Annotated in this window: 49 protein-coding genes and 1 tRNA gene (1 of these 50 running past the window's edge); 24 read left to right on the plus strand and 26 right to left on the minus strand. The window is 67.4% G+C overall.

Translation table 11 applies throughout. From position 1 onward, the window contains the following. Positions 1-90, plus strand: the 3' end of a protein-coding gene (locus J1C47_RS14015) for an OmpA family protein (protein ID WP_207351395.1). It extends 2220 nt beyond the left edge of the window; 90 of the gene's 2310 nt are visible here — the last part of the coding sequence; its start codon lies off the left edge, out of view; its stop codon occupies positions 88-90. A gap of 251 nt (positions 91-341) precedes the next feature. Beyond that, the gene (locus tag J1C47_RS14020) at positions 342-1079 is read left to right on the plus strand and encodes an SDR family oxidoreductase (protein WP_207351396.1); all 738 of its coding nucleotides are present in this window, start codon (positions 342-344) and stop codon (positions 1077-1079) included. 59 nt (positions 1080-1138) lie between these two features. Here the strand turns inward: J1C47_RS14020 and J1C47_RS14025 are convergent, their stop codons facing one another. The 6 genes from J1C47_RS14025 to J1C47_RS14050 form a co-directional block, all read right to left on the minus strand. After that, positions 1139-2251, minus strand: coding sequence for an AI-2E family transporter (locus J1C47_RS14025; RefSeq protein ID WP_342591987.1), 1113 nt, complete (start codon positions 2249-2251; stop codon positions 1139-1141). Positions 2252-2471: 220 nt separating this feature from the next. After that, on the minus strand, positions 2472-5459 hold the full coding sequence (locus J1C47_RS14030) for a hypothetical protein (protein ID WP_207351397.1): 2988 nt from the start codon (positions 5457-5459) through the stop codon (positions 2472-2474). Between the two features lie 308 nt (positions 5460-5767). Further along, positions 5768-6562, minus strand: coding sequence for an amino acid ABC transporter ATP-binding protein (locus J1C47_RS14035; RefSeq protein WP_281065522.1), 795 nt, complete (start codon positions 6560-6562; stop codon positions 5768-5770). A 23-nt stretch (positions 6563-6585) separates the two neighbouring features. Beyond that, complete coding sequence (locus J1C47_RS14040; protein ID WP_207351398.1) at positions 6586-8085, minus strand: amino acid ABC transporter permease; 1500 nt, start codon at positions 8083-8085, stop codon at positions 6586-6588. Positions 8086-8098: 13 nt separating this feature from the next. Next, the gene (locus J1C47_RS14045; RefSeq protein WP_207351399.1) at positions 8099-9289 is read right to left on the minus strand and encodes an amino acid ABC transporter permease; all 1191 of its coding nucleotides are present in this window, start codon (positions 9287-9289) and stop codon (positions 8099-8101) included. 185 nt (positions 9290-9474) lie between these two features. Then, on the minus strand, positions 9475-10494 hold the full coding sequence (locus tag J1C47_RS14050; RefSeq protein ID WP_207351400.1) for an amino acid ABC transporter substrate-binding protein: 1020 nt from the start codon (positions 10492-10494) through the stop codon (positions 9475-9477). A gap of 163 nt (positions 10495-10657) precedes the next feature. Between J1C47_RS14050 and metC the strand changes: the two genes are divergently transcribed. Both metC and J1C47_RS14060 read left to right on the plus strand, forming a co-directional pair. Next, positions 10658-11896 carry a cystathionine beta-lyase gene (gene metC / locus J1C47_RS14055; RefSeq protein ID WP_207351401.1) on the plus strand — a complete coding sequence of 413 codons (1239 nt, stop codon included), beginning with the start codon at positions 10658-10660 and terminating at the stop codon, positions 11894-11896. A gap of 289 nt (positions 11897-12185) precedes the next feature. Next, positions 12186-12836: an outer-membrane lipoprotein carrier protein LolA gene (locus J1C47_RS14060; RefSeq protein WP_207351402.1), complete on the plus strand. Its 651-nt coding sequence runs from the start codon at positions 12186-12188 to the stop codon at positions 12834-12836. A gap of 174 nt (positions 12837-13010) precedes the next feature. Here the strand turns inward: J1C47_RS14060 and J1C47_RS14065 are convergent, their stop codons facing one another. Genes J1C47_RS14065 through J1C47_RS14075 form a run of 3 tightly spaced genes read right to left on the minus strand, consistent with a single transcriptional unit; the run spans position 13011 to position 14511 of the window. After that, complete coding sequence (locus J1C47_RS14065; RefSeq protein WP_207351403.1) at positions 13011-13898, minus strand: alpha/beta fold hydrolase; 888 nt, start codon at positions 13896-13898, stop codon at positions 13011-13013. Positions 13899-13954: 56 nt separating this feature from the next. Continuing rightward, a complete protein-coding gene (locus tag J1C47_RS14070) occupies positions 13955-14239 on the minus strand; it encodes a CopG family antitoxin (RefSeq protein WP_342591988.1) in 285 nt (94 codons plus the stop codon). Next, positions 14236-14511, minus strand: a complete 276-nt coding sequence (locus tag J1C47_RS14075) for a DUF4258 domain-containing protein (protein ID WP_207351405.1) — start codon at positions 14509-14511, stop codon at positions 14236-14238. Before J1C47_RS14075 ends, J1C47_RS14070 begins: the two co-directional genes overlap by 4 nt. 222 nt (positions 14512-14733) lie before the next feature. Here J1C47_RS14075 and J1C47_RS14080 point away from each other — a divergent pair, with 222 nt between their 5' ends. Beyond that, positions 14734-15537 (plus strand): exodeoxyribonuclease III, encoded by an 804-nt coding sequence (locus J1C47_RS14080; protein WP_207351406.1) that lies wholly within the window; start codon positions 14734-14736, stop codon positions 15535-15537. A gap of 36 nt (positions 15538-15573) precedes the next feature. Here the strand turns inward: J1C47_RS14080 and J1C47_RS14085 are convergent, their stop codons facing one another. Together J1C47_RS14085 and J1C47_RS14090 are read right to left on the minus strand one after the other, a co-directional pair. Beyond that, on the minus strand, positions 15574-16026 hold the full coding sequence (locus tag J1C47_RS14085) for a cyclic nucleotide-binding domain-containing protein (RefSeq protein WP_207351407.1): 453 nt from the start codon (positions 16024-16026) through the stop codon (positions 15574-15576). Between the two features lie 345 nt (positions 16027-16371). After that, the gene (locus tag J1C47_RS14090) at positions 16372-17055 is read right to left on the minus strand and encodes a response regulator transcription factor (RefSeq protein ID WP_207351408.1); all 684 of its coding nucleotides are present in this window, start codon (positions 17053-17055) and stop codon (positions 16372-16374) included. A gap of 163 nt (positions 17056-17218) precedes the next feature. On the opposite strand from J1C47_RS14090, the gene J1C47_RS14095 reads away from it, so the two are divergent. After that, positions 17219-17704, plus strand: a complete 486-nt coding sequence (locus J1C47_RS14095) for a L,D-transpeptidase family protein (RefSeq protein WP_207351490.1) — start codon at positions 17219-17221, stop codon at positions 17702-17704. A 156-nt stretch (positions 17705-17860) separates the two neighbouring features. Next, entirely contained in the window at positions 17861-20176 is a 2316-nt protein-coding gene (locus J1C47_RS14100; RefSeq protein WP_207351409.1) for an FdhF/YdeP family oxidoreductase, read from the plus strand. A 60-nt stretch (positions 20177-20236) separates the two neighbouring features. On the opposite strand, the gene J1C47_RS14105 is transcribed toward J1C47_RS14100, so the two are convergent. The 3 genes from J1C47_RS14105 to J1C47_RS14115 form a co-directional block, all read right to left on the minus strand. Further along, positions 20237-20506, minus strand: coding sequence for a DUF6460 domain-containing protein (locus J1C47_RS14105; RefSeq protein WP_207351410.1), 270 nt, complete (start codon positions 20504-20506; stop codon positions 20237-20239). 243 nt (positions 20507-20749) lie between these two features. Beyond that, complete coding sequence (locus tag J1C47_RS14110; protein WP_207351411.1) at positions 20750-22645, minus strand: cisplatin damage response ATP-dependent DNA ligase; 1896 nt, start codon at positions 22643-22645, stop codon at positions 20750-20752. 85 nt (positions 22646-22730) lie between these two features. Further along, on the minus strand, positions 22731-23549 hold the full coding sequence (locus J1C47_RS14115; RefSeq protein WP_207351412.1) for an exonuclease domain-containing protein: 819 nt from the start codon (positions 23547-23549) through the stop codon (positions 22731-22733). 484 nt (positions 23550-24033) lie between these two features. On the opposite strand from J1C47_RS14115, the gene J1C47_RS14120 reads away from it, so the two are divergent. Beyond that, positions 24034-24109: transfer RNA gene (locus tag J1C47_RS14120), tRNA-Thr, on the plus strand. A 47-nt stretch (positions 24110-24156) separates the two neighbouring features. Here the strand turns inward: J1C47_RS14120 and J1C47_RS14125 are convergent. Further along, a complete protein-coding gene (locus J1C47_RS14125) occupies positions 24157-25134 on the minus strand; it encodes a sugar-binding domain-containing protein (RefSeq protein ID WP_207351413.1) in 978 nt (325 codons plus the stop codon). A 151-nt stretch (positions 25135-25285) separates the two neighbouring features. Between J1C47_RS14125 and J1C47_RS14130 the strand changes: the two genes are divergently transcribed. From J1C47_RS14130 to J1C47_RS14150, 5 genes are all read left to right on the plus strand, one after another. Continuing rightward, positions 25286-26797: a sulfatase-like hydrolase/transferase gene (locus J1C47_RS14130; RefSeq protein ID WP_207351414.1), complete on the plus strand. Its 1512-nt coding sequence runs from the start codon at positions 25286-25288 to the stop codon at positions 26795-26797. 45 nt (positions 26798-26842) lie between these two features. Further along, entirely contained in the window at positions 26843-27961 is a 1119-nt protein-coding gene (locus J1C47_RS14135) for an extracellular solute-binding protein (protein ID WP_207351415.1), read from the plus strand. A 12-nt stretch (positions 27962-27973) separates the two neighbouring features. After that, a complete protein-coding gene (locus J1C47_RS14140; protein WP_207351416.1) occupies positions 27974-29734 on the plus strand; it encodes an ABC transporter permease subunit in 1761 nt (586 codons plus the stop codon). Between the two features lie 2 nt (positions 29735-29736). After that, on the plus strand, positions 29737-30840 hold the full coding sequence (locus tag J1C47_RS14145; protein ID WP_207351417.1) for an ABC transporter ATP-binding protein: 1104 nt from the start codon (positions 29737-29739) through the stop codon (positions 30838-30840). 99 nt (positions 30841-30939) lie between these two features. Further along, positions 30940-31851 (plus strand): formylglycine-generating enzyme family protein, encoded by a 912-nt coding sequence (locus J1C47_RS14150; RefSeq protein WP_207351418.1) that lies wholly within the window; start codon positions 30940-30942, stop codon positions 31849-31851. 66 nt (positions 31852-31917) lie between these two features. Here the strand turns inward: J1C47_RS14150 and J1C47_RS14155 are convergent, their stop codons facing one another. The 7 genes from J1C47_RS14155 to urtA all read right to left on the minus strand — a co-directional run bounded on the left by J1C47_RS14155 (position 31918) and on the right by urtA (position 38616). Next, positions 31918-32256 (minus strand): zinc ribbon domain-containing protein, encoded by a 339-nt coding sequence (locus J1C47_RS14155; RefSeq protein WP_207351419.1) that lies wholly within the window; start codon positions 32254-32256, stop codon positions 31918-31920. A gap of 6 nt (positions 32257-32262) precedes the next feature. Then, positions 32263-33492, minus strand: a complete 1230-nt coding sequence (fmdA, locus tag J1C47_RS14160) for a formamidase (protein ID WP_207351420.1) — start codon at positions 33490-33492, stop codon at positions 32263-32265. A 64-nt stretch (positions 33493-33556) separates the two neighbouring features. Next, on the minus strand, positions 33557-34246 hold the full coding sequence (gene urtE / locus J1C47_RS14165) for an urea ABC transporter ATP-binding subunit UrtE (RefSeq protein WP_207351421.1): 690 nt from the start codon (positions 34244-34246) through the stop codon (positions 33557-33559). Positions 34247-34256: 10 nt separating this feature from the next. Continuing rightward, the gene (urtD, locus tag J1C47_RS14170; RefSeq protein WP_207351422.1) at positions 34257-35000 is read right to left on the minus strand and encodes an urea ABC transporter ATP-binding protein UrtD; all 744 of its coding nucleotides are present in this window, start codon (positions 34998-35000) and stop codon (positions 34257-34259) included. Between the two features lie 11 nt (positions 35001-35011). Further along, positions 35012-36154, minus strand: coding sequence for an urea ABC transporter permease subunit UrtC (urtC, locus tag J1C47_RS14175; RefSeq protein ID WP_207351423.1), 1143 nt, complete (start codon positions 36152-36154; stop codon positions 35012-35014). 10 nt (positions 36155-36164) lie between these two features. Continuing rightward, complete coding sequence (urtB, locus tag J1C47_RS14180) at positions 36165-37091, minus strand: urea ABC transporter permease subunit UrtB (RefSeq protein ID WP_207351424.1); 927 nt, start codon at positions 37089-37091, stop codon at positions 36165-36167. A 256-nt stretch (positions 37092-37347) separates the two neighbouring features. Then, positions 37348-38616, minus strand: coding sequence for an urea ABC transporter substrate-binding protein (gene urtA / locus J1C47_RS14185; protein WP_207351425.1), 1269 nt, complete (start codon positions 38614-38616; stop codon positions 37348-37350). Positions 38617-38958: 342 nt separating this feature from the next. Here urtA and J1C47_RS14190 point away from each other — a divergent pair, with 342 nt between their 5' ends. After that, on the plus strand, positions 38959-42321 hold the full coding sequence (locus J1C47_RS14190; RefSeq protein WP_207351426.1) for a hybrid sensor histidine kinase/response regulator: 3363 nt from the start codon (positions 38959-38961) through the stop codon (positions 42319-42321). Then, a complete protein-coding gene (locus J1C47_RS14195) occupies positions 42311-43189 on the plus strand; it encodes a response regulator transcription factor (protein ID WP_207351427.1) in 879 nt (292 codons plus the stop codon). Before J1C47_RS14190 ends, J1C47_RS14195 begins: the two co-directional genes overlap by 11 nt. 159 nt (positions 43190-43348) lie before the next feature. Here J1C47_RS14195 and J1C47_RS14200 read toward each other — a convergent pair whose 3' ends face one another. Further along, positions 43349-44110 carry an SDR family NAD(P)-dependent oxidoreductase gene (locus J1C47_RS14200; protein ID WP_207351428.1) on the minus strand — a complete coding sequence of 254 codons (762 nt, stop codon included), beginning with the start codon at positions 44108-44110 and terminating at the stop codon, positions 43349-43351. A gap of 286 nt (positions 44111-44396) precedes the next feature. Between J1C47_RS14200 and J1C47_RS14205 the strand changes: the two genes are divergently transcribed. The 9 genes from J1C47_RS14205 (at position 44397) to J1C47_RS14245 (ending at position 53850) form a co-directional block, all read left to right on the plus strand. Then, positions 44397-45554, plus strand: coding sequence for a transporter substrate-binding domain-containing protein (locus tag J1C47_RS14205; RefSeq protein ID WP_207351429.1), 1158 nt, complete (start codon positions 44397-44399; stop codon positions 45552-45554). Then, complete coding sequence (locus J1C47_RS14210) at positions 45554-46213, plus strand: ANTAR domain-containing response regulator (RefSeq protein ID WP_207351430.1); 660 nt, start codon at positions 45554-45556, stop codon at positions 46211-46213. Before J1C47_RS14205 ends, J1C47_RS14210 begins: the two co-directional genes overlap by 1 nt. A gap of 18 nt (positions 46214-46231) precedes the next feature. Beyond that, entirely contained in the window at positions 46232-47473 is a 1242-nt protein-coding gene (locus J1C47_RS14215) for an urea ABC transporter substrate-binding protein (protein ID WP_207351431.1), read from the plus strand. A gap of 66 nt (positions 47474-47539) precedes the next feature. After that, entirely contained in the window at positions 47540-48412 is an 873-nt protein-coding gene (locus J1C47_RS14220) for an ABC transporter permease subunit (protein WP_207351432.1), read from the plus strand. A 1-nt stretch (position 48413) separates the two neighbouring features. Continuing rightward, on the plus strand, positions 48414-49490 hold the full coding sequence (locus J1C47_RS14225) for an ABC transporter permease subunit (protein WP_207351433.1): 1077 nt from the start codon (positions 48414-48416) through the stop codon (positions 49488-49490). Then, positions 49490-50209 (plus strand): ABC transporter ATP-binding protein, encoded by a 720-nt coding sequence (locus J1C47_RS14230; protein ID WP_207351434.1) that lies wholly within the window; start codon positions 49490-49492, stop codon positions 50207-50209. The genes J1C47_RS14225 and J1C47_RS14230 overlap by 1 nt, the downstream gene beginning before the upstream one ends. Continuing rightward, a complete protein-coding gene (locus J1C47_RS14235) occupies positions 50202-50930 on the plus strand; it encodes an ABC transporter ATP-binding protein (RefSeq protein ID WP_207351435.1) in 729 nt (242 codons plus the stop codon). The genes J1C47_RS14230 and J1C47_RS14235 overlap by 8 nt, the downstream gene beginning before the upstream one ends. Positions 50931-51038: 108 nt before the next feature. Continuing rightward, positions 51039-52013, plus strand: a complete 975-nt coding sequence (locus tag J1C47_RS14240; protein WP_210382331.1) for an acetamidase/formamidase family protein — start codon at positions 51039-51041, stop codon at positions 52011-52013. A 100-nt stretch (positions 52014-52113) separates the two neighbouring features. Beyond that, on the plus strand, positions 52114-53850 hold the full coding sequence (locus J1C47_RS14245; protein WP_207351437.1) for a nitrilase-related carbon-nitrogen hydrolase: 1737 nt from the start codon (positions 52114-52116) through the stop codon (positions 53848-53850). 89 nt (positions 53851-53939) lie between these two features. Here J1C47_RS14245 and J1C47_RS14250 read toward each other — a convergent pair whose 3' ends face one another. From J1C47_RS14250 to J1C47_RS14260, 3 genes are read right to left on the minus strand one after another with little or no spacing between them, the layout of a single operon-like run. Then, complete coding sequence (locus J1C47_RS14250; RefSeq protein WP_207351438.1) at positions 53940-54791, minus strand: XdhC family protein; 852 nt, start codon at positions 54789-54791, stop codon at positions 53940-53942. Positions 54792-54801: 10 nt separating this feature from the next. Further along, entirely contained in the window at positions 54802-55989 is a 1188-nt protein-coding gene (locus J1C47_RS14255; protein ID WP_207351439.1) for a vWA domain-containing protein, read from the minus strand. Beyond that, positions 55986-56864, minus strand: coding sequence for an AAA family ATPase (locus J1C47_RS14260; RefSeq protein ID WP_207351440.1), 879 nt, complete (start codon positions 56862-56864; stop codon positions 55986-55988). The genes J1C47_RS14255 and J1C47_RS14260 overlap by 4 nt, the downstream gene beginning before the upstream one ends. Between the last annotated feature and the right edge of the window lie 108 nt (positions 56865-56972).

The raw sequence follows: 56972 nt of genomic DNA on the forward strand, positions 1-56972 counted from the left end.
AATACCGAGGAGGCCAACCGGGAGAACCGCAGGGTGACGGTCCGCCGCATCACACCGCTGGTCAAGCCGGTGCAGACGTCGGGGAACTGACGCGCCCGTAATACGGTTTCCGGCAGATCACTTCGTGATGCCGGAAACAGCGACGCTCATTCGCCGCGCGGGCTTGATACGCGCCCGCTGTGATCAAGCGGATCTCGCACAAAAGGCGCGGCCGGCTGCCGTAACGTCCCGTTCCGGCAGTCGTTCGACAGGGCAGAGAAAGGCCGCTCGGGCCGACGCCGTTACCGCGGCGCCGGCCCGACGCATTTTCAGCCGTCACATGCGAGAAGGGACCTGCGCCCATGAACCATCCGGACAAGCACTTCATCGTCACCGGCGCGGCATCGGGGATCGGCCGCGCCGTGGCGCTCCGCCTCGTCGCCGAGGGCGGCACGGTGACGGCGATGGACACGGACGGCGCCGGGCTCGGCGACCTTTGTCGCGAGGCCGGCGGCGCGGCCGCGGTCGAGCCGGTGGTCGGCGACGTCGCCGAAGAGGGCGACGTCTTCGGCTGCGTCGAACGGGCGGAGCAGCGCTTCGGCCGGCTCGACGGCATCGTCTGCAACGCCGGAATCATGAAGCGCATGGCCGTCGAAGATCTCTCCTACGAGGACTGGCACCGGGTGCTCGACGTCAATCTCTCGCAGAGCTTCCTCTTTGCGAGGCACGGCGCCGCCGGCCTGCGGAAGTCCGGCGGTGCGATGGTCCTGGTTGCCTCGACGAGGGCCTTCATGTCGGAGGCCGACACGGAATCCTATTCGGCGACCAAGGGGGGCCTCGTCGCGCTCGCCCATTCGCTCGCCGTCAGCCTGTCGCCCAAGGTGCGCGTCAACGCCGTGGCGCCGGGATGGATCGACGTCTCCGGCGAGACGCTGCGGCCGGTCGATCACGAACAGCATCTCGTCGGCCGTGTCGGCGTGCCGGAGGACGTCGCGCATGCGGCGAGCTTCCTGCTCGACGGCGAGAAGGCCGGCTTCATCACCGGCCAGACGCTCGTCGTCGACGGCGGCATGACGCGCAAGATGATCTACGCCCACTGACCGGGCAGCGGGCCGCCGCCCGGCCCGGTGCCGGGGACGGCGCGGTCGGCGCGGTCAGCTCAATCGTCGTCCTCGTCGGCGTGTCGCGGCTGCTCGACGGAGAGGAAGTCCCCAAGCGCGGTCAGCGGCTCGACATAGGTCGCGAAGACCTTGATGCAGACCATCAGCGGGACGGCGAGGAACATGCCGACGACGCCCCAGATCCAGCCCCAGAAGGCGACGGCGAGAAACACGGCTGCGGCATTCATCTCCAACCGCCGCCCGACGATCATCGGCGTCAGGAACTGCCCCTCGACGGTCGTGCAGGCGAGATAGAGGAGTACGGGCACCGCGGCGCCGGTCAGATTGCCGAATTCGGTGAGGGCGATGAGCCCGACGAGCCCCATTCCCATCAGCGAGCCGAGATAGGGAATGTAGTTGAGCAGCGTCGCGAGCGCGCCGAAGACCATCGGCGTCGGCATGCCGACCCACCACAGGCACAGGCCGACGGCGATGCCGAGGCAGATGTTGATCAGCGTGATGGTGAACAGGTAGCGCGACAGTTCGCGCTCGATGTCGTGGGCGATGTGCAGCGCGCGCTTCTTGTCCGACAGCGTCGGCATGGTGCGCACCAGCTTCTGGTAGAACAGGTCTCCCGACGATAAAAGGAAGAAGAGGAAGATCAGCGTGAAGCCGATCGATGCGAGGATCTGCGGCACGAACTGGGTGGCGTTGTCGAGGAGGCTCGGATTCTTGACCACCACCTCCTGGGGCTTGCCGTCATTGCCCTTCGACCCGTCGGCGCTCCCGTCCGCCGCAACGTCCTGGGCCTGCTGCTGGGCGCTCTGGAAGCGGTCGAGCCGGTCGCGGACCTCCTTCATCTGGGTGTCGACGGCGCGGATGTAGCGCGGCGCGTCGTTGACGAGATTGGTGATCGGGTCGCTCAGCATGTAGAAGCCGAGGATCAGGGTCGCCAGCGAGCCGATGACGAGGACGAGGGCCGACACCGATTCCCAGATGCCGAGCCTGCGCCGCAGGAAGCGCACGATCGGGCTCATCACCAGGGCGAAGATCACGGCGAGGATGACCGGGAGCAGGAAGCTCGCCGTCAGATACAACGCCCCGAAGAACAGGATGAAGAAGGTCCCGATGACGGCCCAGCGCGGACCGCTTTCGAAGTTCTGCGTGTTCACGAGGCCGATCGTGGGGGAGATGGTCGTGGAGCGCTGTTCGCCCCGCCGGCTAGACTCGCGATCCGACGACAATGCCACCCCCGACGACCATTCGGCCGATAACGGCCGAGCGGCCCGCTGGTTCCGCGCGGCAGGTCGCCGCCCGGGAGGCGCGATGCGCCGGCGGCCGGGCGCCGACGCGCCGTCGACAGGGCGGCTCCCGCAGGGCGCGCGCCACGTCTCATGGGGCGACCGGCACCGCGCCGGACGTCACCATCTCGAGCTTCCAGTCCGCCGCCGCCGTGCCCGCGAGATCGAGCTTGCTCGTCAGATAGGCGAGCCGGTCCCGGTCGGTGCCTTTCGCCGTGCAGAAGCGATCCTGCAGGTAGAAGGGCGGGATCGCCTGATAGAAGAGCCGCGCCTCGACGCTCGCGACCGGACGCTCGAGGGCCTGAAGGTCGATCTCGTAGCGGATCGTGTCGCCGCCGCCGCTCGCATAGTCGGGGTCGTCCCCGACCGCGAAGGCCCCGGTGTCGGCCGCCAGCGCGTCGCCCTTCGAGCCGAGCGCGTTGGCGATCTTCACCCGTTCGTCGAACGGCAGATATCCTGAGGGAAGGATGCGGTTGTCCTTCACCGGGCTGCAGATCGACAGGAAGCTGGTGGTGAGTTCGCCCTTCGCCTCGCTGGCATGGCCGCAGCGCGGCGCGCCGGAGGGCGCCGGCGTCGACACGAGCTCCTGGTAGATCTGCGCCTCGTCCTCGGCGGTGATCGTCTGGTAGTGCGGCTGGTGAAGCCGCGAGAGCGGCGCGATGGGGGCCGAGCAGTCGGGCTCCCACCACAATTCTCCCTCGATCGGCTGGCCGTCTCCGTCGACGATGACGCCGGCGGCATTGGTGCCGCCGGAGGTCCACAGCGCCCTGCCCTCGGCGTCGAGCGCGCGGAACTCGACGAAGGCCCGGCGGAAGCCCACCCCCGAGGGGAACTTGTGGCCGACGTGGGAATCCACCCGCACCGTCGCGGCGAGCCGGCCGGCCGTCTGGGAAACCTGCGTGACGGCGATCGACGCGGAGAGCTTTGAGGCGTTCTCCAGCATCTTCGCCCGGGTGGTGACGATGTTGTCGATCCCCTTCGCGACCAGCATCGGGTCCTGGACGGCGATGCCGAGGAAGTCGGGGAACTGGTCGGCCATCTCGATCAGGAAGACGTTGAGCCCGACCAGGGTGTGGAGGGCGAATTCCACCCGGCGATCGAGGTCGATGGCGTCGGGCCCGAGGCCGTTCTCCACCTCGGGGAAGTTGCTGTGCTCCTGGATGCCGGCGATCTTCGAGACGATCGGCGCGCCGGCCTCGTCATGGGTCTTCATGTGGCAGCCCTGGCAGCTCGCGGCCTTCGGCCCGGCGCCGCCCGGAAGCGTGCCATTCGCCGTCACGCCGGTGCGATAGTCGCTGAAGGCCCATTCCGGATAGGTCGTCTGCTCGAAGGTGAAGCCGAGCAACCGGCCGTCGTCGAGGATCGGCAGATGCACCGTGTGGCAGCTGCCGCACAGGTCCGACTTCAGGAAGGTCTCGTCGTGGAGCGGCGTGATGCCGAGGGCGTTCTTCATCGGCGTCTGCCGGGGATTCTCGAACGGTCCCTTCAGTTCGTCGGCCGCGCCGACGAAGTAGCTGCCGGTGAAGGTGCGGGCGAAGCCCTCGGCGAGGCTCTGCGGGTTGAGCTGGTCCTGGCGGGCGACGATGCAGCGGTTGGCCGGATCCGACCTCGCCTTCGCGACGTCGGCGTCCTTGAAGATCGCGTGGTGGCAGGCCGTGCAGGAGATGCCGTCGCGGGCGAGAGCCCCGAAGGAGGCGTGCTTCGCCGTCGGGTTGCCCGGCGGATAGGGCACGGCGTCGAGCATCGAACGCTCGAACTGCGGGCAGGCCTCCTGCGTCGTCGCGCCGTCGAGCTGGAACTGCCGCTGGCCCTGGATGCCGTGGCAGCCGAGGCAGATCGTCTGCACCTCGCGCGAGACGTCCGGATGGAAGGTCTGGGTTTCGCTGGCAAGCTGCGAGAAGAAGATCGGGTCGCGACCGGCAAGACCCATCGGCGAGGTCCGCCAGGTGCCGTAGGGCGACATGTTGATCAGCTTGCTGCCGTCCGGATTGTGCACCGGATCGAGCGGCGCCGGCTTCGTCATGTCGAACTGAAGCCCGGTGCCGCCCGCGTCGTGGCAGCCGACGCACTGGTCGGAGGTGAGGTACTGGCTCTTTTCCGTGGTCTTGCGATGCTCCTCGACCCAGACGTTGTCGTAGCTCGCCGAGGGCATCTGCAGCGCCGCGACGTCTTCCGGCAGCGCCGCGAAGACGTAGTCGTAGAGCGCCGCGACGTCGGGATTGAGCGCCTTGGCGGAAGGCTTCGGCGCGTCGACGGCGGCCGGAAGTTCGGTGACCGCCTCGTGATGCGAGCGGGGCGCGAGGTCGAGGGCGAAATCCTGCGACAGGAAGGTGATCGGCCGGCCGGCCTCGCCCGCGATGTTCGACAGGCTGGAAAAGGTCGAGTTGCCCGCGGCCGAGGCGTGGCAGTTCAGGCAATACTGGCCGAAGCCCTGATAGGGCAGCCCGTTGGAGGGGCGCGGCGGCCAGTCGATATTGGCCTTCGGATCGTCGCTCCAGCCGTACCAGCCCCAGTACCAGCCGTCGTGGGAGGCCGCCGTCGCCCGCACCATGAAGGCCGCGCCGCTGGTCGGCTTCAGCATCAGCGGATCCTCCCCGGCGCAGAGCGCCGCGGGGGCCGGATACATCTCCTTGACGATCATCGCGCCGTCCGGCACCGGCGGCTCCTCGGCCGGGCGCTGCGCCGCGTCGGCGGGCCGGGCCTTCTTCAGCCATTCGAAGAACTTCGGCGAATACCATATGACGACGGGGGCGTGGGTGCCGCGGTCGGCGCCGATCCAGGCGCCGTTGACGAGGCTCGCGACATAGGGGCCGGTGTCGCGCACGAATTTGTCGCGCTTCCAGCCGGCCGCCGTGTCGCGGTGGCAGAAGTTCGAGAAATAGTCGTTCAGCGCCGCTTCGTAGTCGTTCAGCGGCAGGGCGGCGGGATTCTCGACCACGGGCTCGAGCTTGTGGCAGAGGGAGAGATCCTTCGGCAGCTGCGGCGCATCCTGCAGCGCGTCGCAGGTCGCAGAAGCCGATGTCGCGAGGCCGAGGACGGCCGCCGCCGCGACCAGCACGCGCAGAAGATTGCCGCCCACGACCCAACTCCTCCCGTGCGAATCGTCCGGGGGCCAAGGCTACAGTAATTTTGAATTATTAGAAGTTGAAACTCTGCCGGCCTTCCGGCGTGATGACCGGAAGGTTACGGCGGCGGCGCGGATTGCCGCGAACCCGACGCTCCGCCGCGGCGACACGCCCTGTCGGTCGCCGGTGCCGCCGCGCCTTTCTTGCAAGCTTGGCCAGCAGGCCGCCCCGCCGGCGGGCGGAGCGGGCCGCCGGGACCGCGAATGCCGCGGGGGCGCACGCCGCGACGGCGCGTGCCTCAGCCCGGCCGCGGCGCGTCGTCTCAGTGCAGGATCTGCGACAGGAACAGCTTGGTGCGTTCGTGCTGCGGGTTGGTGAAGAAGGCGTGCGGCTCGTTCTGCTCGACGATCTGCCCGGCATCCATGAAGATCACGCGGTTCGCCACCTGCCGGGCAAAACCCATCTCGTGGGTGACGCAGAGCATCGTCATGCCCTCCTCGGCGAGGCCGACCATGACGTCGAGCACCTCCTTGATCATTTCCGGATCGAGCGCCGAGGTCGGCTCGTCGAACAGCATGACCTTGGGATTCATGCAGAGCGAGCGGGCGATCGCCACGCGCTGCTGCTGGCCGCCGGAGAGCTGGCCGGGATATTTGTTGGCCTGTTCGGGGATCTTGACGCGCGACAGATAGTGCATCGCGATCTCCTCGGCCTTCTTCTTCGGCATCTTGCGCACCCAGATCGGCGCCAGCGTGCAGTTCTCGAGGATGGTCAGATGCGGGAAGAGGTTGAAGTGCTGGAACACCATGCCGACCTCGCGGCGCACCTCATCGATCTTCTTCAGATCGTCGGTGAGCTCGATCCCGTCGACGAGGATCTTGCCCTTCTGGTGGCTCTCCAGACGGTTGATGCAGCGAATCGTCGTCGACTTGCCGGAACCGGAAGGTCCGCAGATGACGATGCGTTCGCCGCGCCGGACGGTGAGGTTGATGTCGCGAAGGACGTGGAACTCACCGTACCACTTGTTGACGCCGATCATCTCGACGGCGATCTCGTCGGAGATGGTCATCTTCTTCGGCGCGGCGGGCCGGGCGGCGGCTTCGGTCTGAAGGCTCATGTCAGGAATCCTCGAAAACCATCTTATCGTTTGTGTCCCGTGTCGAGCCGCCGTTCGGTGTAGATCGAGTAGCGCGACATGGAGAAGCAGAACAGCCAGTAGACGAAGGCCGCGAAGACGAGCCCGGTCGCCGGCGTCGAGGGGGTGATCCAGGACGGATCGTTGAAGCCGCGCCGGACGGTGCCGAGAAGATCGGCGAGACCGATGATGTAGACGAGGCTCGTATCCTTGAAGAGGCCGATGAAGGTGTTGACGATGCCGGGGATCACCAGCTTCAGCGCCTGCGGCAGGATGATCATCCGCATCTTCTGCCAGTAGGTGAGCGCCATCGCGTCGGCACCCTCGTACTGCCCCTTGGGGATCGCCTGCAGGCCGCCGCGGATCACCTCCGCCATGTAGGCGGCCGAGAACAGCGCGACGCCGACACAGGCCCTGAGCAGCTGGTTGAAGTTCACGCCCTCCGGCATGAACAGCGGCAGCATGAAGTTTGCCATGAACAGGACGGTGATCAGCGGCACGCCGCGCCAGAACTCGATGAAGATCACCGAGAGCAGCTTGACCGCCGGCATGTCAGAGCGCCGGCCGAGGGCGAGCAGGATGCCGAGCGGCAGCGACGCGGCGATGCCCGACAGCGCGACCACGAGGGTCAGCATCAGCCCGCCCCACAGATTGGTCGGCACGTGGGTGAGGCCGAAATCCGTGGTCATCAGCACGATGAACAGGATCACCGCGATCGTCGGGTAGAACATCCGCAGGACGCCGTCGCCGCCGCGGCGCGCGGCAAAGCCCGCGAACAGCACCGCCCCCAGCGCGACGAGCGCCGCGAGGAAGGAGACGAGGGTGAGCGGCGAGAAGCGGAAGTCGAGGAACTCCACCGAGCGGGCCGTGACGACCGTCGAGACGAGGATCGCCAGCAGCGACACGCCCGCCGCGGCGATGCCGATCTTCACCGGCAGGCTGTGGGTGCCGACCTGCGGCTCCGACGAGACGTCGGAGATCGTCACCCCCGCGGCGATCAGGAAGAGCAGCGCCATCAGCCCGCCGGAGAAGGAGAAGTCGCCGCCGGTCAGCATCACCAGCGTGACCACCGGGAAGAGGCCGAACAGAAGCACGGCATTGGCCGTCTTGTAGGGCACCTTCGGGATGGCGAGCCCGAGAATCAGGATCGCCAGGGTAACGAAGAGGATGTCGACCCGCCAGCGCTGGTCGAGGGGGTAGATGCCGTAGACGAACTGGCCGAACTTCGCCTGGATGAAGGCCCAGCAGGCCCCCACCTCGACGCCGTCCTTGGGAAGGCACGCCTCGCGGTCCGCGCCGGTGAAGACCGCGTTGACCACCGCCCACTGCAGAATGTTCCACACCGCCCAGACGACGAAGATGCCCGCCGCGATCGACAGGACGCTGTCGAGCGGCGTCGCGAAGAGGTTGCGGCGGACCGTGCCGAACGCCCCGACCTCGCTCTCGGGCGGCGGCAGCGCCGCCTTCTGCTCCTTGGAGACGTATTGGAAAACCTGTTCTTCCATCGTTTCGTCCCCCTCAGCGCTCGACGAGCGCCATCTTGGCGTTGAACCAGTTCATGAAGAACGACACCGACAGGCTGATCGTCAGGTAGACCAGCATCCAGATGCACACGACCTCGATCGACTGGCCGGACTGGTTGAGCACCGTCGAGCCGACCGCGACGAGCTCGGGATAGCCGACCGCAAGGCCGAGGGACGAGTTCTTGGTGAGGTTCAGATACTGGCTGGTCAAGGGCGGGATGATCACCCGAAAGGCCTGCGGCACGACGACGAGGCGCAGCGCCTGGCCGCGGGTAAGACCAAGGGCCGAGGCCGCCTCGTTCTGGCCCTTCGACACCGACATGATGCCGGCGCGCACGATCTCGGCGATGAAGGCGCCGGTGTAGATCGACAGCGCCAGCCAGAGCGAGATGAACTCGGGGCGGATCTGGATGCCGCCCGCCAGGTTGAAGCGGTTGGCGGTCGGAAACTCCAGGGTCGCCGGCAGGCCGGTGACGAGGAAGGCGAGGATCGGCAGGCCGACGATCAGCGCCACGGCGGTCCACAGGAGCGGCTTGCGCTCGCCGGTGGCCAGCTGTCGCGCGCGGTTGCGCCGCGCGATGACGATCGTCGCGACGATGCCGACGACGAAAGCGGCGAGCGAGGCCCAGGCGAGGAAGCTGAAGATCACCGCCGGCACCTGCAGGCCGCGATTGGTCAGATAGACGCCGAAGACGTTCTCCGCGAGGCCGCGCGGGGCGCCGAGCACCGACAGGACGCCGAAATACCAGAACAGGATGACGAGCAGCGGCGGAATGTTGCGGAAGATCTCGACATAGACCGTCGAGAGCATCCGGATCAGGAAGTTGCCCGAGAGGCGGCCGATGCCGACGACGAAGCCGAGCATCGTCGCGAAGGCGATGCCCGCGGCCGAGATGATCAGCGTGTTGACGATGCCGACGACGAGGGCGTGGCCGTAGGTGTCGTTGGACGTGTAGGCGATCGGCGTGATCGCGATGTCGAAGCCGGCGCGCGACCAGAGAAAGCCGAAGCCCGACGCGATGTTCGCCTCGGCGAGGTTGCGGGCGGTGTTGGTGACGATCCACCAGGTGAACGCCACCAGGGAGAGGATCAGCCCGACCTGGATGACGATGCCTCTGATCGTCGGGTTGGTGAGGATCGACGAGCCGCCGAGGCGTCGGGGTATCGTCTCAGTCTCGACGCTCATGGCGGCGAACTCCTACAGTCGGGCGAAACAGGCAGTCGGGCGAAACGGGCGGACATGGCGCGAGCGGCATCGCGGAGCACCGGCCGGGCCGGGCACCTTGCACGGGAGAGGTGGCGGGTCTCCCGTCACGTCGGTCGCGATCGAAGAACGGGCGCCCCTGAAGGGACGCCCGCAGCATGATCGGCTCAGCGGATCGGCATGCCGTATTGCAGGCCGCCCTTGGTCCACAGGGCGTTCTGGCCGCGCTGGATCTTCAGCGGCGTGTTGACGCCGATGTTGCGCTCGAAGATCTCGCCGTAATTGCCGACGGCCTTGATGACGTTGACGGCCCAGTCCTTGGGCAGGCCGATGGCCGAACCGAAGTCCTTGTCCTGACCGAGCAGGCGGCGGATTTCCGGATTTTCGGAGCTCTTCATCTCGTCGACATTCGCCTGGGTCACGCCGAGTTCCTCGGCGTCGAGCAGGGCGTAGTGGGTCCACTTGACGATGTTGAACCACTGGTCGTCGCCCTGGCGCACGGCCGGGCCGAGCGGCTCCTTGGAGATGATCTCCGGCAGGATGACGTTGTCGTCCGGATTGGAGAGCTCGAGACGCGAGGCGGCGAGGCCCGAGGCGTCGGTGGTCAGAACGTCGCAGCGGCCGCTGTCATAGGCCGAGTTGACGTCCGACTGCGCCTCGATGACCACCGGATTGTAGTCCATCTTGTTGGTGCGGAAGTAGTCGGCGAGGTTCAGCTCGGTGGTGGTGCCGGACTGGACGCACACCGTCGCGCCGGAGAGCTCGAGCGCCGAATTGACGTTCAGCTCCTTCTTCACCATGAAGCCCTGGCCGTCGTAGTAGTTCACGCCAGCGAACTTCAGGCCGAGCGTGGTGTCGCGGTCCATCGTCCAGGTGGTGTTGCGGGCGAGCATGTCGATCTCGTTGTTCTGCAGCGCCGGGAAGCGCTGGACCGCCGAGAGCGGGGAATACTGCACCTTGGAGGGATCGCCGAAGATCGCGGCGGCGACGGCCTTGCAGTAGTCGACGTCGAGACCCTGCCACTGGCCCTGGTCGTTCTGGGACGCAAAGCCCGGCAGGCCGGTGTTGACGCCGCAACGCAGCATGCCGCGCTCCTTGACGGTCTGCAGCGTCTGGGCGGACGCCGCCCCGCCGGCGAGCGCCGCAACCGCCAGGCCGAGCAATGCGGTCATGAGCTTGGATTTCATCAGGAAGCCTTCCCCATCTGGGTTTATCGTTTTAAATCCGGTCGCGCCGCCAGGGCGGCGTGGCGGCGCGGCGCGGCGGCACGATCCTCCGGCACCCTCACCAACCAAGGCAATTCCATGACAAATTTTTAATCAGGTCAAGCTGCAGCGCATTTTTTGGCAAATGCGCACAGACGACGTTCCGCAATCCCGCAGTCATTTTCAGCAGAAGGCCGAAGCATTGACCAACGACAGCTCAAAAAGCCGGCAGCGCGGGCCGAATACCGTGCTGGCGCACGGACCTTACGATCCCCGCTCGCTCCACGGTTTCGTCAATCCGCCGGTGGTCCACGCCTCGACCGTGCTGTTCGAATCGACCGCGGCGATGAAGAAGCGGCAGTCGCTGCCTTATACTTATGGACTACGCGGGACGCCGACGACGAAGGCGCTCGAAGATGCGCTCAGCGAGCTGGAGGGTGCCGCCGGCACGATCCTCGTGCCCTCGGGCCTCGCGGCGATCTCGATACCGATGCTCGCCTTCCTCGGCGCCGGCGACCACTGCCTGATCGTCGATTCGGTCTATTCGCCGACCCGCAGTTTCGCCAACGGCACGCTGCGGCGGATGGGCGTCGAGGTCGAGTATTTCGACCCGCATGTCGGGGCGGACATCGCGGCGCTGATGCGGCCGAACACCAGGGTCGTGTTCCTCGAGGCGCCCGGCTCGAACACCTTCGAGATGATGGACGTGGGGGCGGTCTGCGACGCCGCCCATGCCGGCGGCGCCGTCACCATGCTCGACAACACCTGGGCGACGCCGCTGTTCTTCCGCCCGCTCGAGCACGGCGTCGACCTGTCGATCCACGCCCTCACCAAGTATCCGGGCGGCCATTCCGACGTCATGCTCGGATCGGTCTCGGCCAACGAGGCGAGCTACCGGCGGCTGCGCGAGACGCAGCTGCAGATCGGCGTCAACGCCGCCCCGGACGACACCTACCTGGTCATTCGCGGCCTCAAGACGATGGGCGTGCGGCTGCAGCGCCACCAGGCTTCGGCGCTGGAGCTCGCGACCTGGCTGAGCGGGCGCGACGACGTCGCCGAGGTGCGCCATCCGGCCCTGCCCTCCTTCTTCGACCACGATCTCTACGCCCGCCAGTTCGGCGGTTCCTCGGGGCTGTTCTCGTTCCTCCTGCCGGGCGGTTTCGACCGCGCCGCCGCCTTCCTCGACGCGCTCGAGATCTTCGGGCTCGGCTATTCCTGGGGCGGCCACGAGAGCCTCGCCGTCGCCGTCGACCTCTCCGACCGCACCGTCTGCAAGGGGCCGGCGGACGGCACCTTCATCCGCCTGCAGGTGGGGCTCGAGGACGTCGCCGACCTCGTCGCCGACCTCGAACGCGGCTTTGCGGCAGCCGGCGCCGTCGGCTGAGACGAGATCGGCTCGATCAGAGCGGGGCTCGTATCAAGCCCGCGCGGCGAATGAGTGTCTTTGTTTCCGGCATCACGACGTGATCTGCCGGAAACCGTATGAGACGGGAATGGGGCGCGCGGCCGCGGGCCGCCGCCCGGCGCGCCCGCAGCGGCTTCACGTCACGGTTAAGCCCCATTGCAGCCTCACGAAGCCCACCCAAGATAGGCTGTGGACGCATCCCCGCGCCGCACGAGACGGCGCCGAAACGCAAAGGGACGACCAGTCCAAGAGAGGAAGCCGCACGAAGATGGCCAAGTTCAGTGAGATCATCCGCAAGACCGGCCGGCGCGCCGGCATGGCAGGCGCCGCCGCCGCCATGCTCGTGGCCGCCGCCGTTCCGACGGCCCATGCCCAGGCGACCGCCGCCGCCCAGAAGATCGCCGACCATTTCGCCGCCATCGCCTCGATGCACGGCGACTTCGTGCAGTTCGATCCCGGCGGGCGCCAGTCCGAGGGCAAGTTCTACATCGAGCGCCCGGGCAAGGTGCGCTTCGACTATGCCAACGCCCCGCTGCGGGTGATCTCCGACGGCTCGAACGTCGCGATCAACAACCGCAAGCTCAACACCTGGGAGACCTACCCGCTGTCGCAGACGCCGATGAAGCTCCTGCTCGACCGGCGGATCAACCTGTCGGCCGCCAACATCCAGAGCGTCAAGGAAGAGCCGGACCTGACGACCATCGTCATGGGCGACCGCTCGGTCTTCGGCAATTCCCGCATCACCATGATGTTCGACCCGAAGAACTACGATCTCAAGCAGTGGACCATCCGCGACAAGCAGGGCAAGGAGACCACGGTGATGATCTACAACGTCCAGGAAGGCGGCAACATCCAGGATTCCGCCTTCAAGATCCCCTATACGGCGATCGAACAGGGCCAGACCGGCAACCGGCGCTGACGACGGCAAGAGCGAGCCTGGACACCGGCCGCTGCCGCTTCCGCCGGCGGCCGGTCCACCAGCAGAGACAGTTCGGGGGCCGGCGCCGCGCCCCGGTCGGGGCGACCGGGCTTGCCCTCGGAGGCCATCTCGACGCTGCCGCCGTACCGACGGCCTTGCAGGCCGGTTCCTCGCTCAGGCGGCGTCGAAGAACGCGGCGAGCGCCGCGAGGGTCTCGTCCGGTGCTTCCTCGACGATGAAGTGCCCGGCGTCGATCGCCCGTCCCTCCACGGTCTCGGCCCAGCGCGACCAGACGTCCAGCGGGTTCTCCCCCTCGCCCGGGATCCCGGCGGCGCCCCAGAGAGCGAGAAGCGGCGCGGCGATCCTGCGGCCCGCCTCCCGGTCCTCGCGGTCGAGCCGCCAGTCGATGGTGGCGCCGGCGCGGTAGTCGTTGCAGGCGCCGTGGACGTTTTCGGGCTTCGCGAAGGCCGCGGCATATTCGGCGATCGCCTCGGGGGAAAAGCCGTCGAGCGAGCCCGCCTTGGTCCAGCTCGCCATGGTGTGCTTGAGGTAGTAGACCGGATCCGCCGCAATCAGCGTCTCGGGCATCGGATGCGGCTGGGCGAGGAACGGCCAGTGATAGGTCTTCATCGCCTCCCGCGCGCCCATCCCTTCCCAGACCTCGGCGACCGGCACGATGTCGAGCACCGCGAGCTTCGTCACGCGCTCCGGCATGTCGAAGCCCATGCGATAGGCGACCCTCCCGCCGCGGTCGTGGCCGGCGACGGCGAAGCGCTCGTGGCCGAGCGCCGTCATCACCGCCGCCATGTCGCGGCCCATCTGGCGCTTGGAAAAGGCGCGGTTTTCGGCGTCGTTTGCGGGAACCGAGGAGCGGCCGTAGCCGCGAAGATCCGGCACGACGAGGCTGAACCGCGCGGCGAGGCGACCGGCGATCCCCGCCCACATCGCCCCGGTCTCGGGATAGCCGTGCAGCAAGAGCAGCGGCGGGCCGTCGCCGCCGATGCGGCAGAAGATCTCGGCGCCCTCGCCGGGGATGATGCGTTCGGAAAAGCCGTTGAACATCCTACCGTCCGTCGAAGCAGGGGTCTCTGCTTTGAGATGTCGTCCGCTGCAGTCGACTATCCTTCGACATAGTCGTGCAGGATCGAGTTGATGAGCGTTTGATAAGGCATGCCCTTCTCGGCAGCCTTGATTTTCAGACGTGCGAGGTCGCGCTCCGAGATTGAGATGGAAATGCGCCTGGGCCGTTTGCCTGCGAGAATCTGCTGCGCCGAAGCCCTCAGCGCCGCATGTTCCGCTGCGACATTGTCGACCGATACCCATTCATCCGAGTCATGGAACTCGAAATCGGCTCGCTCCTCTTCGCTATCGAAGATCGGGCGTGGGGGCTTTGCGTTCGTCACGTTTTTTCCTTCAGGAAGTGCTTCGTCGCCTTCCGGCTCGGATACATCGTTTTCAGAAAAACGCCGCTGGTCTGACGTACGAACGGCACCAACCATATGTAACCATCGATCGACACGACGTACTGTCTCTGATGAGGGTAGCGGTCGACATTGGGATGGCGCCGTTCCTCGATGAGATCGCCATTCGCCAATGCCATGACAACGCGCTCGAAGCCGAAGCCGTAGCGGCCTTTCAGAACAATGTCCTTCTCGTCGCTCCAATCAATTTCCATGGCATATCATGGATGGAATGCATGTCGGTCTCAAGCGCCGCGGCGAGGATCTCGGCGATCGGTGAGCCGTTTTAGGCGCTGCGCTATGGACAGCGCATTTCCTGACGTCGCGTGTGCCCGATATCCCATGTGCATGAAGCTCCGACGGCCCTTGCCCGCCATGATCATTGCGCCGTAAGCCCGACCGACGATCTCCTTCGCATTCCCCGGATCCCGACCCTCATGCCCTTTTCCCTCGCCACCTGGAACATCAACTCCGTGCGCCTCAGGATCGGCCTCGTCGAGCGTTTGCTCGCCGACCACCGGCCGGACGTTCTGTGCCTGCAGGAGACCAAGTGCCCGAACGACCAGTTTCCCGAAAAGGCGTTCCGGGCGCTCGGCTACGAGCACGTCGCGATCCACGGGCAGAAGGGCTATCACGGCGTCGCGACGATCTCGAAGCTGCCCTTCGAGGACATCGTGCGGCAGGATTTCTGCGCCGTCGGCGACGCCCGGCACCTGTCGACCCGGATCGACGTGGCGGGCCGGAAGATCCGCATCCACAATCTCTACGTCCCCGCCGGCGGCGACGAGCCGGACCCCGAGATCAATCCGAAGTTCCGCCACAAGCTCGACTTCGTCGAAGAGCTGCGCCGGACCAATGCCGATGGCGAACCCGGCGTCTCGGCGCTCTTGTGCGGCGATCTCAACATCGCGCCGCTCGAGACCGACGTCTGGTCGCACAAGCAGCTCCTGAAGATCGTCTCGCACACCCCCGTCGAGACCGAAGGCCTCGTGACGGCGCAGAAGGACGGCAACTGGACCGACCTGATGCGGGTGCATTTCCCGCCGGAGGAGGTGCTGTTCACCTGGTGGAGCTACCGCGCCAAGGACTGGGCGGCCTCCAACCGCGGCCGCCGGCTCGACCACGTCTGGGGCTCGGCCGACATGGCGCCGCTGCTGGGCGGGGTCGAGATCCTCAGCGAGGCCCGCGGCTGGGACAAGCCCTCCGACCACGTGCCGGTGATCGCGCGTTTTTCGCTGTAGTTTTTCGCCGGCCCGGAGCGCGGGACCAGCCGCGCCTCAGCGGAACCGGTCTTCCAGCCGCTCGATGTCGTCGAGCATCGTCTCCAGCTCGTCGCGGATGCGCTGGTGCAGCGTGACGGCGAATTCCGGATATTCCTCCAGCATGCGGCGGAACAGCGCCCGCGACACGCGGATGAGGTCGCAGGCGGTCTCGGTCCTGGCGCTGGCCGGCCGGCTCGTCTCGGTGATCAGGCAGAGCTCGCCGAGCAGCGCCCCCGGGCCGTGCCGCGCGAGCACCTTGGCGTCGTCGCCGCGGCCGTGGATCAGGACGACCTCGCCGGTGACGACGACGAAGCCGGCATCGGCCCGGGCATTCTCCCGGAACACGAATTCACCGGCCCGCAGCCGCCGGTGCTCGGCGCCGAATGCCAGGAGACGGAGCTGGTCGGTCTCGAGCCCTTCGAAGAGCCGGACCTTCCTGAGGATCGCGATGTCGCTCTCGAGGCTCATGGTTTCGGCGTACCGACCTTCTCCCGCACCAGGGCGCAGCGTCGTGTTGCAAGGACCGCCGGCATCGCTGCGTTAACCATCGACGGGACGGCACGGCAGCGTCGCGGGGCCTTCGCCGCGGATGAACGGCGAGGTTATCGTGAACGGGATTGGTAGAGGAATGGTGAACGCGCGGGCAAGAGCTGTCGCAATGCCGGAGGCCCGACACGGGGCCGGATGCACCGAAAATGTCCGGCTGGACCAGCGCGCCGCCCTGCCCCGGCGCGCTCCGCGACGATGGGCCGGCGCCTGGTCCAGGTCCCCGTCCTGGTGCCGCGCTGCCTGGGGGCGCGACGGCGCTGCCGCCTAAGGCATCAGCTTGTAGCCGCCCGCCTCGGTGACCAGCAGCCGGGCATTGGACGGGTCCGGCTCGATCTTCTGGCGCAGGCGATAGACATGGGTCTCGAGCGTGTGGGTGGTGACGCCGGAATTGTAGCCCCAGACCTCTTCGAGCAGCACGTCGCGGGTGATCACCTTCCGGTCGGCGCGATAGAGGTAGCGGATGATCGCGGTCTCCTTCTCGGTCAGCCGGATCTTGCCGCCCTTCTCGTCGATCAGAACCTTCTGGCTCGGCCTGAAGACGTAGGGGCCGACCTGAAAGGTCGCGTCCTCGCTCTGGTCGTGCTGGCGAAGCTGCGCACGGATGCGGGCGAGCAGCACGGCGAAGCGGAATGGCTTGGTGACGTAGTCGTTGGCACCCGCCTCGAGGCCGAGGATGGTGTCGGAATCGGCGTCCTGGGCGGTGAGGATGATGATCGGGGCCTTGAAGCCGCCCTTGCGCAGCACCTTGACGGCCTCGCGGCCATCCATGTCCGGCAGGCCGACATCCATCACCACGAGGTCGATCAGGCCGCCCCGCGCCGCCGCGATCCCCTTGGCGGCCGTGTTCTCCTGCAGAACGTTGAATTCCTCATGCAGGGAAAGCTGCTCGGCCAGCGTCTCTCTCAGGTCGTCGTCGTCGTCGACGATCAATATGCTTCTCGCGCTCATCCCTAACCGTTCGCGTGCCACCAGCCCTGGGACGCAAGCTCGCCCCGATCGATTGTAACATAGGGATCGCGAGAGTAGGACAACACTGTTGCAGAAAGACAGGGAACGATTTGTCTTGGCGGGCACGATCAGCCGCCTCACCGTGCGTCGCGCCCCCGGCGACATGCGCCGCGGCATTCTCGCGGCCGGCCCGTGGCGCATCCCCTGCGCGCTCGGCCGCGCGGGAACGACGGTCCTGAAGCGCGAAGGCGACGGCGCGACGCCCGTCGCCACCATGCGGCTCGTCGCCCTGTGGCATCGTGGCGGCAGGATGCCGCGGCCGCAGACGACGCTGCCGACGCGACGCGTGCGGCCCGGCATCGACGGCTGGTGCGACGAACCGACCCATGCCGCCTACAACCGTCCCGTCCGGCTGCCCTTTGCGGCGAGCCACGAAAGCCTTGCGCGCGACGACCGCCTCTACGACGTCGTCGCGGTGCTCGACTGGAACCTTGCCCGCCGCGCCCGCGGCAGGGGCAGCGCGATCTTCCTGCATGTCGCAAAGCCGGGCTATCCGCCGACGGCGGGATGCGTCGCGATCGCCCCGGCCGACATGCGGCGGCTCGCCCCCCGCCTGTCGCCCGCAACGCGGCTCGCCGTGCATCGCTGACCGTTTCAGAAAGGTCGGGCCCCTTCTGAAAGGTCGGGCCCCGGCTCGCGAGTTTTCGGCGGATCGCTTGCAACCCACGCCCGCCGCACGAGTTGCCGTTTCTGGAGCCGTTCGAAAAACTCCCGGGCGGCCATCCGATGTGCAGAGGACGGCGCCATGGATCGCTCGGAAAACACCGACAAGCCGCGGATCGAACCCTATGACGAGCCGACGGGCGGCTGGGGTTCCGTCAAGTCGCTGGTGAGTAAGGCTTCCGAAGAGGGACTCCTCGCCTCGACGGTCTGGGCGACGATGCAGCACCAGAACAAGCCGGACGGCTATCAGTGCGTCTCCTGCTCCTGGGCCAAGCCCGCCGATCCCAAGCCCTTCGAATATTGCGAGAACGGCGCCAAGGCGACGATGTGGGAGATCACCCCGAAGCGCTGCGACCGGGAATTCTTCGCCAGGCACCGCGTGTCGGAACTGCTCGAATGGACCGACCACGACCTCGAGAAGCAGGGGCGGCTGACCACCCCGATGAAATACGACCGGAGCCTCGACCAGTACGTTCCGGTGAAGTGGGAAGACGCCTTCCGCGACATCGCCGCCGAGCTCAACGGCCTCGACCCGAATTCGGTGGTCTTCTACGTCTCCGGCCGGGCCTCGCTGGAGGCCTCGCACATGTGGCAGCTCTTCGCGCGGATCTACGGCTCGAACAACCTGCCTGATTCATCCAACATGTGCCACGAGTCGACCTCGGTCGGCCTGCCGGAGTCGATCGGCTCGCCGGTCGGCACCGTGACGCTCGAAGACTTCGACGCCTGCGACATGATGTTCTTCTTCGGGCACAACACCGGCACCAATGCCCCCCGGCTGCTCCACTGGGTGCAGAAGGCGAGGAAGCGCGGCGCCCCGGTGATTACCTTCAACCCGCTGCAGGAGCGCGGGCTGATGCGCTTCAAGAGCCCGCAGAATCCGCTCGAAATGCTTTCGCCCGACGACGGGACGAAGATGTCGAGCGACTACTACCAGGTGCGCGTCGGCGGCGACGTCGCGGCGATGACCGGCATTGCCAAGGCGGTCTTCGCCCTCGACGACGCGGCGAAGGCGACGGGTGGCAGCCGCGTTCTCGACACCGCCTTCATCGAAGAGCACTGCCACGGCTTCGCGGAATTCGAGACTTTCGTCCGCGCCGCCGAGTGGGATCAGATCGCCCGCTGCTCCGGCATCCCGCGCGACGAGCTCGAACATGTCGCCCGCACCTATGCCAGGGCCGACAAGGTCATCGCCAATTACGGCATGGGGCTCACCCAGCACCGGCACGGCATCGAGAACGTCCAGATGCTGGTCAATCTTCTCCTGATGCGCGGCATGATGGGGAGAGAGGGCGCCGGCATCTCGCCCATTCGCGGGCACTCCAACGTGCAGGGCCAGCGCACCGTCGGCATCACCGAGAAGCTGAAGCTGATCCCGGTCGAGAAGTTCGAGGCGTTCTACGACTTCACCGTCCCGAAGGAGGACGGCCTCGACACCGTGAAGGCCTGCGAAGGCCTGATCGACGGCTCGGTCAAGGGCTTCGTCTGCCTCGGCGGCAATCTCGCGCGGGCCGTGCCCGAGACCGGCAAGGTCGAGGCGGCCTGGAAAAACATGCGGCTCAACGTCCAGATCTCGACGAAACTCAACCGCACGCATCTCCTCGCCAGCGAGAAGAGCTACATCCTGCCCTGCCTCGGCCGGCTGGAGCGCGACAGCCAGCACGGCGTCGAGCAGATCGTCTCGGTGGAGGATTCGACCGCCTGCATCCATGCCTCCTTCGGCAAGACCGAGCCGGCCTCGCGCGAGCTGCTCTCCGAGCCGAAGATCGTCGCGGAACTCGCTAAGGCCACCGTGCCGGGCCGCTCCAGCGTGCCCTGGGACGCCTGGGCCGCCGATTACGGCCGGGTGCGCGATGCGATCGAGCGGGCCTATCCCGACGATTTCCGCGACTTCAACCGCCGCATGGCGACGCCCGGCGGCTTCCACCGCGACATCGGCGCCTCGAAGCGCGAATGGCGGACAGAGACCGGCAAGGCGAACTTCCTCACCCCGGAAAGCTTCGACGTCGACCCGGACATCGATACGACCGCGCAGGATGTCCTGAAGCTGATCACCGTGCGGTCCAACGACCAGTTCAACACGACGGTCTACGGCTATGACGACCGTCTGCGCGGCGTCAAAGGCACGCGAATGGTGATCCTGATGAATGCCGAGGACATGCGGCGCCTCGGCCTGACAGATCGCGACCGCGTCGACCTCGAGACCCATGCCGAGGACGGCGTGACGCGGCGGGTCGAGAACTACCTCGTGCACGAATGGCAGCTGCCGAAAGGCAACTGCGCCGGCTACTATCCCGAGCTGAACGCCCTCATCCCGCTCTGGCACCATTCGCGCCGGGCGCATGTGCCGGCGGCGAAATCGGTGCCGGTGAGGATTTTGAGGCGCAGCGCCGCCTGAACGCCGAAAGGTCGGAGCGCCGGCCCGGGCGATTCTGCCGGGCCGGAGCGTGCGGAGCGCCTATCGCCGGCCGACCTTCACCAGCCGCGAGATCAGGAAGACCGGAACGACGATCGCCGCGCCGAGGAGGAAATAGTAGAAGGCGCGCTCGAACGAGCCGAACAGCGAGCGCCACGCCCATTCGACGCTGCGCACCACCCAGTCGATCACGTCGTGGGGGCTCCAGTTCAGCCAGGACAGGATGAAGCCGACGAGGATCGAGATCAGGATCAGCCGGAAGGCGACGCCGATCGGCGATCCTCCCAGAAATCGGTGAATGGTCTCTGACATTGCGGCGGCGTTCCTTCGGCGTCGTCCCTCAGTTCCCGCAGGTAGGCGGCGGGCCGGGGCGATGCAAGCGCCGGGAGGCGTCGGAGGATGCGTTCGCTTGCAGCGCCGGGCGCGACGTCATGGCAACGGGCGAAGACGCTGATGCGTTCGCCCGTTGAACACATCCGGATTTTCACACCGAAGCCAGACGTTTGATGAAAATCCGGATTTGGAACCAAGGGTCATTTTCAATGCCTCTTGGTGTCAATCCCGCAGCATCGCCGTCAGCGTCTCGATCCGGTCGGCCTCGAAGGCCGGCTTGTCCCATCTGAGGCGCGAGACGCGGGGAAAGCGCATGGCGACGCCGGACTTGTGACGGTTGGAGCGGGCGAGGCCCTCGAAGGCGACCTCGATGACGAGGCCGTGCTCCGGCTCCGCCCGCACCGACCGGACCGGGCCGAAGCGCTCGATCGTGTTGTCGCGGATGTATCTGTCGAGCTGCTTCAGTTCCGCGTCGGTGAAGCCGAAATAGGCCTTGCCGACGGGCACCAGCTCCGGCTCTTCCCGCGGCCCCGACCAGACCCCGAACGTATAGTCGGAATAGTAGCTCGAGCGCTTGCCGTGGCCGCGCTGGGCGTACATCAGCACGGCGTCGATCAGATGCGGGTCCTTCTTCCACTTGAACCAGGGCCCCTTCGGCCGGCCGGGCACATAGGCGGAGTCGAGGCGCTTCAGCATCAGCCCCTCGATCACCGGATGCGGCGGCGCCGCGCGCAGCGCCGCGAGCCTTTCGAAATCGGCGAAAGGCACCAGCGGCGACAGGTCGAACCGCGTCGGCTCCAGCCTCTCGACGAACGCGGCGAGCCGCTCCCGGCGCTCGGCGAGGGTGAACGGCCGGATGTCCTCCTCCCCGTCCACCAGGAGGTCGTAGCATCTGAGGAAGACCGGATACCGCTTCAGGACGGCGGCCGAGACGGTCTTGCGGTTCAGCCGCTGCTGGAGATCGGAGAATGTGGCGGCGACGATGTCGTCCGCGCGCGCCTCTCCGCCCGAAATCTTCGGCGCCCCGCTTTTCGGCGCGGTCTCGGCGACGAGAAGCTCGCCGTCGAGCGTCCCCTCGAAGGTCATGAAGTCGACAAGGTCCGGAAAGGCGCCGGAAATGTCGTCGCCGCTGCGCGAATAGAGCCGCCGGACGCCGCCTGCGGCGCTCGCCTGGACGCGGATGCCGTCCCATTTCCACTCGGCGGCGTAGACGGCCGGGTCGATCAGCCCGTGGTCCGGTTCCTCCAGCGGCTGCGACAGCATCACCGGGCGGAACGGCGCAAGTGCGGCGGAGACGGGCTTTTCGCCGCGCCCCTCCAGCCAGGCGAACAGCGCCTCGTAGGGCGGCTCCAGACCGTGCCAGAGCTCCTCGATCTCGGCGACCTCCCTGCCGCCGAAATCCGCCAGGGCCTGCTTGGCGAGCCGCGCCGAAACCCCGATCCGCAGCGCACCCGTCACGAGCTTCAACAGCGCATAGCGGCCCGAGGCGTCGAGCCGGTCGAGCCAGGCCTCGACGAGCTTCGGGCCCTCCTGCCGCGTCGCGGCATCGAGCCGGGCGACGATCTCGGCGAGTGATGGGGCATCCATGCCGGCCTGCGCCGCGCCGTCGTACCCCCCTCTGCCCTGCCGGGCATCTCCCCCACAAGGGGGGAGATCGGCAGCGGCTTGGCCCCGCGCCTCCGACCTATCGGCGGGAGTTTCGGGCGCAGATGCTCCGGAGGCCTCAGGCAGCCGCGACCGCTGATCGACCGGAGCAGCGTCGGTGGCTCCTCCGATCTCCCCCCTTGTGGGGGAGATGCCGGCAGGCAGAGGGGGGTGCGGCGCTGCCGTTGCCTGATACCCGTCCCCCTCCGGCCAGACCAGCGCGATCGTCTCGGCGAGATCGCCGACATAGTCGTAGGAATAGCGGAACAGCACCTCGTCCATGCGGGCGGTGACGAGATCGCGCAGCATCGCCGGCTTGACGCTCTTGACGTCGAGGTCGCCGGTGATGGCGGCGAGCGCATAGCCCCGCTCGGGATCCGCGACGGCGCGGAAATGCTCGACGATGAGCCGCAGCTTGCCGTTTCGCGAAGGCTGCAGGACGAGGGCGTCGAGGAGATCGGCGAAGGCTTTCATCGCACCTCAAGATGCGCCGCGCCGGCCGCGGTTCAAGCAGCGCCCCGGCCGGCGCCGGCCCGCGCCGACCGTTCGGCCCGGACGTCTACCCCAAGGCCGCGGCGGGGCCCTGGGGCGGCAGGGCGCGGGCGCCCCTGATGCCGCGCAGCTTCAGGTGATGCCGCGCGGTGAACACCGCGTCGGCACTCATGCCGGGTTCGCGGGTCAGCCAGTCGAGATAGTCGTCCGGCACCTCGGCGATCGGCACGCCCTTGTGCCGGCCGAAGCGGAGCCTGGCGAGCAGCGCCGGCTCGGCCGAGGCTTTCTCCGCGCGGTCGAGGAAGTCGGCGAGGTCGTGACAGCGCGGCATCAGCGTCTCGGCGATCTTCCGCAGGAGCACCGCCGTGCAGACCGCGTCGTAGAGCGCCCGGTGCGGATTGAGGCCGGAAAGCAGGTGTTCGACCGGCGAGAGATCGAGGGGCACGTATTTGACGAGGCTCTGCAGCCCATGCGCCCGGAGTGTCGGGAAGGCTCTGAGCGCCAGCTTGTGGGTGCAGAGCCAGCGACCGGAGAATCGGAGGCGCGGGCGGTCGAACTCGGCCCGCTGGGCGGCGAAGACCTCTGCCGTGCGGAACGGCGCGGCGGCGTCGTGGAAAGGCGGCGCGCCGGCCAGCATCTCGTCGGTGATCCGGTGCACCTTTCTGGCATGCGGGTCGATCGCGACGCCGGCGGGATCGCAGAAGCTCTGCATCGGGCTGCAGATTTCACCCGTGAGGAGATCGAGGTCGACCGAGCCGATCTCGATCACCGCGTCCTCCTCGAGCCGCCGGCCGGCGGTCTCGGTGTCGATGACCCGCACCCGGCGCGGCGGCGGGTCGGCAAAGAGCGAGGGGGTGACGGGGATAGGCGGGAAGAGATCGGTCATCGGAGCCTCAAGATCGCCCTTGCCGGCGAAGGGCGCAAGGAGCGAGGCCCGTGATCGGCAGTCACTGGCAGCAACTGGCAGTCATCGGCAGGGCGATCGTCTCCGACGTCCGAACGGTGATCGCCGGTCTTTCCCGCACGCGGATTCGCGCGACCGCGCTGTTGTTCCCGGTCTCTTTTTTTAAGATGCGGGCCTTTCCGGCCGAGGCGGCCCCGGACGGTCGGTCCGGCGCAAAGCCGGGCCGCACGCGCGCAGTTCGGGACCTGCGGGCCTTGCCGCGGGGTCGACGTCCGCCTCGGCAATGCAGCGACCGGCCAAGCCGGTTCATGACCGAGGCGACTTTTGCCCGGCCCCTATCTCACCGGCGACGCCCGGATCAAAGCTTGCCGGAGCGTTGCGGCGCGCCGGATTTACGCTTGAACCGGCCGGCTTTTGCCGGTATCAGGGCGGCGGCATCGGGCGCTGCCCGCGGCAGTTTCGGCATGCCCCAATAGCTCAGTTGGTAGAGCAACGCATTCGTAATGCGTAGGTCGCTGGTTCGAGTCCGGCTTGGGGCACCATTTCCCGCTTCGCATCGAAATTCGACAAATCGGCCGGGACGCCGGCGTCACGCCGCGGCCGGACCGTCGAGCAGGGCCCGCGCGACGGCGGCGTGGGTGATCAGCGACTTGACGACGCCGCCCCTGATGGCGGCGAGGATCGCCGCGGTCTTCTCGGTGCCGAAGGCGAGCGCCAGGACGTCCGGGCAGGCCGACAGCTCCTCGGCGCTGATGCCGATCGACATCTCCGACAGGTCCGTTGCGACCGGACGGCCGTCGCCGTCGAGCGTCATGCCGCAGATCTCGGCGACGGCGCCGCGGGCTGTGACCCGCGCGCGCGCCTCGGGCGACAGCGCCGGCCAGAGCGACGAGGCGCCCTCGCGCCAGGCGCCGAGGCCGACGATGGCGAGCGTCACGGCCGAAAACATCGCCTTTGCCGCCAGGACGTCCGGCTGGCGGCGGATCGCCTCGGCGGCATGGGCGTCGCTCGCCACCAGCGGCGCGTAGAAGGTGTAGGCCCTGCCCCGCGTCAACACCGCGAGGTCGCGCACGAGGTCAACCGAGGTGCGGCTGGTGCCCGCCCCCGGCCAGGCGCCGCCGAGCTGGACGATCGCCTTCGCCTGCAGCGGTTTCAGATGCCGGCTCATCGCCTCGAGCACCCGCGTCCAGGCGAAGCCGAGCACCTCCTGCGGCCCCGAGATCTCCCGCAACAGCGCCGCGGCGACCTCGCCCATGCTGTCGAGGATCAGCTCGACGTCGCCGCCATGGTCGTCGACGACGATCGCGTTCTTCAGGCCGAAGCGCGTCTTCAGGGCGCTCGACAGGTCGTACTGGACATGGCCCGCCGGATGCGAGAACTCGATCCGCACGATGCCGTCCCGCAGCGCCTTTTCGAGGATGCGCGCCACCCGGAAGCGGCTCATCGCCAGTTCCCCGGCGATCTCCGACTTGGTCTTGCCGTCGCAGTAGTACCGCCGGGCGACGGTGGTGGCGAGGATGTGCTCGGCAAAGCGGTCCTGGTCGTCCGATGTCGCTGGCCGGTTCACGCACCCATCCCCCGTTCGCGCTCATATGAGCGCATACTCCCGCAGCCCGCCGACTGCAATCGCCGGCAATCCGGCCGTCGCGACGGATTCATAGCCGGGCGGCGTTGACTTGTCGCGCAAATGCCGCTCATATGATCAGAAAAAAGCTCATATGAGCAAGGTGAGGACCATGGCAGCTTCGGCTCTCGCGCCGCGACCGAACATCCTTCTTCTGATGACCGACCAGCAGCGCTTCGACGCGCTCGGCTGTGCCGGCAATCCCGACATCCTGACGCCGAACCTCGACCGGCTGGCCGCCGCCGGCGCGATGTTCGAGACCTGCTACGTCCAGAATCCGATCTGCAGCCCGTCGCGGGCGAGCTTCGCGACCGGGCTTTATCCGCACAATCACGGCCTGTGGGCGAACGGCGTGGCGCTGCCCGAGGCGCTGCCGCTGATTTCCAAGGTGCTCGCCGACGGCGGCTACGACTGCGGCATGGCCGGCAAGCAGCATCTGGCGCCCTGCGCCAACGGCGACGAGCCGCGCCTCGACGACGGCTACCGGGTCTATCGCTGGTCGCACGATCCGATCCACCGCTCGCCGCAGAACAGCTACCATCTCTGGCTGAAGGCCAATCACCCGGAGATCTACGCCGAACTCGTCACCGCGCGGGCGGACGCCCCGGCCGAGGCCGGCAACGTCGCCAAGGGTGCGACACTCGCCGACACGCTGCCGGTCGAGGCCCATTACAGCCACTGGATCGCCGAGGAGGCGATCGCCTTCATCGGCGAGGCGCGCGACCGGCCCTTCTACTTCATGGCCAACTTCTTCGACCCGCACCATCCCTTCGGCGCACCCGAGCCGTTCCGGGCGCTCTACGACGCCGCCGCCCTGCCGCTGCCGGTGGGCAGCGCCGGGGAACTCGCGGCAAAGCCCGCGGTCCAGCGCGAATATCACGCCAAATCCTATGGCGGCCATGCTCCGGGCTTTGCCGAATACAGCGAGGCGGAGCTGCGCGAGGCGCGGGCCGGCTACTACGCCATGGTCTCGATGATCGACGCCGAGGTCGGGCGGATCCTCGACGTCCTTCAAGCCACCGGCCAGCTCGACAACACGCTGGTCGTCTTCACCAGCGACCACGGCGAGATGCTCGGCGACCACGCCATCATGCTGAAGGGCCCGATGCTCTACGAGCCGGTGGTCCGGGTGCCGCTGATCCTGCACTGGCCGCCCGCGATCGGCGCCGGCCAGAGGATCGGCCGGATCGTCCAGAACATCGACCTGACGGCGACGCTGCTCGACGTCAGCGGGATGCGGGACGCCCTTTCGGTGCAGGGCGAGAGCCTGATGCCGCTCGTCGCCGAGCCGGCCGCGGGCGCGGCGGCCGGCCACCGCGACTGGGCCCTTTGCGAATATCGCGACAGCGGCCACGGCGCGACGCCGGCGGTCCACACCACCATGCTGCGCCACGGCTCGATGAAGCTGGTGATCTGGCACGGCAGCCCGGCGACCGACCGGACGCGCGACGGCGAACTCTACGACCTCGCGGCCGATCCGGACGAAACCGTCAACCTCTTTCACGATCCCGCCCGGCGCGACGACCGGGAGCGGATGAAGGATCTCCTGATCGACGTCCTCGAGGCGACGGAATGGCCCCGGCCGATCAGGACCGCGGAGTGGTAGCCCGCCGCTGAAGGCTGCCCGAGTTCAACGATGGGAGGAGAAACCATGAAGACGCATGACGCAAAGGCCGGCTGGCACCGGCGCACCCTCATCCGGCTGGCCGGAACGCTCGGCCTCGCGGCCCTGGTCGCGCCGGGCGTCGCCGCCGCCCAGAACGCCGTGGTGGTGGCCCATGCCGCCGGCATCAACGGCCAGGCCGTCGAGGCGATCCTCAAGGACTACACCGCCGAGACCGGCGTGAAGGCCACCGGCATCACCATGTCGGACACCGATTACGGCGCCAAGATGCAGCTCGCCGCGCGCACCGGCAACGTCGATTTCGACGTCGCGCTCGGCGTCGGCAGCGACGTCTTCGCCCTGACCAAGGGCGACGGCATCTATGCCGGCATCGACACGTCGGGCTGGAAGAAGGAAACGCTGGCCGGCATGCAGGAGGCCAAGCTGATCGGCGACGACTACGCCGTCTCCCAGGACACCGCCGCGCTGATGGTCTACGGCAAGGCGCTCGCCGACAACCCGCCGAAGACCTGGGGCGACTTCTTCGACACGAAGAAATATCCCGGCAACCGCGGCATGGCATCGGGCGGCCTCGGCGTGCCGATCGACATCGAATACGCGCTGATCGCCAGCGGCAAGGACCCGGCGAAGCTCTACCCGCTCGACTACGACGCCGCCTTCGCCGTCCTCGACAAGGTCGCCAAGGACATCGTCCTGTGGGACAATGCGCCGAAGGGCATCCAGGACCTCGTCAACGGCGACACGGTGATGACCTGGTCCTACGCCCCGGCCGCGCTCAGCGCCATCGCCGCCGGCCAGGACATCAAGCTCGCGGCCCCTCCGGGAACCGCCGTCACCCGCCAGCTCGGCGTCGTCATGGCCAAGGGCCCGAACGGCGAGGATGCCGGCCAGGCCTTCTTCGCATGGTGGTTCCGGCCGGAAAACCAGAAGAAATACACCGAGCTCACCAATTACGGCATCGTCGTGCCGTCCCAGGAGGTGCTGAAGCAGTTCTCGCCCGAGCAGTCGGCCTACATGCCGTTTTCCGGCGCCCATCCCGAGAACTACCGCACGCTCGGCTACGACTACTACAGCGCCGAAGGCGACCTCGGGCAGAGCAATCTCGCCTTGACGCTCGACCGCTGGAACCAGTTCCGCGCCCGCTGACGGCCCGACGCCATGGCTGCGACCCGACGACACGAACGGCAGGCGCGCGCCCCGCGCCTGCCCCGCCTCAGACTGGCGCTCGCCAGTCCGATCCTGCTCGGGCTGCCGGCGCTGATCTTCGTCGGCGTCTTCGCGATCTGGCCGCTGGCGGACTTTCTCTTCCAGGGCGTGATCGCCAAGGGCGAATTCTCGTTCATCCAGTTCCAGCGGCTGCTGGCCAGCACGACCTTCTTCATCGTGCTCGGCCGCACGCTGCTCGCCGCCGTCACCGTGACGGCGATCTGCCTCGTCCTCGCCTATCCGATGGCCTTCGCGCTGACCAAGGCGCGCGGCGGGCTGAAGACCGTGCTCATCGGCCTCGTCGTCCTTCCCTATCTCACCTCGGTGATCGTGCGCACCTATGCCTGGGCGGCGCTGCTCGCCATCGAAGGGCCGGTCAACGACGCACTGACCGGGCTCGGCCTCGTCTCCGAGCCCATGCTGCTCGGCCACAGCGACTTCGGCACCTATGTCGGCATGACCCACATCCTCCTGCCGATCGCCGTTCTGACGCTCTGGTCGGGGCTCGAGAAGATCGACCCGCTACAGCGCACCGTCGCGGCCAGCCTCGGCGCCTCGCGGGTCGAGGCCTTCCTGACGGTGTTCCTGCCGCAGTCGGCGGCGGCGATGGCCTCGGCCGCCTCGCTCGTCTACATCCTGGCGCTCGGCGCCTACGTCATTCCCGCGACCCTCGGGGGAACCCGCGGCCTGCTCTTCGCCCAGCTCGTCGTCGAACAGGCGACCTCGCTCCTCAACTGGAACCTGTCGGGCGCCATGGCGGTGGTCATGCTGGTCGCAGCCGCCCTTCCCGCCCTCGTCTTCGCGGCCTTGCGCAAAGTCGGCGCGCGCGCCGGCAGGGGCCGCGCCGTCGGCCGCGGCCAGGCGCTCTTCGCCCGCACGGTCCAGCCGGCGCTCGACCGCCTGCCCGACGCCCTGTGGACCTGGGGCTGGCGGATCGCGGCGGCCCTGGTGCTCGCCTTCCTTCTCGCCCCCGAGCTCGTCGTCTTCGCCTTTTCCTTCGGCCCCGAGCGGCAGATCACCTTCCCGCCCGCCTTTTTCACCCTCGACGGCTACGCTTCCACGCTGAGCGATCCCTCCTGGATGCAGCCGTTGAAGCGAAGCGTCGTCTATGCCCTGCTCGACGCCCTGATCGCGACGGCGCTCGGCGCGCTCGCCGCCTACGGCTTCGCGCGCGGCAAGGCCGCCTTCGCCGCGGCCGCGACGGCGCTCCTCGTGGTACCCGTGGTGCTGCCGGAGATCGTCATCGCGATCAGCTACTTCATCTTCGCCAACCGGATCGGCATCGCCGGCACGGCGGAAGCGATCGTGCTCGGCCAGGCGGCCTCCTGCGTCGGCCTCGTGGTCGTCATCCTCTCGACCATCGTGCGCCAGGTCGACGTCAACATCGAGCACGCCGCCACCATGTGCGGGGCCTCGCGCGCCCGGCTCCTGAAGGAGATCGTGCTGCCGCTGATCGCGCCGGGCCTCGTCGTCGCCTTCGTCTACGGCTTCCTGCACGCCTTCGACAATCTGGTGCTGCCGCTGTTCATCGCGGGCACCAACGTCACCGTCCCGGTGCGCATGTTCCTGGCGCTCCAGGAAGAGCTGACCTCGGCGCCGGCGGTGATCGCCTCGCTGCTCATCGCCGTCCTCGTCCTCGGACTGACGGCGGCGCTCACCCTGTCGCGGACCACCTCCCTCAAGATACCGCTTCTCGGCGGGAAAGACGCCTGACCATGGCAGCGAATAGGGCAGCGAAGTCGGCCGGAGACTTAAGCTTCGTTCGGCTGGAATCGATCTCCAAGACCTATGGCGACGTGGTCGCCCTCGACGATGTCAGCCTCGACATCGCCGAAGGCGAGTTCCTGACCCTGCTCGGCCCGAGCGGCAGCGGCAAGACCACCTGCCTGCGCGCCATCGCCGGCATGTCGCGGCCCGACGCCGGGCGGCTCTCGATCGCCGGCCGCGACGTCTCCGCCGTCCCGATGAACCGCCGCAACATCGGCATGGTGTTCCAGAACTACTCGCTGTTTCCGCATCTCTCGGTGGCCCAGAACGTCGGCTATCCGCTGCGCGTGCGCCGGATCCCGGCCGCCGAGGCGGAGCGGCGGGTGGGCGAGGCGCTGGAGCTGGTGCGGCTTTCCGGATACGGGGCGCGGCGGCCGAGCGAACTGTCCGGCGGCCAGCAGCAGCGCGTGGCGCTCGCCCGCGCCCTCGTCTTCGAGCCGGACGTCCTCCTCCTCGACGAGCCGCTGTCGGCGCTCGACCGGGTGCTGCGCGAGGAGATGCAGCTCGAACTCAGGCGCATCCACCGCGAGATCGGCACGACGATGATCTGCGTGACCCACGACCGCTCCGAGGCGCTGACGATGTCCGACCGCATCGTCGTCATGCGGGCGGGGCGGATCGTCCAGGACGCGCCGCCGGAAAGCATCTATCTGAAGTCCGGCTCGCGCTTCGTCGCGGAATTCCTCGGCGAGGTGAACGTCCTGCCGATGACGCTGGGTGACGGCGCGCTCCTGCGCGACGCCGCCGGGCGGCCGCTCGCGGTCGAGACGGGCGAGCTTCCGGCCGGGCCGGTCGACGTGGTGGCGCGGGTCGAGCACGTGCGCCTGACCGCCGCCGGCAATGGCCGGTCTGGGGAAGGAGAATGGCGCGGCATCGTCACGGAAGCGCTGTTCCTCGGCGATGCCGTGCGTTTCGTCGTCGACTGCGCGCCCCACACGATCACCGCGCGGCTGACGCTGGAACAGGCCCGGGGAATCCGCCCCGGCGATGCGGTGACCGTCGACTTTTCCGGCGAGCCGCCCATGGTGTTCGAGGGGACGGGCGAGCGCTGACCGCGCCGTCGCGGATGGGAGTATCACCGGACCATGCCGACATCCGCCGACGCCGTGACCCCCGCTTGCCCCGCCCCCTCCGCGTCCGGCGCAAACGCCATGGTCCGCCTCGAGGGCGGCCGCTTCGTCATGGGATCGGACCGGTTCTATCCGGAGGAGCGCCCGGCGCATCCGGTGGAGGTGGGTCCGTTCCGGATCGATCGCCACGCCGTGAGCAACGACGATTTCGACCGCTTCGTGAAGGCGACCGGCTACGTCACCACCGCCGAGATTCCGCTGTCGCGGGAAGAGATGCCCGGCGCGCCGGCCGAGCTGCTCGCCGCCGGTTCGCTGGTGTTCCGCAAGACCGACGGCCCGGTTCCGCTCCGCGACTTCCGCGCCTGGTGGCGCTTCGTGCCCGGCGCCTCGTGGCGCGCGCCGGAAGGCCCGGGCAGTTCCATCGACGGGCGCCGGGACCATCCGGTGGTCCACGTCTCCTTGCATGACGCCGCAGCCTATGCCGCCTGGGCGGGCAAGACGTTGCCGAGCGAGGCGCAGTGGGAATTCGCCGCCCGGGCTGGATCGGACACGACCTATCCCTGGGGCGACGACTTCACGCCGGACGGCCGGGTGATGGCCAACACCTGGCATGGCGCCTTTCCCTTTCGCAACGACCGGGTCTGCGGCCCCGTCCTCACCTGCCCGGTCGATGCCTTCGAGCCCTCGGCCTTCGGCCTCTTCAACATGATCGGCAACGTCTGGGAGTGGACGGCGACGAAGTTCACCGCCTCCCATAAAAGCCCTTCCCCCTGCTGCGCGCCCGGCGCGGGCGACGGGCCGGTCAGCCACGTCCTGAAGGGCGGCTCGTTCCTCTGCGCCCCGAGCTACTGCCGGCGCTACCGCGCCTCGGCCCGCAGTCCCCAGGAGGCCCGATCGTCCACGAACCACATCGGCTTTCGCTGCGCCGCCCCGGCCGACGGCGATCCGGGCGGCCTTGCCGCTCGTCCGGCCCGGTCCGGCAGCGCCGGATAGGTCCCCTCGGCAAGGGCGAGCGCGATCAGGGCCCGGCCGTCGAATGAAAGACGTCGATCGAAAGGATCAGTGGCTGATCATCCAGGGGCGCTTGCCGACGAAGGACTTGGCCGCCGCCGCCGGCGCCGCCCCGGCCTGCGACGGCTTCCGCCTCGCCGGGCCGCAGCAGCCGCAGCCGGCGCCGTGGCCCTTCGACGCGAGCGTCGGGGCGTTGGCGCTCCGCTCGTTGGTGGCGAAGGCCGAGCGCCTCGCGCCGTCCATGATCGACAGGCGCGGCGCCTGAAGGATCACTCGCCTGGCGCTCTCGCCGCATTGCGGACAATCGCAGGGCTCGGACGCCTGCGCCATGGGGCGCAGGCTGGTGAAGGACCCGCAGTCGTCGCAGGCATAGTCGTAGAACGGCATGTCGCCTCACAGATCCTTGGCGAGCGGCACGTCGATCGAGCCGTCGAGGAACTTCGTCGGACCGTCGGCGCCGGGCATCACGTCGAATTCGAAGATGTCGGTCGGCAGCCACAGCGTCGCGCAGGCATTGGGAATGTCGACCACGCCGGAGATGTGGCCCTGGCAGGGCGCGGTGCCGAGGATGGCGTAGGCCTGGGCGCCGGAGAAACCGAATTTTTTCAGATATTCGATCGCGTTGAGACATGCCTGGCGATAGGCGATGTGGACGTCGAGATAATGCTGCTTGCCGGCCTCATCGACGGAAATGCCCTCGAAGATCAGGTAGTCGTCGTATTTGGGGGTGATCGGCGACGGCTTAAAGATGGGGTTCTTGATCCCGTATTTCGCCATGCCGCCCTTGATGAGGCTGACCTTCAGATGCAGCCAGCCGGCCATTTCGATGGCGCCGCAGAAGGTGATCTCGCCGTCGCCCTGGCTGAAGTGGAGGTCTCCCATCGAGAGGCCGGCGCCGTCGACATAGACCGGGAAATAGATCTTCGAGCCTCGCGAAAGATCCTTGATATCGCAATTGCCGCCATGTTCGCGCGGCGGCACGGTGCGGGCGCCCTCGGCCGCCGCCTTGTCGCGCGCTTCGCCCGTCATCTTGCCCATATGCGCCGACTGAGTGGTGGGCAGCGCGGCAAGCTGGGGCACCCGCTCGGGCTCGGTGTCGAACAGCGCCTTCTCGCGGGTGTTCCACATGTCGAGCATCGCCCGATCCGGCAGGCATCCGATGAGGCCCGGATGGATGAGGCCGGCATAGCGCACGCCCGGCACGTGGCGTGATCTCGTGAACATGCCCTCGATGTCCCAGATCGACTTCTGGGCCTCGGGGAAATGCTCGGTCAGGAAGCCGCCGCCATTCTGCTTGGAGAAGAAGCCGTTGAACCCCCAGAGGCTGTCTTCCTTGGCGCCGATGTCGAGGATGTCGACCACGAGGAGGTCGCCGGGCTCGGCCCCCTTCACGCCGATCGGGCCGGAGAGATAGTGGACCTGCTCGAGCTCGACGTCGCGCACGTCTTCGGCGGAATCGTCGTTCTTGATCTGGCCGCCGGTCCAGTCGTAGGTCTCGATCTTGAAGTCGTCGCCCGGCGCCACCCAGCAGGCCATCGGAATGTCGGGGTGCCAGCGATTGTGGATCATCTCGTTGTCGTGCGGCGAGGTGGTCAGGTCGACCTTGATCAAGGTGTCGGGCATGCCGTTTCACTCCTTCGTGGGTGGTTTCGGAGGCTTTGCGTCGGTCGAGCGGCGCGAATGTCCGTCATACCGACAGGTATTTCGCGACCTTCGACTCATCGACCTCGGCAATCGGCTCGTCATGGACGAGCTCGCCGTTTTCGAGCACGAGCACCCGGTCGGCGATGTCGAGGGCGAAGGACAGGACCTGTTCGGAAACGACGATGGAGAGGCCCTTCTCGTCGCGGATTTTCTTGAGGGTGCGCCCCATGTCGCGGATGATCGACGGCTGGATGCCCTCGGTCGGCTCGTCGAGGAGCAGCACCTTGGGCCGCGAGGCGAGAGCGCGGGCGACGGCGAGCTGCTGCTGCTGGCCGCCCGAAAGGTTGCCGCCCCGGCGCTTGCGCATTTCCAGAAGCACCGGAAACAGCTCGTAGATGTCGCCCGGGACGGCGGTCTCGCCGGTGACGGTCAGGCCGGTCTCGATGTTCTCGCGCACCGTCATGGTCGAGAAGATCATGCGGCCCTGCGGAACGTAGCCGACGCCGCCTTTGACGCGCTCGTGGCTCTTGGCGTTGGTGATGTCGGCGCCGTCGACATTGACCCTGCCGGATTTCGTCGGCACCAGCCCCATCAGCGACTTCATCAGCGTCGTCTTGCCCATGCCGTTGCGGCCCATGATCGCGACGATCTCGCCGGGGGCGACGGTGAAGTTGAGCCCGTGCAGCACCTCGCTGGAGCCATAGGCGACATGCAGGCCGGAAACGTTCAGCATGGCTTCGTCCTCAATGACCGAGATAGACTTCGACCACTCTCGGGTCGGACTTGACGTGCGCCATCGTACCTTCGGAAAGCACCCGCCCCTGGTGGAGCACCGTGACCTTGTGGGCGATGTCCTCGACGAACTTCATGTCGTGCTCGATGACGATCACCGAGCGACCCTGGATGATGCGATGGAGAAGCTCGGCAGTCTTGACGCGCTCCGACACGCTCATGCCGGCGACCGGCTCGTCGAGCATCAGAAGTTCCGGGTCCTGGATGAGCAGCATGCCGATTTCGAGCCACTGCTTCTGGCCGTGGCTGAGATATTCGGCACGCTCGCTCAGATGGTCGGCGAGGAAGATCATTTCGGCGATCTCGGCGACGCGCTCGCGAACCTTTGCGTCGCGCTTGAAGGCGAGCGCGCCGAAGACGCTGCGACCTTTCGGATAGGAGATCTCGAGATTCTCGAAAACCGTCAGGTCCTCGTAGATCGAGGGGTTCTGAAACTTCCGGCCGACACCGGCATGGACGATCTGGTGTTCCTTCATCTCGGTCAGTTCCCTGCTCCGGAACCGGATCGAGCCGGCGGTGGCGCGGGTCTTGCCGCAGATGAGGTCGAGGGCGGTGGTCTTGCCGGCGCCGTTCGGCCCGATGATGACGTGGATTTCCTCCGGATCGACGTAGAAGGAGAGGTCGTCCACCGCCTTGAAGCCGTCGAAGGAGACGGTCAGGCCCTCGACCGAGAGGAGAAAGTCGTTGTTGGTCATGGCCCGGATCCTCACTCGGCGATGGCAGGCGTGGTTTTTCCCCCGCCGACGGGTCGCCGCCGGTGGGCGGGCCTGACGACGATGCGGGCGAAGAGCGGCTGGACGTAGCTCTTGTAGATGCCGGCGAGACCGTTCGGGAAAGCCATGACCACGGCGATGAACAGCCCGCCCATGGCGAACAGCCAGAGCTCGGGGAAGCTTTCGGAAAAGGTGGTCTTGCCCCAATTGACGAGCAGCGTGCCGTAGACCGCGCCGATCAGCGAGTTGCGGCCGCCGACGGCGCAGAAGATCACCATTTCGATGGACGGCACGATGCCGACGAAGGAGGGCGACATGAAGCCGACCTGGAGGGTGAACATCGCGCCGCCGATGCCGGAGATCGCGGCGGCGAAGCAGAAGACGAAGATCTTGAACGCCGCCACGTCGTAGCCGGAGAAGCGCACCCGGTCCTCCTTGTCGCGCAGCGCCACCAGGATCCGCCCGAGCTTGGAGGAGCGCACCGCGATCGACAGGGCGATCACGCCGAGAAGCAGGAAGGCGTTGACGAAATACAGGATGGTCTTTGCGGAATCGGTGCGGATGTCCCAGCCGAGCAGCGTGCGCAGGTCGGTGATGCCGTTGACGCCGCCGGTATAGCCCTGCTGGCCGATGATCAGGATCGTCAGGATCGCGGCGATCGCCTGGGTGATGATGGCGAAATAGACCCCGCCGACGCGCCTCGTGAACATCGCGAAACCGATGACGAAGGCAAGCGCGGCCGGCACGGCGACGATCGCGACGATGGTGAAGGCGAGCGAATGGAAGGGCTCCCAGAATGCCGGCAGGGCGGTGAGCTGGTTCCAGTCCATGAAGTCGGGAATGCCCGGCGTCGACTGGATCTTGGTCGCCTCCGGTGTCGAGGCCTCGAGCTTCAGGAACATCGCCATGCAGTAGCCGCCGAGGCCGAAGAAGATGCCCTGGCCGAGCGACAGGATGCCCGCCGACCCCCAGCACAGCACCAGGCCGACGGCGACGAAGGCGTAGGTGAGATATTTGCCGACGAGGTTCAGGCGAAAGGGATCGACGACGCCCGGCAGCACCAGGAGAACGAAGGCGGCGAGGACGAGGAAGCCGAACAGTTCGGTCTTCCTGGCGGCGTGGAATGGGGGTGTCATGGCGGCTTCCTCAGCGACGGACCTTGAGGACGAAGAGACCCTGCGGGCGCAGCATCAGGATGCCGACCACCGTCAGGAGGGTGAGAACCTTGGCCATCGAGCCGGAGAGGAAGAATTCGAGGGTCGACTGGGCCTGGGAGATGGTGAAAGCCGAAGCGACCGTACCGATCAGGCTGGTGGCGCCGCCGAAGACGACGACGAGGAAAGTGTCGACGATGTAGAGCTGCCCGGAACTCGGGCCGGTCGAGCCGATCATCGTGAAGGCCGAGCCGGCAACGCCGGCGATGCCGCAACCGAGCCCGAAGGTCAGGCGGTCGACCTTTTCGGTGTCGATGCCGACGGCGCCGGCCATCTGCCGGTTCTGGACGACGGCGCGCACCTTGGCGCCGAAGCGCGAGCGGAACATGACGACCGCCACGGCGACGGTGATCGCCAGGGTGATCGCCATGACGATCAGCCCGTTGATCGGGATCTCGATGATGTCGGTGAGCGGCAGCGAGCCCATCATCCATTCGGGCAGGGTGACGCCCACCTCGCGTGCGCCGAAGATGGTGCGGTAGGCCTGCTGCAGGATCAGCGACAGGCCCCAGGTGGCGAGCAGCGTGTCGAGCGGGCGTTTGTAGAGGAAGCGGATCAGACCCATCTCGACGAGCATCCCCAGCGCGCCCGATGCGAAGAAGGCGAGCACCATGGCGACGAAGAAGGAGATCGGCATCAAGGCCGGCGCCGCGCTCTGGAAGAAGTTCGAGCACATGTAGGTGACGTAGGCGCCGAGAATCATGAACTCGCCATGCGCCATGTTGATGACGCCCATCTGGCCGAAGATGATGGCGAGGCCGAGCGCCATGAGCACGAAGACCGAAAACAGCACCAGGCCGGCAAAGCCCTGCATGGCAAAGATCGATCCGAGCTCGCTCCAGGAATAGTCCGCGAACATCGAAGGCTCCGATCGTGAGAGCGAGGAGGAGAGGCTTAGTTGAAAGGCAGGATTTTGGTTATAGCCGACGTTTGGTACTGCCTCGTGGAGACAGATCGGCAAATATCGGACTCAAGAGAGCGCGATTCTGGTTCATGATGCTGGTGGATGCTTCGAATTTGATAGTTGGTACGACGCCCCACCCGACCGGGACTCAAACCTCAAATTCGCTCCACCAGCGGTCGCCCGACGACGCCGGGCGACCGCCGTCGTCCTGTTACTGGTAGCCTTCCGGGAAGGGATCTGGCTCCATCAGCTCCTTGGTCTCGTAGACCACCTCGTATTGGCCGTCGCTCTTGGCGTGGCCGACGCGGGTCTTGGACCACAGGTGATGGTTTTCGTGGATGCGCACATAGCCTTCCGGCGCCGTGGTCAGCTCGATGCCGGGAGAGGCCTCCTTGATCTTGTCGATGTCGAAGCTGCCGGCCTTCTCGACGGCGGCCTTCCACAGCCAGGGGCCCTCGTAGGCCGCCTGCGTGACGTCGCCGATCACCATGTCCTCACCCCACATGTTCTTGAAGGCTGCGACGAATTTCTTGTTGTTGTCGTTGTCCAGCGACTGGAAGTATTTCATCGTGGCATAGGCGCCCTCGATGTTCTCGCCGCCGATGCCGCGAATTTCATCTTCCGTCACCGAGATGGTCATGACCAGCGGCTTCTCCTTGGTCATGTCGATGCCGGCCGCCTTCAGCTGCTTGTAGAAGGCGACGTTCGACCCGCCGACGACGATCGCGTAGATCACGTCGGGCTTCTTGAGCTTGATCTTGTTGATCACCGAGTTGAACTGGGTATGGCCGAGCGGATAGTATTCCTCGCCAACCACCTTCAGGCCGAGGTGATCCTCGATGTGCTTGCGGGCGATCTTGTTGGAGGTGCGCGGCCAAATGTAGTCGGATCCGAGAAGGTAGAAGGTCTTGGCGCCCTTCTCCTTGGCAACCCAGTCGAGGCCGGCGATGATCTGCTGGGTCGCTTCCTGGCCGGTATAGATGACGTTCGGCGATTGCTCCAGACCCTCATAGAAGGTTGGATAGTAAAGCATGCCGTTATACTGCTCGAACACCGGCAGCACCGCCTTGCGCGAGGCCGACGTCCAGCAGCCGAATACCGCCGCCACCTTGTCCTCGACGAGGAGCTTCTTGGCCTTTTCGGCGAAGGTCGGCCAGTCCGAGGCGCCGTCCTCCTGGATGAACTCGATCTTGCGGCCGAGCACGCCGCCCATGTCGTTGATCTGCTTGATGGCGAGCTTCTCGGCCTGGACCGAGCCAGTCTCCGAGATCGCCATGGTGCCGGTGATCGAGTGGAGAATGCCGACCTTCACCACGTCGTCGGTGACCGCAAGGCCGGTGGTATTGACCTCGCCGGTCGGCGGCGTCTGAGCGTGACCGACGCCAGCCGCCGCCAGGCCGAGCGCCAAGGCGGCCGACCCGATCATCAGTTTGCGCCGCAGCATCGAGCGAGGCGCGCCGCCCTTGTCGTTGGTTTTCATCAAAACCCCCTGTCGAACAGTATTGCCGGAACGAATGCCAACCGAGCGACGCCCGGCGATTGACAAGAGGCAGGATCGCCGCCGATTGTGCATGGCAGCAATACGTCAAACTACGTATTTCGCTTCGATGGGGATGCAGCCAGGATAGCGCGTAAGAGTAGTCGAGCCGACCCCTTGGCGCCATCACAGAAGGCGCCAAGGTGATCGCCGACGCGTGATCTGGAACGGTTAAAAAACTACAGAGACAGCGCAACCAGGCGCGGTATTTCTTGAATCGAACATGCGCGGGCCGAGCATCGTCTTGGAGGTGGTCTGTGGTAGGACAGTGAAGGAGACCGTGTCTTGACGGCGCCTCAACGCATCCTTCGCGTGCGCCGCAACTACAATCAGTGGGTTGCAGACGAAACGCTGGAGGACTTCGCGCTGCGCTTCACCGCCAAGCGCGCCCGGCGTTTCACGCCCTTCCAGATCGCCATGACCTCCTGCGGCGGCATCTCGTTTCTGGCGCTGGAGGCGATCGGCGGCTCGGTGATCCTCGGCTACGGCTTCACCAACATGATCGCGGCGCTCGTCGTGACCGGTGCGATGATCTTCGCCGCCGCGCTTCCGATCTCCTACAATGCCGCGAAATACGGCGTCGACATCGATCTTCTGACGCGCGGGGCGGGCTTCGGCTATCTCGGATCCACCGTCACCTCTCTGATCTACGCCTGCTTCACCTTCATCTTCATGGCGATCGAAGCGGCGATCATGGCGATGGCACTGAACATGGTGCTCGGCCTGCCCCTGTGGATCGGCTACATCGTCTCTGCCGTCGCGGTCATTCCGATCGTCACGCTCGGCATAAGGCTGATCAGCCGGTTCCAGGCCTGGACTCAGCCGCTCTGGCTGGTGCTCAACTTCCTGCCCTTCGCCTATCTCGCCTGGCGGGGCGACCTTCCGATCGCCGAATGGACGAGCCATGCGGGACGGCGCGGCGGCGACGGCGGCTTCGACCTCGTTCTGTTCGGCGGCGCCTCGGCGATCCTCTTCGCGTTGACCGCGCAGATCGGCGAGCAGGTCGACTATCTGCGCTTCCTGCCCCGCCGCACGCCGGGCCGGCACCTCGCCTGGTGGAGCGCGCTGATCGCCGGCGGGCCCGGCTGGACGTTCATCGGCGCGGTGAAGATCCTCGCCGGGTCGATCCTCGCGATCCTCTTGATCGGAGAGGGCGTCGCGCCGGCGAGCGCGCAGCAGCCGACGCTGATGTACGAGGCGCTCTACGACCGGCTCTTCGCCAATCCGGCACTTGCCGTCGCCCTCACCGGCATCTTCGTCGTCGTGGCGCAGATGAAGATCAACGTCACCAACGCCTATGCCGGCTCGATCGCTTGGTCGAACTTCTTTTCGCGGCTCACTCACAGCCATCCCGGCCGGGTCGTCTGGCTGGTGTTCAACGTCGCCATCTCCATTCTTCTGATGGAAATGGGGATTCTCAAGGCGCTGGAGGAGATCCTCGGCCTCTACGCCATTCTCGCCGTTTCCTGGGTTGCGCCGCTCGTCGCCGATCTCGTGGTCAACAAGCCGCTACGGCTCTCTCCGCGGCACATCGAGTTCAAGCGCGCCCATCTCTACGACATCAATCCGGTCGGCTTCGGCGCCATGGGCGCCGGCATCTTCGTCGGGGTGACGCTGCATACGGGGCTGTTCGGCGAAGAGCCGGCGGCGCTCGCCGTCTATGCCGCGCTGACCACTGCGTTTCTCGCCGCACCGCTGATCGCTCTCCTGACCGGCGGCCGCTTCTACATCGCGCGACGGCCGCGCCAGGACTGGGCCGGGCTCGACACCATCGCATGCTGCATCTGCGAGCACGACTTCGAGCCTGAAGACATGGCCTTCTGTCCTGCCTATTCCGGGCCGATCTGCTCGCTCTGCTGTTCGCTCGACGCACGCTGCCATGATCTCTGCAAGACCGGCAGCCGGGTGCGCGAGCAGATCGTCGACGGCCTGCGGCAGCGGATCTCGCAACGGCTTGCAGGCTTTGTCGATTCGCCGCAGGGCCACTATCTCGCGGTGTTTTCCATCCTGATCGGACTGAGCGCGGCGGCGCTTTCGCTGATCCATTTCCAGACGACGTTGTCGCGCCAGGCCGATCCGGGAACCTCGGCGCTCGTCCTCGTCCAGGTGTTCATCGTGCTGGTCATCCTGATCGGCATCGCCTCCTGGCTGCTGGTCCTCGCCCATGAGAGCCGGCGCGTCGCCCAGGAGGAATCGAGCCGCCAGACCCTGCTCCTCACCCAGGAAATCGAGGCGCACCGCTCGACCGACGCCGAACTGCAGCTCGCCAAGGAGCGGGCGGAAGCCGCGAGCCTCGCCAAGACCCGCTTCGTCGTCGGCATGAGCCACGAGCTGCGCACGCCGCTCAACTCGATCCTCGGCTTCGCCCAGATCCTGGAGGACGACCCCGCGACGATCGGAAAGCACCGCGAGGGCCTGAGCGTCATCCGCCGCAGCGGCGAACATCTGGCCGGCCTGATCGACGGTCTGCTCGACATCTCACGCATCGAAGCCGGCAAGATCGAGATCTACAACGACGTCTTCAATTTCGGCCAGCTTCTCAACCAGATCGTCGAGATGTTCCGGCTGCAGGCCGGCAATGCCGGGCTCGACTTCGTCTACGAGGCCGACGGGCTCCTGCCCACCCATGTGCGCGGCGACGAAAAGCGGGTGCGCCAGATCCTCATCAACCTGCTGTCCAATGCGATCAAGTTCACCGAGACCGGGACCATCCGCTTTCGCGTCCGCTATCGCAACCAGATCGCCGCCCTTTCGGTCATGGACACGGGGCCCGGCATCTCCAAGCCGGATCTGGAACGCATCTTCGAGCCCTTCGAGCGCATCGAAGGCAAACGGGCGACCCCCGGCATGGGTCTTGGCCTGACCATCACCAAGCTCTTTGCCGAGATTCTCGGCGGCGACATCCAGGTCGAGAGCGAACTCGGCCAGGGTTCCGCCTTCCACGTCCGGCTGATGCTCGGCTCCGTCGCCGAGGACGTCGCGGCAAAGGAGAAGAAGCAGCGCATCGTCGGCTACGAAGGCCCGCCCCGCACCATCCTCTCGGCCGACGACGAGCCTGTCCACCGGCAGCTGGTCGAGGAGATCCTCTCGCCCCTCGGCTTCAAGGTGCTGACGGCGGAAAGTGGCGAGACCTGCCTGCGCATGGCCAAGCTCTGCAAGCCCGATCTTTATCTCCTCGACATCAACATGCCGGGAATCGACGGCTGGGAGGTGGCGAAGGCGGCGCGCGAGCAGAGCCCAGGCGTTCCGATCGTCATGCTCTCGGCGAGCGCCCGGCCGCCGGCCCGCGACCGCCATCTCTACGACGACTGGATCGCCAAGCCTTTGTCGATCCCGGCGCTTCTCGACGTCATCGCCCGGGCGCTCGCCGTGAAATGGCGTTTCGCGGGCGAACAGGCGGCCTTGCCGGAAGACGACGACCGCGACTTCGCGGCAGCATGCCAAGCGCATCTGACAACCGACGAGCGCGCCGAACTGATCACGCTGATCGATATCGGCTATGTGAGGGGGATTCATGCAAGGCTCGACGTCATCGCCAGCCGCAACGCCGATGCCGGCCGGGTGGTCTCGCGGCTTCGCGACCATCTCGGTCGCCTCGATTTCGGCGCCTGCCTCAGCCTCATCGCGGGGGGCGGAGATGGCGACTGACCGCACCGACGGACGCCTGGTCATCCTGGTGGTCGACGATTCGCCGGAGGAGGCGAGCTTCCTCGTGGCGACACTCGAGGCGAGCGGCATGTCGGTTCTCGTGGCGACCGACGGCGCGCGCGCCATCGCGATCGCCGAGCGCACCACCCCAGACCTGATCCTCATGGACGCCGTCATGCCGGGCGTGGACGGTTTTGCCGCGACACTCGGCATGAAGGCGAACGACAGGATCGCCGATATTCCGGTGATCTTCATGACCGGCCTCAGCGAGACCGAGCATATCGTGCGCGCCTTCGCCGTCGGCGGAGTCGACTACGTGACCAAGCCGATCAAGCCGGAAGAACTCGTCGCGCGGATCGGCGTGCACAGCCAGAACGCCAAGGTCAGCCGTTCGACCCGCATGGCGCTCGATACGACCGGACGGCATCTCTTCGCGACCAACGGAACCGGCGAGATCCTCTGGGCGACGCTTCAGGCCCGCGAACTCCTGGCGAAGGACGGGACCGCCCATGAAAGAGCGCTGGCGATCTCCCGCGACCGGCTGCGCGTCGGCGCGACGTTCACCCTGTCGGACGAACTTTCCGCAGCGGTGATCGGCCGGCTGGGCCAGAAGGAGTTTCTCCTGCGCATCGCCCGCGAAGGCGCGAAAGAGGAGGTCGAGACCCTGCAGGCGCAGCTCGGCGTCAGCGCCCGCGAGGCCGAGGTGCTGTTGTGGCTTGCGCGCGGCAAGGCGAACCGGGACATCGCCGATATCCTGAAGCTCAGCCCGCGGACGGTGAACAAACACCTCGAAGTGGTTTTCCGGAAGCTCGGCGTCGAAAACCGCGCCGCCGCGACGGCGATCGCCGTGCGTCACCTTTCCGGATAACGACCCCGTGCGACACGGCTGTCCGCATCGTCGAGGGCCGGCCCGGCCGAGGCGGAAGCGGCGCTGCCGTGACCCGCGGCGTTGTGCGGCGCTGCGGACCACCGCCGGACCTTCAGGCCGACCTGCCGGGGCCTCTCGTGGCTGCCTGCCGCGTCCCGGTCAGAACTGGACGCCGCGGGTCAGCGCACCGTCGATGACGAGGTTGGTGCCGGTGATGAAGCTCGCGGCGGGGCTGGCGAGGAACACGGCGCCGTTGGCGATCTCCTGCGGCGTCGCCATCCGGCCCGTCGGATTGAGCGCCAGCGACGCCTTGAACAACTCCGGATTGCCGGTCTCGATCTGGTTCCAGACGCCGCCCGCGAAATAGGTGTTGCCCGGCGAGACGGAATTCGCCCGGATGTTCTTCGCTGCCAGATTGTAGGCAAGGCCCTGGGTGTAATGGATCAGCGCCGCCTTGAACGCCCCGTAGGGGCCGGCGGCGAAGTCGATCTCGCGGCCGGAGACGCTGGAGATCGTGACGATCGACGCGGCATCGCTCTTTTCCAGGAACTCCATCGCCGCGGCGACCAGCCGGACGGTGCCCATCAGGTCGGTCTCGAAGCCCTTCTTCCAGCTCTCCTCGTCGGCGCCGACCGCGAGCGCGCTGACATTGGCGACGACGATGTCGAGCCCGCCCAGCGCCTCGGCCGCCTCCTTGACGAAGGCCGCCAGCGCCGGCCCGTCGGCGACGTCCACCGCCTTGCCGGTCGCGACGACGCCCTTGGCCGAAAGCGCCGAGACTTCGGCGTCGACATCCGCCTTGCTGCGCGCGCAGATTGCCACCGAGGCGCCCTCGGCCGCGAGCGTCTCGGCGATCGCGAGCCCGATCCCCTTGGTGCCGCCCGTGACGATCGCCTTGCGGCCTTGCAACTTCAGGTCCATGACCAGCCCTTTCCCGACAAGGAAGCGTCGGAGGCCGGGAAATCGCCCCGACCGCGCCCGCACATGCGTGATCCGGGCAGATTTCGGCGCCGGACGCAAGCGCTGCCGGCACGACGAAATTTGCCGACGGCAGCCGCTTGACAAGCCTCGGCAAACCCGGCAGCCTAAAACCTGTGCGCAGAGCAGCGTTGCTCAAAATCGCGCCGACGACGATCCTTCATGATTTCTGGCAATGTCGCCCTGGCAGCACGTCGTGCTGGCGGGGGCTTTCCGTTGAGTGCTCGAAATGGCGACCGTCCGCTATCCGATCGGCATCCTGTTCTCCGCCACCGGCTCCTACGGCACGGTGGGGCGGACGATGCTGAACGGCGCGCTGATGGCCTGCGACGAGGTCAACCGGGACCGGTCGTCCGGCGTCGAACTCGTTCCCACCATCGTCGATCCCGCCAGCGTCCTTTCCGCCTACGCGCCGGCCGTGGAGGCGATGCTCGACGCCGGCATCCGCCACGTCGTCGGCTGCTACACCTCGTCGAGCCGCAAGGACGTCATCCCGATCTTCGAAAAGCGCGACGCCCTGCTCTGGTATCCGGCGCATTACGAGGGCTTCGAGAGCTCGGCCAACGTCGTCTATACGGGCACGGCGCCCAACCACCACATGTCGCCGCTGGTCGACTATCTCGTGTCGCGCTTCGGCAGGAAGGCGTTCTGCGTCGGCTCGAACTACATCTGGGGCTGGGAGAGCAACCGGGTGCTGCGCGAGGACGTCACGCAGCGCGGCGGCAAGGTCCTGGCGGAGCGCTATTTCGCGGTCGGCGAGACCGACTTTTCCGCCATCATCGAAGCGATCTTCGAGGCGAACCCGGACTTCGTCTTCAACGCGTTGATCGGCCAGTCCGCCTACGCCTTCTTCCGCCAGTTCCGCCAGGCCTGCCTTTCCCGCGGCATCGATCAGAAGACCCGCTTTCCCATCGCGAGCTGCAATCTGTCCGAGCCGGAACTTGCCGAGATCGGCCCGGGGGCGGTCGACGGGCACCTGTCCTCCAGCGTCTATTTCGCCACGATCGCGACGCCGGTGAACCGCGCCTTCGTCGCCGGCTACCAGCGGAGCTTTCCGGACGGACCGACGGTTTCGGCCGAGGCGGAAGCCGCCTACATCGCCGTCCGCTTCCTCGCCAAGGCGCTGCGCGACGCCGGCGGCGGCGACCTCGCCGCGGTCAAGGCGGCGCTCGCCGGCCAGTCGCTCGAGGCGCCGCAGGGCCGGGTGACGATCGATCCCGAGACGATGCACTGCTATCTCACGCCGCGCATCGGCCGCTCCCGGGCCGACGGCCAGTTCGACATCCTCGTCGAGGCGGAACGTCCGGTTCGCCCCGACCCCTATCTGGTGCATGCCGCCGCGCCGCTCGAAGTCGTGGCGCAGCGGCCGATGCTGAGGGTGGTGTGATGGTGCCGGGCCGCTTCGTCCAGAACTTCAGCCATCGACGCGCCATCCTCGTCTCCAACGACGACCGGGCGATCGCCACGTTGACCGCGACGCTCGGCCGGCTCGGCCTCACCGTCAGCCACCGCCCGACCAAAGACGAGGCGGCCGACCTGTCGCAGGAACCGCTGCAGGCGGCGGAGGTCGTGCTCTTCGTCGACGGCGATCTGGCGCGGGCGCCGGTCCTGCCGCTTTCCGACGGGTCCGGCCCGATGCCGCGCGTGCCGGTGGTCGGGCTGGTCGGCGTCGAGGCGCCGAGCCGCCTGCGCGCGCTGATGCAGACCGGAGCGACGGCCTTTCTCGCCAAGCCCGTCTATGCCGGCTCGGTGTTCTCGGCCCTTTACCTCGCGGTCAACGAACACGCGGCCAAGGCGGATCAACTCGCCGCGATCGGTGCGCACGAGACGCGCCGGCGCCAGCGCCGCTTCGTCATCAAGGCGGTGCTGAAGCTGATGCGCGAGCGCGGCCTCGACGACGACGACGCGGCCTTCGCGATCCTGCGCCGGGAAAGCATGCAGGCGCGCCTCAGCATCGAAGCCTACTGCCAGTTCGTCGTGCAACGGAGCGCGGCGCTGTCCGAGAGCGGAGCCGACGGCCCTTTGATGAGCCGGTCCGCGGAATAACCCGAAACGGAGACGATCATGCAAGACAGAGCATCAGGCGTCCTTGCGGCGCTAGGGACCCTATTGCTTCTTTCCGGGGCGGCGATCGCCGAGGAGAAGGGGCCGATCAAGATGGGCGTCCTCGAAGACCAGTCCGGCGACTTCGCCGTCGCGACCATCGGCAAGGTCCACGGCATCCAGCTCGCGGCCGACGAGATCAACGCCGCCGGCGGGATCGACGGGCGCAAGCTCGAGCTCGACATCTACGACACCCAGTCGGACAACCGCCGCTATCAGGAGTTCATGCGCCGCGTCCTGCAGCGCGATAAGGTCGACGTCGTCTTCGCCGGCTTCTCCTCGGCCTCGCGCGAGGCCTACCGGCCGATCGTCGACCAGTTCAAGGGCCTCGCCTTCTACAACAACCAGTATGAAGGCGGCGTCTGCGACGCCAACATGATCGTCACCGGCGCCGTGCCCGAACAGCAGTTCTCGACGCTGATCCCCTACATGATGGAGAAGTTCGGCAAGAACGTCTATACGATCGCCGCCGACTACAATTTCGGCCAGATCTCGGCCGAATGGGTGCGCGACATCGTCAAGGAGAACGGCGGCACGATGGCCGGCGAGGAGTTCATCCCGCTCGGCGTCTCGCAGTTCTCGCAGACCATCCAGAACATCCAGAAGGCCAAGCCCGACTTCCTGGTGACGCTGCTCGTCGGCACCGCGCAGGCCTCCTATTACGAACAGGCGGTCTCGGCCAACCTCCACGTCCCGATGGCCTCTTCGGTCAATGTCGGCCAGGGCTACGAGCACAAGCGCTTCAAGCCGCCGTCGCTCGCCAACATGTACGTCACGACGAACTGGATCGAGGAGGTCGACAATCCGGCCTCGAAGGCCTTCGTCGAGAAGTGGCACAAGAAGTTCCCGGACGAGCCCTACATCAACCAGGAAGCCGAGAACTCCTACATCGCCGTCTATCTCTACAAGCAGATGGTCGAGCGCGCCCACTCCACCGACCATGACGCGATCCGCAAGGTGATCGCAGAGGGCGACGTCTGCATGGACGCGCCGGAAGGCCATGTCTGCATCGACCCGAAGAGCCAGCACATGTCGCACACGATCTATCTGGCGAAGGTCAACGAGGACCACTCGATCTCCTTCCCGAAGGTCTGGGACGACATCAAGCCCTACTGGCTCGGCGAGGTCGGCTGCGACCTGACCAAGGAGAATCCGGAAGCCCAGTACACGCCTTCCGACAACCCGAAGAAGTCGGGCGGCTGATCCGCGGCCGGATGCGGGGCGTGATCGTCCCGCATCCGGCCTCCGGCAATGCGATCGGGGTGCGGCATGGATTTCCTGAGCAGTCTCTTTTCCTTCGCCTATCAGGCCGGCGACGCCTTCGCCTTCCTCGTCCTGTCGGCCTGCGGCCTCGCGGTGATCTTCGGCATGATGGGGGTCATCAATCTCGCCCATGGCGAGTTCATCCTGTGCGGCGCCTACGTCTCGACCAGCGCCACCCATCTCGGCGTGCCGCTGCCGGTCTCCATCCTTCTCGGAACCCTCGTCGCCGGCGCCGTCGGCATGCTGCTCGAACGCGCGATCATCCGGCATCTCTACGACCGGCCGCTCGACACGATCGTCGTCACCTGGGGCGTCTCGATGATCGCCACCCAGGGCACCCTCATCCTGCTCGGCTCCACCATGCAGGGCACCGGCACGCCTTTCGGCAGCATCGAGGTCGGCGGCTACGGCTATTCCGTCTACCGCCTGGTGCTGATGGCGGCGGCGGTCGCGACGCTCGCCGTGCTGTGGCTGATCTTCACCCGCACGCGCTTCGGCATCCTCGCCCGGGCGACCATCCAGGTGCCGCACATCGCCGAGGCGCTCGGCGTCAACACCTCGCTGGTCTACAGCCTGACCTTCGGCCTCGGCGCGGGGCTCGCGGGCCTGTGCGGCGGGCTCTACGCGCCGACCATGACGCTCGTCCCGACCATGGGATCGGCCTTCGTGGTCGAGGCCTTCGTCACCGTCGTGGTCGGCGGCGCAGACATCTTTCTCGGAACCGCCCCGGCGGCCGCCATCCTCGCCGTCGTCAAGGCGGCGCTCACCTCGTGGGAGGGACAGCTCGCCGGCCAGATCGGCCTTCTGGTCGCCGTCATCATCGTCATCCGCGTCCTGCCGCGCGGGCTGACCGGCTTCATCCTGCGTGAAAGGGCCTGACGTGCCGTCGCATTCCTCCCTCGGCTCGGCGCTGCGGCTGCTCGAAGGGCCGCAGACCCTCGGCAAGGGCCCGGCCTTCTGGTCCGGCTTCGTCGTCGTCCTGGCGCTTGCCTGCATCTATCCGCTGTTCGCCGACGGCTACGACGTCGGCAACAACGTCTACTTCTTCAACTGGGCCTTCATGGCGCTGGGCCTCAGCCTGATCTGGGGCTATGGCGGCGCCCTCTCCTTCGGCCAGACCGCCTTCTTCGGGGTCGCCGGCTATGCCTACGGCGTCCTGACGATCAATTTCGGCGACGCCTACGGCTTCACCTTCGTCTCGCTCGTTCTCGCAACGCTCATCGCGGCGCTGTTCGCCGCCGTCCTCGGCTACTTCCTGTTCTTCGGCCGCATCAGCGGCGTCTTCCTCGGCATCGTGACCCTGTCGGTGACGCTGGTCCTCGAACGCTTCATGTCGCAGACCGCCGGGCCGGAATGGCACATCGGATCGGCGCGGCTGAACGGCTTCAACGGCATGGGCAACATGCCCTCGCTGACGATCCCCTGGCCGGGCGGCGACGTCGTGCTCTATCCCGACGTGCCGCTCTACTATCTGACGCTGGCGCTGCTCGTCCTCGTCTATCTCGCCCTGCGCATGGTGGTGAACTCGCGCTTCGGCAACGTGCTGGTGGCGATCCGCGAGAACCCGCAGCGCGCCGAGATGCTCGGCTACGACATCCGCAGGTACCAGCTCGGCGGCTTCGTCGTCGGCTCGGCGCTGGCCGGCCTCTCGGGCGTCCTCTACACGGCCTGGGGCAACTACATCACCCCCTCCTCCATGGGCATGACGCAGGCGGCGCTGCCGATCGTCTGGGTCGCCGTGGGCGGGCGCAGCGACCTGACGACGACGCTGCTCGGCACGCTCCTCGTGCTCGCCGGCTTCCAGGCGCTGACGATCTACGGCAGCCAGTATGCGCTGGTCGCCATGGGCTTCCTCCTCGTCGTCACCGTGCCCGCCGCCCCGTCCGGCATCATCATCGGCATCGGCTCCCTGTTCTCGCGCGGGCTGAAGCGCCGCAAGGCGCGGGAGGCGCGCTGATGGCGATCCTTCAGACCCGCGGCCTCGACAAGTGGTTCGGCGGCCTGCACGTCACAGACAATGTCGACTTCTCGATGCAGCCGGGCGAGGTCCACTGCCTGATCGGGCCGAACGGCGCCGGCAAGAGCACCTTCTTCCGCCTCGTCCTCGGCGAGCATCTGCCGAACGGCGGCGCGATCCTCTACGACGGCGCCGACATCACCCGGGCGAAGTCCTATCAGCGGATCCGCCGCGGGATTTCCGTGAAGTTTCAGGTGCCCGGCATCTTCAAGGCGCTGAAGGTCCGCCAGAACCTCCAGATCGCGCTTCAGGACCATCTGAGCGGCCACTCCCTCAACGAGGAGATCGACCGGCTGCTGGAGTTCCTGAAGCTGAAGGACGCCGCAGGCCAGCTCGCCGGTTCGCTCAGCCACGGGCAGAAACAGTGGCTGGAGATCGGCATGGCAATCGCGCTGAAGCCGAAGCTCCTGCTGCTCGACGAGCCGACGGCCGGCATGACCCCGGACGAGACCCACGCCACCGGCGAGATGGTGCAGGCCCTGAACGCCGATGGCGTCAGCGTGCTCGCGGTCGAGCACGACATGGCCTTCGTGCGACAGATCGCGCAGCGCGTCACGGTGCTCCACTTCGGCCGGGTCTTCGCGCAGGGCACGATCGACGAGATCGTCGCCGACGAGCGCGTCGCGGCGATCTATCTGGGCGAGACCGGCCATGCGTAGGGAAGTTCTCCTGGAAACCATCGGCCTGTGGTCCGGCTATGGCGGCAAGCCGGTTCTGCAGGGCGTCGACCTCGACATCCTCGAGGGCCAGATCGTCGCCGTGATCGGGCGCAACGGCGTCGGCAAGTCGACGCTGATGAAGAGCCTGATCGGTCTCCTGCCCTGCGACCGCGGCTCGGTGCTGTTCAGGGGCGAGACGCTGGACGCCGTCCCCGCGCATCGCCGCGCCCGGCTCGGCATCGGCTACGTGCCGCAGGGGCGCGACGTGTTCCCGCGCATGAGCGTCGCCGAAAACCTTCTGGTCGGCCGCTCGATCGACGCCGGGGGGCGCGGCGAGACCAGCGTCGCGGAGCGGCTCGAGCAGGTCTACGGCTATTTCCCGATCCTGAAGGAGCGCCGCAACCAGCGCGCCGGCACGCTCTCCGGCGGCCAGCAGCAGCAGCTGGCGATCGGCCGCGTGCTGATCGGCGCGCCGTCGCTGATCCTCCTCGACGAGCCGTCCGAGGGCATCCAGCCGAACATCGTCCAGGACATCGCGCGGATCATGGTGGAACTGAACGAGAAGACCGGCATCACCGTCGTCTTCGTGGAGCAGAACCTCGACATGATCCGCGCCATGGCGCAGCGCTGCTACGTCATGGACAAGGGACGGATCACCGCCGAGATCGGCGCCGACGTTCTGGAGGACCGCGATGCGGTGCGGCGCTACCTTGCGGTCTGACCCGCCGGTCGGCCGTCCGACCGCGGGCGCCCGACGGCGATCCGCCGCGCTCGACGACAACTCAAGCCTGAAGAGGAAACACCCGTGAGCTGGTTCGACGATTCCATCATGGCCCGCAAGGGCGTCGCCAAGGGCCAAGCCGGCGCGACGCATTCGATCACCGAGGCGAGCCAGGGCAAGTATCACTACGTCTACGGCGCCTATGTGGAGCCGGTGCTGACGATCGATCCCGGCGCCGTCGTCTCGGCCGAGACCCACGACGCCTTCGAGGGGGCGATCAAGGCCGAGACCGACAAGCCGAGCGAGATCCTCAACTTCCCCTATCTGAACCCGCAAAACGGGCCGATCTGGGTCAACGGCGCGGAAAAGGGCGACTGCCTGGCGGTCTATATCGAGAGCGTCGTCCCGCGCGGGCCGCAGCCGCGCGGCACCACGGTGATCATGCCGGAATTCGGCGGCCTGGTGCCGACCGCCGACACCGCGATGCTGACCACGCCCCTGCCGGAGCGGGTCAAGAAGCTGGAGATCACCGCGGAGAAGGGCACGGTCTGGAACGACAGGATCACCCTGCCCTACGAGCCGTTCATCGGCACGATCGGCACGGCGCCGGAGATCGAGGCGATCTCCTCGCTGGTCCCGGACTACTACGGCGGCAACATGGACCTGCCCGACGTCGCGCCGGGCGCGGTGATCTATCTGCCGGTCAACACCGAAGGCGCCTATCTCTACGTCGGGGACTGCCACGCCGCGCAAGGGGACGGCGAGCTCTGCGGCGTCGCCATCGAGCATCCGACCGTGACGACCCTGCGCGTCGACCTGATCAAGGGCTGGACGATCAGGACGCCGCGGCTCGAGAACGAGAAATTCTACATGACCATCGGCTCGGCCCGGCCGATGGAGGATGCCGCAAGGGGCGCCTATCGCGAGCTGATCCGCTGGATGGCCAGGGACTTCGGCTTCGAGGAGATCGACGCCTACATGCTGCTCACCCAGTGCGGACGGATCCGGCTCGGCAACATGGTCGACCCGAAATACACCGTCGGCGCATCTATCCTGAAGTCGATCTCGGGGATTGCCCGCTGACCGTCCGCCGGGCGGTTTGCGGATCGCCCGGCCCGTCCATCCAAACGTTTCCGGCGTCTCGCCCCGGCGAGCGACAGGAAAGGCTTTGCCGGAGTTCGCGATGACCGCTCCCTTCACCGCCGCCGCCGTCCAGTTCGAGCCGGTCATGGGCGACAAGCCGCGCAACGTCGAGGCGCTGGCGCGGCTGGTCGAGGAAGCCGCCGATGCCGGCGCGAGGCTGATCGTCACCCCGGAGATGGGAACGACCGGCTATTGCTGGTACGACCGCGCCGAGGTCGCACCTCACGTCGAACGGGTGCCCGGCCCGACCACCGACCGCTTCGCCGAGATCGCCGGGCGCCGAGACTGCCACATCGTCATCGGCATGCCGGAGATCGACGACACGACCGGCCTTTACTACAACAGCGCCGTGCTGATCGGCCCGGACGGCGTCCTCGGCACCCACCGCAAGACCCATCCCTACATTTCCGAGCCGAAATGGGCCGCCAACGGCGATCACGGCCACCAGGTTTTCGAGACGCCGCTCGGCCGGATCGCGCTCCTCATCTGCATGGACATCCACTTCGTCGAGACCGCGCGCCTCGTCGCGCTCGCCGGAGCGGACGTCATCTGCCACATCTCCAACTGGCTGGCCGAGCGCACGCCCGCCCCCTACTGGATCCAGCGCGCCGAGGAGAACGGCTGCTATCTCGTCGAGAGCAACCGCTGGGGCCTCGAACGCGGCGTCCAGTTCTCCGGCGGCAGCTGCATCCTCGGGCCGGGAGCCGAGACGCTGGCAGTGATCGACGGCGGCGACGGGGTGATCACCGCGACGATCGATCCGGAGCGGGCCCGCACGCGCCGCGTCGGCGGCGAGAAGGTCTTCGAGCAGCGCCGGCCGGACCTCTACAAGGAGCTCGCCACCAACACCTTTACCTGGAATCCCGGCGACTTCTTCTCCCTCTACGGTCACCAGCCGCTGCCGAAGGGCCGAAAGGCCAGGGTCGCCGTCGCCGAATTTTCCCCCGCCCCCGAAATCGCGGCCAATCTTCAGACGATTGCCGGCCTCGCCGAACGGGCGAGGGACGCGGGCGCCGAGCTTCTCGTCCTGCCGGAACGGGCGCTGACCGGCCTTGCCGATCCCGCCGAGACGGCGGTGCCGTTCGCCGGCGAAGACCTCGCCCGCCTCGCAACGCTCGCGGCGTCACTCGATCTGTTCATCGTCGCGGGCTATGCGGAGCGGGCGGGCGGATGCCTTTACAACAGCGCGGCGCTCGCCGGGCCGGGCGGCCTTCTCGGCAATTACCGCCAGCTGCATCGGGCGGCATCCGACCAGGGCTGGGCGAGCCCCGGCGAGGACTGGGGGGTGTTCGACCTGCCCTTCGGCAGGCTCGGCGTTCTGATCGGTCACGACGCGGCCTTTCCGGAGGCCGGCCGCGTGCTCGCTCTGAAGGGCTGCGACGTCATCGCCTGTCCGGCGGCCGTCCACGGACGCTTCTGGCGCGACCATGCCGGCACCGCCGTCGCCCAGCCGGCCCCCATCCCCACCGGCGCGGATCCCCACCACTATCATCCGTTCCGGGTGCGGGCCGGCGAGAACAACTGCTATCTCGCCTTCGCCAACGTCTTTGATCCGGCAAAGGGATATGCCGGCGTCAGCGGGGTCTTCGGGCCGGACACCTTCCTCTTCCCGCGGCAGGAAGCCATCGTCTCGGGCAACGACGCGCTGGCGGTCGCCGAAATCGATACCAGCTCGCTCGGCGGCGCCTATCCCACCCATGTCGTCAGGCGCAAGGACCTCGTCCTGATGCGCCAGCCGCATCAATACGTCCCGCTGGTCGCGACGGCGCCGGCCTGATGTCGGAATCCGTTCCCGGAAACCGCGATGCGCAGACCGGCAGAGAGAGAGAGAGAGAGAGAGAGAGAGAGAGAGAGAAACGTCCTTTTCTACGCCGCTCCCGCCTCATCGCCGCGGCGCAGCGGGTTTCGCGAATCCGGCCGCGCGCGCCGTTCCGCGACGATCTCGGCGAGGATCGACAGCGCGATCTCGTCCGGGGTGATCGCCGAAATGTCGAGCCCGGCGGGCGAACGGACCCGGTCGAGCTCCGCCGCGGCGACGCCGTTCGCCGCGAGGCGATCGCGCAGCGCCTGGAACTTTCGGCGGCTGCCGACGAAGGCGACGTAGGAGGGCTTTGCCGCGAGCGCCGCCGTCAGCGCCGCCTCGTCGCCCTTGCCCTGCGTCGCGACGACGACGTAGCGCCGCGACCCGCTCGCGCCGTCGAGATCGAAGCCGTCGCGTTTCCGCTCCACCGGCGGCATGCGCTCTTCCGAAAGACCCGGGGCGCAGAGCATCCGGAAAAAGCCGAGCCGTGCGGAGAGTTCGCACAAGGCGAGCGCCACCGGGCTCTCGCCGCAGACGACGAGTTCCGGCGGCGGGGCGACCGGCTCGACGAAGACGTCCATCGAGCCTTTGGACGGGCAGCGGCTGCGGGCGAAGCGGATGCCCTGGCTCTCCTCGCCATGCGACCGGCCCTCGGCGTTCAGCAGTTCCTCCGGCCGCAGGCTGACGAAGCGCGGCGTGCCGTCCGAGAGCGCCGCCTCGGCGGCCCGTGACACGGCGCCGCGGGCGCAGCCGCCACCGATCCAACCCTCGGCGATCGTCCCGTCGCCGAGGACGAGAGCCTTGGCGCCGGGCTTGGCCGAAGTGGCGTCGACCGTGCGCACGACGGTGGCGATGGCGAAGGGAACGCCGGCGGCCCGCAGCGCCGCAGCCCGTTCATCGAAGGACGAGATCGTCATGACCGCCACCTCACAGCCGTGAAAATTCCGGTTCCAGCGCGGCGAGAGCGGCAAGCGTGTTCGCCGGCGCGAAGAGATCGAGGCTCGGCATCGCCGCCGCCATGCCGCGCGCCACCGGCGCGTAGCCGCGCCAGCCGGCGAGCGGGTTGAGCCAGACGATCCGGCAGCCGCGCCGCTTCAGCCGCCTCAGCGCCGCCGTCATCGCCTCCGGCGGGTCGGTGTCGTAGCCGTCCGACATGACGATCACCACGCTGCGGGCATTGACGAGGCGGCGGGCATAGCTGCGCGCGAAACGGTCGAGATTGGCGGCGATCTTCGAGCCGCCGCCGAAGCCGTCGGAAATCAGCGTCAGCCGGTTCAGCGCCCGCAGCGGATCGTCGTCGCGCAGCGCCTCGGTGATCCGCACGAGGCGGGTGTGGAAGAGATAGGCGTCGGCCGTCTTCTCGCCGCGGATCAGCCCGGCGACGAAGGCGAGGAAGACCCGCGCATAGGCGGTCATCGACCCCGACACGTCGCAGAGGACGGTGAGCCGTACCGAGCGGTCGGGGCGCCTGCGGCGCGGCAGGTGCAGCGGCTCGCCGCCGGTCGAAAGGCTCCGGCGCACGACGCGGCGAAAGTCGATCGCCTCGCCGGCCCGGGCCGCGCGGCGGCGGCGCGAGCGGCGATCGCGGATCGCGGCGGCGAGCCGGCGCGCGAGCCTTTCGGCCGCGGCGACGTCCTCCGGCGCGACCAGTTCGCGCAGGTCCTGCCGCATCAGGTTCTGCACGCGGCTGGCGATCAGCCGGCCGGTCCCCTCCGCAGCGGTCTCGCCATCCTCGCGCCCGTCGTCCGGACCGTGGGCGCTGCCGGCGCTTTCGCTCCGCAAGCCGTCCGCCGCCTGCGACGAGCGGGTGTGCTGGCGCTCCTTGGCGGCTTCCTCGCGCACCACCTTCCGGCGGACGCGGCCGTCACTCCGCCAATAGGCGTCGAAGAGGTCGTCGAACCGCGCCGCCTCGTCGGCAGAGCCCGTGCAGACGGCCTTCAGCGCAAGCCGCGCCTCGCGCGGGTCGGCGGCCGTCACCTCGACGAGGGCGCGCATCGCCGTCTCGGTCTCGGAAACGCCGAGCCGCAGGCCGTTGTCCCTCAGATGCGCCATGAAGCCGGCGAGGCGGGCGGCGGGCCCGGGATCGCGGGCGGCAAAGCGGGTGATCCGGCTCATGCCGCCCTGCCCGCCAGCCGCTGCGCCACCTCGCTCGAAACCGCTGCGCGGTCGGCCTCGGTCTTCAGGAGGGTGACGAGCGTCGCCTGCAGCACCCGCGGATCGGCGGCGAGATCGTTGACGCCGAGGCCGACCAACGCCGCGGCGAAATCCAGCATCTCGGCGATGCCCGGCGTCTTCTCCAGCTCCTCCTTGCGCAGCGCCTGGACGAAGCCGACGATCTGCCCGGCGAGGGCCGGCTCGACCGCCGGGCATCGCGCCGCGAGGATCCGCAGTTCGCTCTCGCGGCTCGGAAAGTCGACATGGGCGTAGAGGCAGCGCCGGCGCAGCGCGTCGGAGAGCTCGCGCGTGCCGTTGGAGGTGAGGATGACGCGGGGAATGCTCGTCGCCGTGATGGTGCCGAGTTCGGGGACGGTGATCTGGAAGTCGGACAGGACCTCGAGGAGATAGGCTTCGAATTCCTCGTCGGCCCGGTCGATCTCGTCGATCAAAAGTACCGGCGGGGTCTCCTGCCGGATCGCCTGGAGCAGCGGCCGCTGCAGCAGGAACTCTTCGGAGAAGATCCGCCGCTCGACGCTGCGGCCGGTCTCGCCGCCTTCGGCCGCGGCGCGGATCGCCAGGAGCTGGCGCTGGTAGTTCCATTCGTAGATGGCATGGGCGGCGTCGAGGCCCTCGTAGCACTGCAGCCGGATGAGCCGCGTCTTCTCGACGGCGGCGAGGGTCCGGGCGACTTCGGTCTTGCCGACCCCCGCCGCGCCTTCGAGCAGCAGCGGGCGGGAAAGCTTCAGGGCGATGAACAGCGCCATCGTCAGGTCCGCCGGGGCGATGTAGCCCTCGGCCGCGAGCGCGTCTTTCAACGATTCCCAGTCGGTCATGGTCGGGCTGCTTTAGCCGCTCCTGGTGTGAAACGGGCGCCACGGCGAACCTCCACGGTTCGCGACGGCGCGCGTCGCGCTCGGCGCCTGCCCGCCGCGGCTCTGCCG

The organism is Jiella sonneratiae, assembly GCF_017353515.1.
Taxonomy (GTDB): Bacteria; Pseudomonadota; Alphaproteobacteria; order Rhizobiales; family Rhizobiaceae; genus Jiella; species Jiella sonneratiae.

What these genes read in the sequence shown, in the direction of transcription:
- J1C47_RS14020 (WP_207351396.1), top strand. Translation starts at nt 342, where the DNA reads ATGAACCATCCGGACAAGCACTTCATCGTCACCGGCGCGGCATCGGGG.
- J1C47_RS14035 (WP_281065522.1), bottom strand. Translation starts at nt 6,562, where the DNA reads ATGAGCCTTCAGACCGAAGCCGCCGCCCGGCCCGCCGCGCCGAAGAAG.
- J1C47_RS14040 (WP_207351398.1), bottom strand. Translation starts at nt 8,085, where the DNA reads ATGGAAGAACAGGTTTTCCAATACGTCTCCAAGGAGCAGAAGGCGGCG.
- J1C47_RS14045 (WP_207351399.1), bottom strand. Translation starts at nt 9,289, where the DNA reads ATGAGCGTCGAGACTGAGACGATACCCCGACGCCTCGGCGGCTCGTCG.
- J1C47_RS14050 (WP_207351400.1), bottom strand. Translation starts at nt 10,494, where the DNA reads ATGAAATCCAAGCTCATGACCGCATTGCTCGGCCTGGCGGTTGCGGCG.
- metC (WP_207351401.1), top strand. Translation starts at nt 10,658, where the DNA reads ATGCGCACAGACGACGTTCCGCAATCCCGCAGTCATTTTCAGCAGAAG.
- J1C47_RS14060 (WP_207351402.1), top strand. Translation starts at nt 12,186, where the DNA reads ATGGCCAAGTTCAGTGAGATCATCCGCAAGACCGGCCGGCGCGCCGGC.
- J1C47_RS14065 (WP_207351403.1), bottom strand. Translation starts at nt 13,898, where the DNA reads ATGTTCAACGGCTTTTCCGAACGCATCATCCCCGGCGAGGGCGCCGAG.
- J1C47_RS14075 (WP_207351405.1), bottom strand. Translation starts at nt 14,511, where the DNA reads ATGGAAATTGATTGGAGCGACGAGAAGGACATTGTTCTGAAAGGCCGC.
- J1C47_RS14080 (WP_207351406.1), top strand. Translation starts at nt 14,734, where the DNA reads ATGCCCTTTTCCCTCGCCACCTGGAACATCAACTCCGTGCGCCTCAGG.
- J1C47_RS14085 (WP_207351407.1), bottom strand. Translation starts at nt 16,026, where the DNA reads ATGAGCCTCGAGAGCGACATCGCGATCCTCAGGAAGGTCCGGCTCTTC.
- J1C47_RS14090 (WP_207351408.1), bottom strand. Translation starts at nt 17,055, where the DNA reads ATGAGCGCGAGAAGCATATTGATCGTCGACGACGACGACGACCTGAGA.
- J1C47_RS14095 (WP_207351490.1), top strand. Translation starts at nt 17,219, where the DNA reads ATGCGCCGCGGCATTCTCGCGGCCGGCCCGTGGCGCATCCCCTGCGCG.
- J1C47_RS14100 (WP_207351409.1), top strand. Translation starts at nt 17,861, where the DNA reads ATGGATCGCTCGGAAAACACCGACAAGCCGCGGATCGAACCCTATGAC.
- J1C47_RS14105 (WP_207351410.1), bottom strand. Translation starts at nt 20,506, where the DNA reads ATGTCAGAGACCATTCACCGATTTCTGGGAGGATCGCCGATCGGCGTC.
- J1C47_RS14110 (WP_207351411.1), bottom strand. Translation starts at nt 22,645, where the DNA reads ATGAAAGCCTTCGCCGATCTCCTCGACGCCCTCGTCCTGCAGCCTTCG.
- J1C47_RS14115 (WP_207351412.1), bottom strand. Translation starts at nt 23,549, where the DNA reads ATGACCGATCTCTTCCCGCCTATCCCCGTCACCCCCTCGCTCTTTGCC.
- J1C47_RS14130 (WP_207351414.1), top strand. Translation starts at nt 25,286, where the DNA reads ATGAGCAAGGTGAGGACCATGGCAGCTTCGGCTCTCGCGCCGCGACCG.
- J1C47_RS14135 (WP_207351415.1), top strand. Translation starts at nt 26,843, where the DNA reads ATGAAGACGCATGACGCAAAGGCCGGCTGGCACCGGCGCACCCTCATC.
- J1C47_RS14140 (WP_207351416.1), top strand. Translation starts at nt 27,974, where the DNA reads ATGGCTGCGACCCGACGACACGAACGGCAGGCGCGCGCCCCGCGCCTG.
- J1C47_RS14145 (WP_207351417.1), top strand. Translation starts at nt 29,737, where the DNA reads ATGGCAGCGAATAGGGCAGCGAAGTCGGCCGGAGACTTAAGCTTCGTT.
- J1C47_RS14150 (WP_207351418.1), top strand. Translation starts at nt 30,940, where the DNA reads ATGGTCCGCCTCGAGGGCGGCCGCTTCGTCATGGGATCGGACCGGTTC.
- J1C47_RS14155 (WP_207351419.1), bottom strand. Translation starts at nt 32,256, where the DNA reads ATGCCGTTCTACGACTATGCCTGCGACGACTGCGGGTCCTTCACCAGC.
- fmdA (WP_207351420.1), bottom strand. Translation starts at nt 33,492, where the DNA reads ATGCCCGACACCTTGATCAAGGTCGACCTGACCACCTCGCCGCACGAC.
- urtE (WP_207351421.1), bottom strand. Translation starts at nt 34,246, where the DNA reads ATGCTGAACGTTTCCGGCCTGCATGTCGCCTATGGCTCCAGCGAGGTG.
- urtD (WP_207351422.1), bottom strand. Translation starts at nt 35,000, where the DNA reads ATGACCAACAACGACTTTCTCCTCTCGGTCGAGGGCCTGACCGTCTCC.
- urtC (WP_207351423.1), bottom strand. Translation starts at nt 36,154, where the DNA reads ATGACACCCCCATTCCACGCCGCCAGGAAGACCGAACTGTTCGGCTTC.
- urtB (WP_207351424.1), bottom strand. Translation starts at nt 37,091, where the DNA reads ATGTTCGCGGACTATTCCTGGAGCGAGCTCGGATCGATCTTTGCCATG.
- urtA (WP_207351425.1), bottom strand. Translation starts at nt 38,616, where the DNA reads ATGAAAACCAACGACAAGGGCGGCGCGCCTCGCTCGATGCTGCGGCGC.
- J1C47_RS14195 (WP_207351427.1), top strand. Translation starts at nt 42,311, where the DNA reads ATGGCGACTGACCGCACCGACGGACGCCTGGTCATCCTGGTGGTCGAC.
- J1C47_RS14200 (WP_207351428.1), bottom strand. Translation starts at nt 44,110, where the DNA reads ATGGACCTGAAGTTGCAAGGCCGCAAGGCGATCGTCACGGGCGGCACC.
- J1C47_RS14205 (WP_207351429.1), top strand. Translation starts at nt 44,397, where the DNA reads ATGGCGACCGTCCGCTATCCGATCGGCATCCTGTTCTCCGCCACCGGC.
- J1C47_RS14210 (WP_207351430.1), top strand. Translation starts at nt 45,554, where the DNA reads ATGGTGCCGGGCCGCTTCGTCCAGAACTTCAGCCATCGACGCGCCATC.
- J1C47_RS14215 (WP_207351431.1), top strand. Translation starts at nt 46,232, where the DNA reads ATGCAAGACAGAGCATCAGGCGTCCTTGCGGCGCTAGGGACCCTATTG.
- J1C47_RS14220 (WP_207351432.1), top strand. Translation starts at nt 47,540, where the DNA reads ATGGATTTCCTGAGCAGTCTCTTTTCCTTCGCCTATCAGGCCGGCGAC.
- J1C47_RS14230 (WP_207351434.1), top strand. Translation starts at nt 49,490, where the DNA reads ATGGCGATCCTTCAGACCCGCGGCCTCGACAAGTGGTTCGGCGGCCTG.
- J1C47_RS14235 (WP_207351435.1), top strand. Translation starts at nt 50,202, where the DNA reads ATGCGTAGGGAAGTTCTCCTGGAAACCATCGGCCTGTGGTCCGGCTAT.
- J1C47_RS14240 (WP_210382331.1), top strand. Translation starts at nt 51,039, where the DNA reads ATGGCCCGCAAGGGCGTCGCCAAGGGCCAAGCCGGCGCGACGCATTCG.
- J1C47_RS14245 (WP_207351437.1), top strand. Translation starts at nt 52,114, where the DNA reads ATGACCGCTCCCTTCACCGCCGCCGCCGTCCAGTTCGAGCCGGTCATG.
- J1C47_RS14250 (WP_207351438.1), bottom strand. Translation starts at nt 54,791, where the DNA reads ATGACGATCTCGTCCTTCGATGAACGGGCTGCGGCGCTGCGGGCCGCC.
- J1C47_RS14255 (WP_207351439.1), bottom strand. Translation starts at nt 55,989, where the DNA reads ATGAGCCGGATCACCCGCTTTGCCGCCCGCGATCCCGGGCCCGCCGCC.
- J1C47_RS14260 (WP_207351440.1), bottom strand. Translation starts at nt 56,864, where the DNA reads ATGACCGACTGGGAATCGTTGAAAGACGCGCTCGCGGCCGAGGGCTAC.